This window comes from Burkholderia sp. Ac-20344 (assembly GCF_017104975.1).
Lineage (GTDB): Bacteria > Pseudomonadota > Gammaproteobacteria > Burkholderiales > Burkholderiaceae > Burkholderia.
Window position 1 is genome coordinate 1 of record NZ_JAAGPP010000006.1, and the last position, 55213, is coordinate 55213.

Sequence of the window (55213 nt, forward strand, 5' to 3'; positions counted from 1 at the left end):
AGTATCCACAATTCGTCATCAACGATCGGCGCTTGCATTCCTCATGATCCCGTTGCTCAGATGCTTGAGGTTAACAGGTCGCCGGCGAAGTTAACAGCCCCTCGAGGGTCTTTTTGAACTGGCCTCTTACGAAACACCGACAACGCCGCTCACGTTCGCGCATTGCCAATTGCGTCGGCAATGCCCAGAATGACGGCTCGTCCGGGGCTTCCAACAATCATTCGCCCCGGCTCTGCTCCCGGCCGCGCGCCGCACGCCCCCACGACGATGCAACCGAACACCCCGCCCGGCGCAATCCGCGCGATCGGCAACGACTGGTCCGTTTCCGCGATTACCGCGGGCTTTCTCGCGGTGCTGATTTCCTACGCGGGCCCGCTCGCGATCTTCTTCCAGGCCGCGCAGGCAGCCCATGCGTCGAACGCGATGGTGTCGTCGTGGGTCTGGGCGATCTCGATCGGCGCGGGCATCTCGGGCCTGTTCGCGAGCTGGAAGCTGAAGGTGCCGGTCATCACCGCGTGGTCGGCGCCCGGCACCGCGCTGCTCGTCGGCCTGTTTCCGCAACTGACGCTCAACCAGGCCGTCGGCGCGTACATCACGGCCGCGCTGATCATCCTGCTGATCGGCGTGACCGGCTATTTCGACCGCCTCGTGCGCCACATTCCGCGCGGCATCGCGTGCGGAATGATGGCCGGCATCCTGCTGCCGTTCGGCACGCATGCATTCGCCGCCGCGTCGGAGCAGCCCGCGCTCGCGTTCGGGATGATCGCGGCCTACGTGATCTTCAGGCGCCTGCTGCCGCGCTACAGCATCGTGCTCGTGCTATTGACGGGCGCCGCGCTCGCCACGCTGCTCGGGATGACGCACCTCGGCAACGTGTCGCCAAGCATCGCGCACCCGATCTTCATCGCGCCCGAATGGACGCTCGGCACGACGCTCAGCCTCGCATTGCCGCTCGTCGTCGTCAGCCTCACCGGCCAGTTCCTGCCGGGCATGACGATCCTGCGCGTGTCCGGCTATCACACGCCCGCGCGGCCGATCATCACGGCGACCAGCGTGATGTCGCTCGTGGTTGCGTGCTTCGGCGGGATCACGATCGTCGTCGCGGCGATCACGGCCGCGCTCTGCACCGGCAAGGACGCGCATGAGGATCCGGACCGGCGCTACATCGCCGGGCTCGCGAACGGGGCGATCTACCTGATCGGCGGGCTCTTCGCGGGCACGATCGTCACGGTGTTCTTCGCGCTGCCGAAGGCATTCGTCGCGATCCTCGCGGGGCTCGCGCTGATCGGTGCGATCGGCGCGAACGTGCACGGGATCTTCGACGACGAGAACCACCGCGAAGCATCGCTGATCACGTTCCTCGCGACCGCGTCGGGCATGACGTGGCTCGGGCTCGGCTCCGCGTTCTGGGGGATCGTGATCGGGTCGCTTTCGTATGCGGTACTGAACAAGGCGTGGCGATCGGCGTAAGGTGCATCGCGCGTCGCCGCCTCGGCCAGTCAGATGTGCATTATGCGCACGCACAGGAACGCCAAGACCCAATGGGCAGCCACCATACCAACAAGATATCCAGCAATGACGAGCGGCGGGCGGCGCCGCGCAAACAGGTAGAAGCCCAACGCCGCAAAGAGAATCATCGGGCCAAAGACGTACGAGAACAGCTTGATTGTGCTCTGCATGGTTACGGCGCAAGCATCGACGCCGCCGCCACACTCGCCCACGCGCGGGGCGCAGAGGCTCGAAAAGACTGAGCACAAATAGCTGTCAATCAACGTCCATATGACAACACTAGCGACGCCAGCGATCCCGAATCCTGCGGTCCCGAAGAAACGGCGCATTACTTGATTTCCCAAAAAAGTATCTGCTTGGCGTTGCGCAGGTCCGACCAACCGAAATCAGTATCGGGGAGAAGTTCGTGCAGGCCGAAAGCTCTGCCGAACGTTGATATCACTCCAGGCACACTGCTGACCGTCATTCGCGAGCCGTTCCACAAATCGATGTGACCACCACTCGCATTCGCGGTCGATTCGCCGCCGCGCGTCCAGTACCTGGAGAACTGTATGATACCGGTGCGTCCCTTGACCTTCGACTCCCAGTCCGACCCCGTGATGTCCTCTGTCTTGGGGAGGCCGGCGAATGGCTGAAGCCGCAGCCAGTTGCCCATCTCTTCGGCACGCGTTGCGGTCGGTTTGCCATCGAGCATGATTCGGCCGATGGTCTTCGCGCCCGACACGGGCTTTACCGTCTTCGAGTTGAATGACTTCATGCCAACGCCGACGCGATGCAACGTGACGCTCATCCGAATGGCGCATTGATTTGTGTAGGCGGGGTCGTCATATGGCTTGCCCGAGGGGAAGTTATCCCAAAGCTCTTTAAACGTGACGCCTGAAAGGGGTACTTCCTTCTCTGAACCTTGCGTGCTGTTCGAACGGATTTTGATGGGCTTAGGGTGTGGCACGCGTCATTCTCCGTAATGTTTCACGAGAGCGTCGTCGCCCCAATAGATGGTGTAGTCGTCGGAGTTGTCGCCGGTGTGAATGCGGGGAAGCCGGCCGCTCGCATCAAGACTCCCGTAATGCACGCGACCATCCGACGTTTCGATGTAGTACGGCATGCCTTCCGTCGCGTGTTCGGTTGCCTTCACGCGTTCGTCGTATGCGCCTTTCTTGACCGATGCGACGCCACCGGTTGCAGTGCGGCTGGAAACGACTTCCCCGAGCCCCTTTAGCCCATCATTGCACCACGCTTCGCCGGCAAGTGAAGCCATGATTCGGGGTGGCGTCGAGCAACCGCACAGCACGACGTCTTGGTCTAGTGCGACCTCGCCTCGAAACTTGAGCCGATATGGACCACCCGCCTTTGCGATGACGCCGGTGTTTTTGCAAGCGTCGCAGAATGCACTTCCGCCAATCAGAGCTGCTTGATGCCCATGAACATGGAATGGTGGCCCGCTGTATGGCTGAATTGCCCCGCCACTTGAAAGACCATCGCCAACCACTGCAATGCGTCGCTTCATTGACTGATCCTCTTGAAAAGACCAATCCTAATCGCGTCACGAATCGGCTCATCTCAATAAAATTCGGATTACATAAAATAGAAACGCCCCGCGCCGGTGAGTAGCCGACGCGAGGCGGTTCGTTGCTTCGATACCGATGTCCTGCGCCTGTACGCGCGACCGGGCCAGCAGCAGCGAGTGTCCCGCGCGCCAACTGAAGACGGTTACGTCGTCGCCGTGGCAATCGAGCAGGCACCACCGCCCGAGTTGTCGTGCAGGCCTACCGACACGATGCCGCCAAGATCGTCCAGGACGATCTTCGACGACGAGAACCACCGCGAGGCATCGCTGATCACGTTCCTCGCGACCGCGTCGGGCATGACGTGGCTCGGGCTCGGCTCCGCGTTCTGGGGGATCGTGATCGGGTCGCTTTCGTATGCGGTACTGAACAAGGTGCGGCGACAAGCGTGATGGGCAACGCATGTCGCCGCCGCTGTTATCGCGCGTGCTGGCGCACCAGTTGCGCGAGCGCGTCGGTCAGCGTCGTCGTCCCGTAAAGCCGCTCCGACACACCCGCCTCGACGTCGATCTGCCCCGCGTTGTGCACGTCGTAGAGATCGACGATCAGTTGCGCATGCCGTTCGCTGAGGCCCGCGCGCAGCAGCGTCGCGGCCCAGGTGTCGCGCGGCAGTTCATGCGCGACGATGGCCCGGCCGGCCGCCGTGCCGAGCGTATCGGCGATTGCCGTCACGCTCACCCGCCGCGGCCCTTCGACACTGACGATGCGCGGCCCGTTGCCGCCTTCTGGCGCATCGAGCAGCAGCCGCGCCGCAACGACACCCACATCGGGCGCCCAGACCGTCGGAAACACCTTGCCGACCGGATGGTGAAAGCTCGGCAGCACGCCGGTGCCGAGCGCGACCGGCAGGATGCGCGTCCAGTTCTGCAGATGCTCGGCCGAACGCAGCAGCGTCACGTGCGTCCGAATCGTCCGCAGCCGTTCCTCGAAGTGATGAAACAGCCGGGTGATGCCCGTATTGCCGTCGCGCTCCGCGCCGTAGTCCGACAGCGCGAGCAGCACCGGCGGCGGGTTTGCAGCAAGCGCGGCGGTCGCGACGTCGATCGTCCGCGTCATCGTCGCAGCCGGATCGGGGTCGGCGACCGGCACCGGGCACAGTATCTGCACGGCACGCGCGCCGTCGATTGCCGACGCGATCGCGTTCGCGTCCGTCAGTTCGGCGATCGCGACGTCACAGCCGAGTTGCACGAAACGTTCACGATGGCGTGCGTCGCGCAACACCGCGCGCACGGGATGGCCGGCGTTGCGCAAGGCCGTCACGGTCGACTGGCCGACGCTGCCGGATGCACCGAAGATCACGAACACGATCCGCTCCTGGGGGGGATGAAGGTGGGGCGATTGTCGGGTTGGGCGGGGGGAACGGCGCGCAGGGAGGGACGAATACAGCAGGAAAGGATGATGGATTGGGTGGCGGCTGCCATGCGCATTGTCCGCTGCGTCGCCTGCCGCTTCGAATCGGACGGTCTGCCGATGACGAGCAGCGACACACCCGCGATGAATGCGCCGCTCACGCTCAAGGCGTTGTGCTTCAGCAGGCACGTCGAGACGGGAGACGGTGAAGCGCTTTCCGGATGCGGGCGAATGCGGCGATTGTCCAACAGCCTGTTGGAGAATTGCCCCAGGCTCCAACGCGACAACGCATCTCCGGGCGCGGTGTCACCGCGCCGTTATGCGCCACTCCCGCTGCCCTCGCCACCATAAGCCAGCCGCAGCCCGCCCCGCGCGCCCGATCGCGCAATCTCGGTCGGCGTCGCGCCCAGCACACGATTCATCCAGTTCGCCATGTGGCTCTGGTGCGCAAACCCGGCTTCGAGCGCGATCTGGCTGATGCTGAGCCGGCCTTCGAGCAGCAACGCCTTCGCGCGCTCGACCCGGCGCCGCACGACGTACTGGTGCACGGGCATCCCGACCGTTTCGCGGAACAGCACCTTGAAATGCGGCACGCTGATCGACACGAGCGCCGCGAGTTCGGCAAGCGTCATGCGCCGGTCCAGGTTCGCTTCGACATAGTCGATTACACGCGCGGCCGCCTTCGGCGCGAGCGTGCGGCGGCGCTCGCGAAACGCCGGCTCGCCGTCGACCAGCCGTGCAACGAGCGCCGTGCACAGGCTTTCCGCATAGAGCGGATCCGACGCGTCTTCCGCTTCGAGTTCCGCGGCCATCGCCCACGCGATGTGCTGCAGGCGCGGGTCGCGCACCTGCAGCCGGCGGCGGATCTGCCCCTGCGACGGTTTCAGCTCGAGCTGTTCGACGATCCGCCGCACGAACGTGTCGCTGAGCGCGATATGGAGGATCCGGCAGTCGGCGCTGTCGGTCCACTGGCCGGGCAGGCCGGCCGGAATCACGTCGACGTCGCCATGCGCCTGGATGCGCGACACGCGCTCGCCGTCGCACACGCAATCCGCGCGAACGGGCGACCCGATATGCACGCCGATCCGGTGATGCTCGGCCGCCGGAATCCGGTAGGTGCCCGCGCGGATCTGCAGCAGCGACGCGCCGAAGCCGTGCCAGCCGAGCCCGCGGCTGGAGCGCAGGCTGACCGGGACGCCGTTGTCCGTCGGCGCGGCGAGAATCGCATCGCTCATGGCGTTCCTCCAGTGGATCGGGATGTCGAACGCGCATTGTGACGCGTTTTCGAGCCGCCTGCCGGGCCTGCCAGCGACGCGCCCGGGTCGAGCAGAAAAAGATCATCCGTTTCTGCTCGGGGCCATCCTTGCGTGTGCGCCGGCGGGCGCCGCGACGCTTACGATGGCCCCATCCGACACCTACGGAGACCGTCATGCCCCATTGCCTTGCGCAACGCGCCGCGCTCACCGCGCCGTCGCCCGCCGCCGCCACCCGCCCGTCATCCGGCCCCCGCTCCCGCACCGACCGCTCCACGCTCGCCGCCTGGTGCCTGCGCATCGTCGGCGGGTACCGGCTCGAACGGCTGCTCGCGTCCATCCCCGACAGCAACGACGACTTCGGGCTCGTCTGAGCGGCCGCGCGGCCTACATCGTTCGCCTACTTGCGCCGCCGCTCGTGCGGCGCCACCGTCGCGCCGTCGATCACCGGTGCGCCCTGCTTGATCAGGAAATCGCGGAACAGCCCCGTGACCTGCGAAATGCGCCGGTCGGCGAGCGTGACCACATACCATTCGCGCTCGATCGGGTTGCCGGGGAACGGCAGTTGCCCGAGCAGCCCGGTGCGCAGTTCGAGTGCACACGCGTGCAACGACAGGAACGCAACGCCGAGCCCCGCTTCGGCCATCTGCTTGATGGCCTCGTTGCTCGACAGTTCGGAGCCCACATGGAACCGGTAACCCGCGTTCTTGAACAGGCTCTCGACGGTCGAGCGCGTACCCGCGCCGCGTTCGCGCACCAGCAGGTGCGCGGATTCGAGATCCTTCAGCGCGACGCGCTTGCGCTGCATCAGCGGATGGCCGGGCGCCGCGACGAACACCATCGGATGCTTCGCGAACTCGACCGCATGCGTGCGCAGCTCCTTCGGTGCGCTGCCCATCACCGCGAGATCGATTTCATGCGTCGCGAGCATGCGGATGATGTCGTCGCGATTGCCGACCTTGAAATAGGTCTTCACATGCGGACGTGTCGCGGTGAATTTCACGAGCAGCGGCGGAATCAGGTATTCGGCCGTCGTGATCGCGCCGATCCGCAGCGTGCCGCCGAGATCGCCCGTGAGCGCGGCCACTTCGTCGCCGGCCTCGCTCCACAGATGCAGGATCTCGCGCGCATAGCGCGACACGATCTCGCCGGCCGCGGTCAGCTGCACGCCGCGCCCCACCCGCTGCAGCAATGCGGCGCCCACCGCCTCCTCGAGCAGGCGAACCTGCAGCGACACGGCCGGCTGCGTCAGGTTCAATTCCTCGGCTGCCCGCGACACGCTGCCGAGCCGCGCAATCATGTCCAGCGCCTTCAGCTGCCGGAACGTCGCGGTCTTTCCTATAAGTGAATACATATGAGTCGCTTATAAACATTAAATTGTTCGTGTGGGTTCGAAACTATATCGTCGGTTCTTGAGCAATGTCATCCGAATCGTCATTCAGCGGGAGCCCAACATGGACAACACCACGCCCAACCTTGCAACGGACCGCGCACCGCGCCTGCCGCGCATCGTGATCGTCGGCGGCGGCGCCGGCGGCCTGCATCTCGCCACGCGTCTCGGCGATACGGTCGGCCGCCGCGGGCAGGCCGAAGTCGTGCTCGTCGACCGTTATCCGACGCACTTCTGGAAGCCGCTGCTGCACGAAGCCGCATCGGGCCATCGCGACCCGGCGTCCCACACGATCGAATACGCGGCGCAAGCGAAGCGCCACGGGTTCCGCTTCGTGCAGGGCGCGCTGCAGCGGGTCGACCGCACGGCACGCACGGCGACGATCGCGGCCGTGCACGATGCGGACGGCACGGAAATCCTGCCGCAGCGCGAGCTCGGCTATGACGACCTCGTGCTCGCCGTCGGCAGCGTGACGAACTTCTTCAACGTGCCGGGCGCGGCACGTCATGCGCTGCCGCTCGAAAACCTCGACCAGGCCGAGGATTTCCGCCGGAAGTTCCTCGCAGCCTGCACGAAGGCGAATCACCTGGCCGAGCAGCAGCCCGCGCGGCATGCGGCGCCGATCTGCATCAACGTGATCGGTGCGGGCGCGACCGGTGTCGAGCTGGCAGCGGCATTGCGGGATGCGATCCAGCAGCTGACGACGTACCGCTTCAAGGCGCTGGTGTCTGCGCGCGACGTGCACATCCGGCTGATCGAAGGCGGCCCGCGCATCCTGCCGGCGCTCGACGAGCGGCTGTCCGGCAAGATGCACGCGCAGCTTCGCGCGCTGAACGTCGACGTGCTGACCGATACACGCGTGGCGGACGTCGGCGCGGACGCCGTGACGACCGCGACCGGCGAACGGCTCGCGAGCGACATCACGATCTGGGCAGCCGGCGTGGCCGGCCCCGCGATCCTGCGGGAAATCGGCGACATCGCACTCAATCGTTCGAACCAGGTGATCGTGACCGACACGCTGCAGACGCCGGACGACCCGCACGTGTATGCGTTCGGCGACTGCGCCGCGTGCCCGACGGCCGGTGCGAGCGGCATCCTGCCGCCGCGCGCGCAGGTCGCGTACCAGCAGGCCGTGTACCTGGTCAACGCATTCGCGCGCCGCGTCGCCGGCAAGCCGGTGGCCGGCTTCACGTTCCGCGATGCGGGCACCGTCGTGTCGCTCGGGCACGCCGGCGCCGCCTATCAGGCCGACCTCGGCGTGCGCTCGCGCTCGCTGATCGTCGACGGGCTCGCCGCGATCGGCCTGTACAAGTTCCTGTATCGCAAGCACCTGTTCAGCGTGGTCGGCGTGAAGCGTGCGCTGTTCCAGTCGCTGAGCCACTGGCTGCAAAGCCGCAACCAGCCGTCGATCAAGCTGCACTGATCGCGTCGACTCACACACGGTATCGCAAGGCGGCATATCGGGCGTGCATCGCTCGGTATGCCGTTTTTTTTTATGCATATGCCCAATGCATTCAGACCGTGCGCAACGTTGGTGCATCACATCGCAGGCCGTCGATACGATGCCGTTCGCGCGGAATATCCCGTGCAACACGCATCCCGCGCCCACATTGGCTCACCACCCGATTCATTAGTCAAATCGTATGAGTCGAATATAAATATTAATTAGTCGCATTTTCCGGATCGACGCTAAGGTGTGTGGCATTCCCGTCGGCGAACGGATCATCACGTTTCTGAAGAGGAATCACCGTGGTTATCGAAGCCATCGTCACCCGTCTCGACGCTGCATTCGCGCAAATCGAAGCCACACCGGATTCGCATGAATCGCGCCATCAACGCGACGCGATCATCCAGTGGCTCGACCGAGCATCGGAAGAAGGATATCGACTCGGTCTCGTCACGACGCTGCCGGCCGCACGGCTCAGCGACATGTTCGAAGGCCAGTTCGGCCGCGCGAACCTCGACCGCTTCTCGGTCGTCGTCACGGACGCCAATCAGCAGGACTCCGGATCAAACCAGCATCCCTTCGACGTCGCGCTGCAGGCACTCGGCGTGCCGCCCGAGCGCGCGGTGGCAATTGCGAGCAGCGAACCGGAGCGCCGCGAAGCCGAGCATTTCGGCCTGTCGCGTTGCGTGAACATCACCGACACCGTGGGCTCGATCGCATCGGCCGGCCTGCACTGAACGCCGGCACACGGGCCGGCGGCGGCCGGCTCTCCGCGATCCGGCGGCAATCCGACGTTTATCCGACGTTTGTCCGACCGAATCCTGACATTCTGCTGTCAAAGTTGCTTGCAACACTTCGGGGCTTGACCGATCCCGCCCGTTGCATGCCACGATGACACACCCGACCCGCACCGCCACCGCCCTCGCGATTGCCTGCCTGCTGCTCGCCGCTTGCGGCGGGGACGACTCGCCGCCGCCCGCGGCCTCTGCCGACAACAGCGGCTCGACGCCCGCACCGCAGCCGCAACCCCAGCCCAAGCCGACACCCGCGACGTACTACCAGACGAAAACGCCGTACCGTCCGCAGCAGGACGCGGCGACGTACGAAGCGCCGCCGGCCGGCTACGCGCCCGTCTATACCGAACTCGTCGCGCGCCACGGCTCGCGCGGGCTGTCGGGATTCAAGTACGACGGCGCGATCTACGCGATGCTGGTCAAGGCCGAGGCCGACGGCGCGCTGACCGCGCTCGGCGCGCAACTCAAGGCCGACACGTACGCGATGATGAAGGCCAATGCACTGCTCGGGTATGGCGTGGCGGGTATCTCGACGCCGGGGTACGGCAACCTCACGCAGACCGGGATCCGCGAACACCAGCAACTCGCAGCGCGCCTCGCGCAGCGGCTGCCTGCGCTGTTCGCGGCCGGCAACCGGCAGGTCGTCGTCGTCAACTCGGGCCAGGATCGCGCGGTCGACAGTTCGACGTATTTCTCCGCGTCGCTCGTGGCCGCGCAGCAGGCACTGGCCCCGGCGATCACGCTGCCGGCCGCGCCGTCCGGCTATCCCGCGAACGCGCCGGTCGCCCAGCCGGCCGGCACCCACCGCTTCCTGCTGTATTTCCACTCGCTGAAGCCGGCCACCGACCTCGTGACCGATACGGGCAATCCGTACTACGCGACCTACCAGGCGAGCCAGGCATACCAGGCCTATGCGAACGACGCGACGGTGGCCGCGAAGCTCAACGCGATCAAGGCCGCGCCGCAGGCTGGCGATGTCGCGCAAACGGTGCTGTCCGCGCTCGTGTCGCAGGCATTCCTCGCGAAGCTCGGCACCGACGGCTACACGTTCGCGAACACGGGAACCTATGCGTTCACGTCGGCGGACGGCAAGTTCACCAACACGCTGAAGGGCGACGGCAAGACGAAGATCGCGACGGCCGTCGATGCGGTAAACGTGCTGTACAACCTGCTGCAGGTCGCGCCCGCGATGGCGGCGGAAACCGGCGGCGTCACGATGGAGAAGTACATCGGCGCGGATCAGGCGCAGTATCTCGCGTATCTGCAGGATGCCGAGGACTACTACCAGAAGGGGCCCGGGATCCAGGAAGCGAACCCCGTCACGTACCGGATGGCGAAAGTGCTGCAGGACGACTTCTTCGGCGAAGTCGATGCGATCGCGCGCGGCGACCTGACCCGCGCCGCGAAGCTGCGCTTCACGCATGCGGAGATCGTGATTCCGTTCGCGTCGATCATGAACCTGAAGAACGTGTTCGTGCCGACGCCGCAGGCACAGACCTACACGTACGCGAACAACCCGTGGCGCGGCGACCAGGTGTCGCCGATGGCTGCGAACATGCAGTGGGATGTCTATCGCAACGGATCGCGTCTCATCGTGAAGATGCTGTACAACGAGCGCGAAACGGATTTCCAGGCTGCGTGCGACGGCGCGAAGATCGCGCCGGGTAGCCACTTCTACGACTACGCGGGGTTGAAGCAGTGTTACGGGTATCAGTGAGGTGAGGTGATGCGGGCAGCGGGTTACCCAACCCGCTCGCCCCGATGCCCGCCGGCCATCTCCGGCTCGGCCAGCCTCACCTCGATCCGCTCCTTGCCCTTCCCTGTATTCCTGCGCTTGAGCGTCAGCATGCCGATCTCGCCGGTCGACGCCGGATGCGTGCCACCGCACGCCATCGTCGCGAAGCCGTCGACCGTCCAGAACCTGCGTTGCGCGTCGACGTGGCTGACGACGGTATCCAGTGTGGTCTGGTAGGGATCGTCCCAGAATACTTTCTTCGTCATTGCCCGCCATGCCTTTCGCCGAGGAAAGCACGCAGGTTAGCCGGAGCGAGTGTGCGTGGCTTGTACGGTCTTGCGCTCTGGCGCCGACGCATCCGCGTCACGCACGGCACGCGACGTTGTCTCAGTCGCGCTCTCGCCCTTGCGCTCGACACGCCACGTATGAATCGGCCGATGCCCCGGCCGCTCCCACTCGGGCGGCATCCACAGGTGTTTCAGCCGCTGCAGGACGGACCCGGATGCGAATACGTCGCGCCACATGTCGACGAATTCGTGCAGGTTCAGCACCAGGAAGTTGTACGAACGAATCTGCTGCGTGATGCCATAGTCGACCGGCTCCGTTTCCTCGACATACGTGCCGAACAGGCGATCGAAGATGATCAGTACACCGCCGTAGTTCTTGTCGATGTACCGCGGATTGCGGCCGTGATGCGCGCGATGGTTCGACGGCGTGTCGAACACGTACTCGAACCAGCGCGGCAGCCGCGCGATCGCCTCGGTATGCACGAAGTACTGGTACGCGAGATCGACCGCGAGCAGGAACAGCACGACGGCGGGCGGGATGCCGAGCCAGACCGGCGGCAGGTAGAACACGAACACGCCGACGAATGCATTCAGCAGCGACTGCCGCATCGCCGTCGTGAAGTTCATCACTTCACCGCTGTGATGCGGCACGTGCGCAGCCCAGAACCAGCGCACGCGATGCGACGTGCGATGAAACCAGTAGTAGCAGAACTCCACGACGACGAAGATCGGCACGATCGTGAAGCCGTTCACCGGCACGTCGAACAGCCGGTGCCGGTAGACCCACGCGAAGATCGCGCCCGTGAACAGGAGCCCCATCACGGTCTCGGCCACCTGATAGCCGGCGCCGAGCGACAGGTTCGCGACGATTTCCTTCCAGCGAAACGGCTCGCGGCGGCCGCGCCCGGTCATCACCGCGTATTCGATCGCGAACGCGATCAGGAAGACCGGCGTCATGCCGATCAGCAGCACCTGCTTCCAGTCCACGTCGTTACCCAGGAACGCATGGAGCCACGTCATCAACTCGGTCGGCATGTTCACGGCCTCGATCGGGAACTGACCGGCAGTATGGTCGCGCTCAGGTCGACCCGCGTTGACACTTGCCGACGATTACTTGACACTTTCCGCCATGCCTGCCGCCTCCCCGCTATCGACGCAGCGCGTCTACTACTCGAGCACCTACGTGCGGCTGCTGTTCGACTACCTGTCGGAGCAGGGCAAGGATGCCGCGCACGTGCTCGGCGAGGCGCGGCCGCCCGAGGACGATCGCGGGCTCACGCTGTACGCGAGCGCACACTGGCGGCGCCTGCTCGAATGCGCAGTCCGCGCGCTCGACGATCCGCTGCTCGGCCTGCACGTCGGCCAGCGGATCACACCCGCCCATCTCGGCGCGCTCGGCTACGCGCTGCATGCGTGCCGCGATGCCGGCGCCGCACTCGCACGCTGGCAGCAATACGAACACCTGATCGCGAACGTCGCGCGCATGGAAGTGCGGGTCGAGGCGACGTCGGTCGCGATCGAATGGCACGACGCGCCCGAGCCGCTCGGCCCGCTCGTCGACGAAGTGGCGCTCACGGCCATCGTCCAGTTCGCGCGCAATATCACCGGTACGCATCACGGGCCCGACGAGGTCTGCTTCGTGCATCCGTCGCCCGGCGACGAACGGCCGTACGTCGATTATTTCGGCTGCCCGGTGCGGTTCGGCCAGCCGGTGAACCGCCTCGCGTTCCCGCTGCATCTGCTCACGCAGCCGCTGCGCCAGCCGGACGACGCGCTGCGGCAGATGATGGAACGCCAGGCGAGCGCGCTGCTTGCCGAGCTGCGGCAGACGGACGATCTCGAACAGTCGGTACGCGAAGCCGTCGCGCGCTTGCTGACGCAAGGCGAAGCCAGCATCGAACAGATCGCCGCGGATCTGCATGTGTCGTCGCGCACGCTGCATCGGCGGCTTGCCGAACTCGGGCTCAACTTCCGGATACTGCGCGAGGACACGCGGCGGCGGCTTGCGATCGACCACCTGAACGATCCGCGGCTGACGCTTGCGGAAGTCGCGTGGCTGCTCGGCTATTCGGAACACAGCGCATTTACGCGCGCGTTCCGGCGCTGGACCGGCGAATCGCCGCAGCAGTGGCGCAGCCGGCAACCTGCGCGGGCAGCGAACGTCGCGCGCGGCTGAGCGTAGCTCGCAAGCGTACCGCCGACGAACTCGCATCTGCCCGCGCGGTCGAACGAGCATTGCCGGAGAACCCCATGAAACGCGTTGTCGCTGTCGCTGTCCTGACCCTGCTTGCCGCCGTCAGCTTACCGGCAACCGCCGGCGCAACAGCCGGCAGCGCCGAGTCGGTTCCCGTTCAAGCGCACGCGAAAAACTGCGTCCCGTCCCGCGACGCCACACCCGACGCCCGCTCGCCGTCGAAGGCGCCGCCGATCCGCGTATGCGTCGGCGATTCCAATACGCAACTGAACCTGCCGTGGTTCCTGACCGATATCCTCACCGCGGTGGACACGCACCAGTCGGCCGGCAGCCTGCTCCGCAAGATGCGCAACGATTTCTGAATCGCGGCCCGCGCGACGCACCGGCACCGCATCGCTCATTCACCATCCGGCGCCTGCAGCACCTGCACGAACGTGCCGGCGATGCCGGCCCACATCGCGGGGTCGGCAATGCTGCGCAGCAGCACGAGCAATTCCTTTCGTTCACCTTTCGAAAGCGGCCCGTGTTCGCCGCTGATGGTGTTGTAGCGCGGCGTACCGCGCGACGTGAGCGCGCGATCGAGCAGGTAGTTGCGGGCCTGCCCGTTCACGGTAATCCGGATCCACAGCGAGCCGCCGTCGGCTGCGGCCGCACCATCGGTCACGATGACCGTACGCACGGTATTTTCTTCCATCTCGAGGCTCCGGCGAGACGTGCGACCGTACCGCGCAGCGACCGAGCGCGGGCGCAGGCAGGCCGACGAAGACAGCATCCCGAAAGAATGCTTCCTGGCGAGACACAATGACAAAACTTCACCAATTGTTGAATAACAATATTTCGTAATCTCTCACCACATCTTATACTTGCCGCGCACCATCCTCGTGCCAAGAGACGGTGTTTTTTGTCCCGGCCGCAAGACCATGCGGCCGGGGTTTTTTTCGGTGCGCTACGCAATATTCATGAGGCAAGCCTCCGGAATGAACGGCCGATTGCGACGGGGTTGCCGCAGATGCCCGTCGCGACCGTAGAATCGATTGCATCGCGATACCGGCGCGCACACCGCACGGCCCGAAACCAGTGTGACGCATGTGCGCCGTTCGTGTATCGGCCGATTCGACTTGCCTTTCCATACACACAACACCAAAGGCGACCGCGGGAATGTCGGCGTTCACGCCAGGCTCGAAGCCAGTTTTCCAGCACAGCGGTGCATGGCCGCGGGTCGTCTTTTTCGTCGCCGTAATCGTTTGCGTGCTCGCGCCGGCCTTCGCGATCGCGCTGGCCGACCGCTACGCGCGCGATACCGTCACCCGGCATGAACACGTCATCGCGAACGACATCGTGGCATCGGTGGACCGCATCCTGGACGGTGCGCGCCTGCGACATGTGGACGAACTGACCGCGCTCGTCGGGCGGCCATGCGCGACGGTATTCCGGACGCTCGCCGAGATCGGCACGCGCCTGCGCTACCTGCGTGCCGTCGCGCTGGTGCACGACGGCCGCGTCATGTGCTCGTCGGCGCTGGGCGCGATCGACTTGCCGCTCGGCGCGTATACACACGAGCCCGAACCGGGCTCGACACTCGTCACGCTGCTGAAGCAGACACCGTTCCAGCAGGGCATTCCGGTGCTGCCCGTGTTTTACGCCACCGCGCCCGGCGCGGGCGTGCTCTACCTGATCGAAGGTGACTATGTGGCCGACGCGCTCGCGCACGGCGCGCGCTACGGGACGGAAACCGCGACGCTGTCGATCGCGGGTTCGGGCCATCTCGATCAGCACGGGAAGTTTTCGCCGGAGTCGGCCACGGAACCCACGGGCGGAAGCACGATCGTGTCGCCCCGCTGGCCGTTCACGGTGCGGGTTGCCGCGTCCGCGTACTATGCGTCGCAGGTGCGGCACCACTATCGGCTGATCGGCATCACGATCGTGCTGCTGGCGGACGGCCTCGTGATGGCCGCCTACCTGCTGGCAATGGCGCCGCGTCGGCTGCTGCTGAAGGCCGTTCGCAACGCACTCAGGCGCGACGAGCTCCATGTCGTGTACCAGCCGATCGTCGATGTCGAGACGCGCAGAACCGTCGGTGTCGAGGCGCTGCTGCGCTGGCAGCATCCCAAGTGGGGGGCCATCAGCCCGGCTGTGTTCATCCCGCAGGTCGAATCAAGCGCGGTGCTGCCGAAAGTGACGGAATTCGTGCTGAGGACAGCCGTGTCGGAGCTGACTGCTCTGAAGCCGTCCGTGCCGCTGCGCATCGCCGTCAACATCGCGCCGAAGGATCTCGAGCGCACACGGTTCGTGTCCGTCGTCGAGGAGGCGATCCGCGCGCTGCCGCCCGGCTTTACATTGGTGCTCGAAGTCACCGAGCGCATCCTGCTCGAGAAGAACGCGCGAACCACCGCGATCTTCCATGCGCTGAGAGCGAAAGGCGCGAAGTTCGCGATCGACGATTTCGGCACGCATCACAGCAATCTCGACATGCTGTCGCGCTTTCCGTTCGACTACGTGAAGATCGATCGGCAGTTCATCTCGCAGTTGAACGGCGGCAGCGCGGGGTTGATCGAAGGGATCGCGTCCGTTGCGCATCACTACGACCTGAAGATCATCGCGGAGGGCGTGGAGACCGAAGTGCAGCATCGCGCGCTGCATGCGGTCGGGATTCAATATGCGCAGGGTTATCTGTATCAGCGGCCGCAACGGGTCGAGCATCTGAAGGAGGATGTTGCGTGGGCGTCGGTGTAGCGGCGTTGCCGCATGCGCAATCCTGCACGACCGCCGCCGGCTCGGCACCGAGCGACCGGAACCCGTGTGCCGACCGTGCGAGCGCGACCGCGATCAGACCTGCTCCCGAAGGTAGCGGATGCACTTCATCCGCAAACTCAACCGGTCTGCCAGGGCATCCCGTGGAGCGCCCGCCTCTGCAGATCCAGCGTTGTCGGCCGGGCGGGCCGACTTCGCTATCTGAAGAGAAGCATGTCCTATCCAGACGCGGTCGCGCCATTCGCATTTCGCACAGTGGATAACCAGCCACGCTTGCAGCGATTCGACGAGTTGGAACGGCGACAGCCACTCGCGAGTCCGCCTTTGCGTGACGAGTTGCAGCACAACAAGGAAATAGAGTAGATCCACGTACTTCGTCGCAACGCGCATGGCTCATCTTTTGGTTGTCGATGCTCGCGCGTGTATCGCCGTCAGCTCATCTCTGGATGCTGAGCGCCTTCTCTAGCGCGGCAATCAATTTGAACGCATCGTCGCGTCCGATCAGAAAACCTCGGCTGGTGTACTCGCATCCGAACGCATAGAAACTCGGCAGCAGCGTCACCATGTCCTTCTGCCGATCGAAATCGACTTCGCATTTCGTCAGCGGGAAAAACGGGGGCTCCTCGGCCGGCATGTTGTACACGATGCTCTCCTAGTACATTTTGCGCGGCGGCAACATGCGCTTCGCCCGCAAGCGCTGTCTGGCAACGGCGCTCGCCTTTTTCCGCTTGCGCTCCGTCGTGGGCTTTTCATAGCCGGTGCGACTGCGCAACTCCCGGATCAGCCCGGTTCTCTCGATGTTACGCCGGAACCGTCGCAGCGCGACATCGATCGGTTCGTTGATCTTCAGCGTAATGGTTGTCATGGTGATCCTGTTTTCGAATGGTTGAACGGAAAACTAGCCGAGTCGTGTCATGACGGCACTCGCAATCTCGTCGGACTCGAACTCCGAATATCCGGCCCCGATCGACAGTGCGCGTACCGCCACGAACATTTGCAGCTCCTGCTGGTGGCACTGCGCTGAATCGGCTATTCCCGCAGGCAGGGTGGCGTCGGTCCGGATGACCTCGCGCCTCCCGATCAAGCCGAGCAGTTCGCCGATGATCATTTCGTCCTCCGAATCGCCAATACATCGCATGACCTTGATGATTCACCTCAAGGCGTGCCGGAAAAGAAGCCTTGTTTGTCGCGATTGTCGTCGATGATGTTCTCCGCATAGCGCAGCGAAGCACGACGTGCATCGCCGGCGCTGCCGAACGGGGCGTTGTCGCGCAATCTGAAAGTCTGGCTGCGCGTCAGCGTATCGCCGCGAAAGCAAATCTTGACGGCCGCATCGAAACCGGCATCGTAGTTGTGCGGGCAGCCGTCCAGCGCCGGCACGTGCGGGTAAATCAGTGGATAGATCTCGAATCCACGGTAGACATGCATGCTCATGACAAGCTCCTGGCATTCGGCCGCGACGAAACGCACGAGCGAACGCAACTGGCCAATACCCCGTTGCGAGGCGGGCCAGTGGGGTGAAAGGAACAACGTTGCAGCGCGGAGGCGGGGCGATGCAGCAAGCGGGTAGATGGAGGGGCGAGCGACCGGAACACCGGGGTCGATCGGATGAACCCATCATACGCGCATCATTTGTCGGGCGTCCAACTTATTCCGGATTGCGCACAACAGCGGACGGGGTGCCGGCAGGCGCACGATGCCGGATTGCGAGGTGTCGGGCGGAGGGCGTGACCTTGCCCGAACGAAGACAGCCACGATCCGGCCAGCGTCGCACGAATCGCTTTCCTGGCGAAGCAGTCGGCGGCCGCCCTTCGTCATGCGGGCCGATGCCGATCGCTATTGCGGAGCCGGCGTGCGCTTTTTCGGACGCGATTTCGTGGCCGCGGCCGGCTTGGGCGGCACCCAGTTCAATGCCGTGCCGAGCTTGGGCAGGACCATGACCGGCTTGACGCGCGGCGGCGCCTTGTTGCTGCGAGACTGACTTCGGGTCATGCGGGTTCTCCAGCTGCGCTGCTTGCATGATCCGATGAGCGCTGCTCGTCCGATCGTGCACGCGCTACGAAGGCGGTTGGCGCACAGGCCTGCACGCGGGTTCGACATGCCGATGCGAAACGGCTGGCCCTGTCGGGCCTGCATCGAGACACGTGGCGCCCGCGACGACAGCGCGTAGCGCAAGAAGCGGCGGTTGGGTGCCGCTCCGTGAACGAGGCGAACGACTCAGGTCGATTACAAAGGGGTAATGTTCGACGCCTGCAAGCCTTTGGGGCCGCTCTTTGTTTCGTAGCTGACTTTCTGGCCTTCGGCGAGGGTCTTGAAGCCGTCGCCGCGAATCTCGGAGAAGTGCGCGAACAGATCGTCGCCGCCCTTGTCGGGCGTGATGAAGCCGAAGCCCTTGCTGTCGTTGAACCACTTGACGGTACCGGTATCCATGTTAGATCTCCTGAAAATGGACGAGCGTATGCGCCCCAAGCGGACGCGGGCAAAGAATCAAGGAGGGGAAGGAATACCGCAGGCTACGGTCGATGATGGGCAGCAATCGCGCTTCTTGAATACTTCACCGACTGACAGTACGTGTCATCACAGAGTGTGTCAAGCGCTTTCAACCGAGGGGCAGACCACGCGGCCGTCGTCCGGTCCTCATTGATCGTCGATCAGACTGGAGAAGCGCTCGTCGACCATGGCCACCCCGGCGACGACATCAGAGGGTGGCCAGCAAATGCAACTGATGCTCGGTCTCGGTTCCATTGATCAGCGCAAAGAACCCGGTCTCCCGACGCTCGACCACCGACAGCCCCTCGGCGGCGGAGAATACGTTCCACGCGACGTCATCGACATGCGAGAACCCTCCGCGCGCTCGCGCAAACGCGCGCAACAGCGGGCTCGCTTCGCGGCGGAGCACCAGGCGGTCCGCATTCAATACATAGGGAGGCCAGCCGGCACGAAGGACGAGGTAGCAGGGAATGGAGCTGCGATCGATTTTCATGGGGGCGCCGTTTCGTCCGGATCCGGTTCGTGCAAGCCAGGACACTGCCTGCTTCAAAGTCGACGACACATTCACAATGCCAACCTGGAGCATCAACGCCCCTGCACGGCCCAACGCCCGGACGATGTCACCGCTGAATGCGAGGACTGTTCCATGGAACCGGCGACAAGGCTCTCCTCACTATACGCGCTGCCGCCGTCGCGCACACCTTCGCGGCAACCCGAAGGCCTGCTTCGGCTGCAGACGTTCCTCGAAATTTCGCTATACAAACGTATGGATGGGCGTACGATCAAACCGTCGGATGACCGGTGACCGATTCCGGCGCATCGCTCGGCATACCCTCTGAATGCGGTCTGGCCCCTCACCGTGACCCAGCGTCCGGGCGCTATTGAATGGCGTCGACGCTCCCCTCTTGTCCCGCCGCCTGAACATTGCTCCGAAGGGTCGCCGAAGCAACGGGTTCCCCCTCCCCCCAGGCGACACGTCATTCGCCAGCCTGTCCGTGCCCCTCGCTGCGAGGTCGATACGGATGATTTCCCGACGTTCGTGTCCGGTCGCGCGCCACGCTGCGAAAACGGGACGGCAGGTCGTAATTCCGGTCAGGAAGCGTGCCAGATCATCGCACCTCTTGATGTCTGACGCTTTCTTGCGCTGCTCCCGCGACAGCCTGGCTCGCGGTAACCCGACAGGGAGGAACCCATGCTATCCAATTTGACACGGTTCCGAATCGATCCAACCCCTCGCAGGGCGGATGGAGAGTACATCGCGCATGTGAGGATCACCACGATCCTTCTGGATGGAGATGAGCAGGAAGTACACACCAGCGGCGATCTCGCTGGTTTCGATGCGCGTGATGATGCGGTTGCATACGCAACAAAATGGGCCGAACGATGGCTGACCGCCCAGTTTGGTTGAACGGGGCGACCCGCTCATGCCGCACCGGTAGTCACGCGCAACGCATACGGGCCCGAGGCGCAAGCGTATCGTGCGAGCGGGCCTCCCTCGCGGCACGGGCACGTGGAACGACGCCTTCATCGCAGCGTGTCGCATCGTCGATCGCCTTCGATCATCGACACGGCATAGAATCCGCGACGGCTACCCGCGCCGACGCGGTGCCCGATACACGCCGCCCGATTGCCGATGAACGGAAATGATCTCGTCCGTCGGGACAGTGCGGGATTGATCGAAGGGATCGCGTCCGTTGCGCATCACTACGACCGGAAGATCATCGCGGAGGGCGTAGAGACCCAAGTGCAGCATCGCGCGCTGCATGCGGTCGGGATTCAGTGTGCGCAGGGTTATCTGTATCAGCGGCCGCGGCGGGTGGAGCATCTGAAGCAGGATGTTGCGTGGGCGTCGGTGTAACGGGCGTTGCCGCCGACGCATACGCCCCGACGGCTACTGCGCGCCGTATTGACCGTCGAGGTGCACACGGCCCTGCTCGATCCAGCCTTCGAAGTCCTCGCCGGTCTTGCCGTTCATGTACATGATGTTGTACCAGCGCCCGTGCGACTTGTAGACGGTCACCGAATCGCCGGGAATGATGAAGGTTCGCTTCGTCAGGCATTGCGCATCGGGCGCCGAGTAGAAGGGCGCGCGCCCCGCGCCGATGACCGTGCCTGAAGCCGGCGGCCGGAAGTTGTCGTCCGGGCCGCTCGTTGCCGTGTTGAGCTTTTCGCAGTCCACCGCGTTTTTTGCGTACGCACCGTTCGTGCCCACGCACGCGCCGATCGTGAGCATCGCGATAGCGATGCGCTTCGTCATTTTCATCTGCATGATCCGTTATTGACGTCGTATTGTCGTTTCGCTTTGCCGGCCCTCTACCGGCACGTGCTCAATCCTCTGTGCAACCGTCGCCTGCTCGACGCCAGCCGCCTCCGGACGATGGCCAAGCCGCTCGGAAATCGCCTGCCCTGCCTCCTTCAACAGCGCGACGTAATGCGCCTTCGTGTCCGCGCCGCACCGCATCGTCGGGAACGACAGCGACAATCCCGCGATCACGCGATCGAAACGGTCGAACACGGGCACCGCGAGACACAGCAGGCCATCTTCCTGCTCCTCGTTGTCCTCGCCATAGCCCTGCTGCCGCACGTGCGGCAGGATGCTCATGACCGCATCCGCCGACGCAAGCGTCTTCGCGGTCGACTTCCTGAACTCGATGCCGGCCAGAATCTATAAACCAATTCCCATGAAAGTCGCAACCATCCTCTAAAAATAAATGTGATTCGATATACAAATAATTGCGGCTTAGCGTCCAATAGAAATCCAAATAATAATTTTTTTGGTAAAAAATTTTTCGGATAATTTGGCAACATGCGCATAGAATGAAAAATAAACATCTATAACAGTCGTTGGAGCATTGCCTTTCTGGCGCAGGGGAAGGTATTTATATTTAACGATTTGTGACGTTTAAGTTGAACAAGATGCATGCGGAACTCCCGGGTTTGCCGCGTATAAGTGCCGTGCGATTTCGCCGTACGAGCGGAGGTCACACGATGAAGCATCGATCAGGCAACGCGTGGTGGCGGGCGATCTTATCTCGCTGTACACGCGTAAACTAGGCAAATATTTTCTCAAAATGAAGAATCCAGTTGCAAGCGCAGCGCGCTGCAATGGATCTTTTTTGTAGACGATCAATTGCACGTGTCGAGCCCCAACGCGAATATGCTTGTGAACGCTAAGACGAGGGAAATGGTGGCCGGCGGCGGTGCATCAATGACCATCGAAAACGGAAATGTCGTCTTCATTGTCCGTTTGACTTCCGTATTAGAGCAGCCTCGTTCATGTTCGAAGGACCCGGCCATAGCTCTTCCGACTTGCCGCAACCCCGGGGGAGCGACTACCTGCCTAACGCCAGATACAGCCATACACAGTAACGATCATGATTATCAGTCCACCCTTTTTGCCCGAAGCTGGTCTCGTGGCCCCGACCGGGACGAACCCTGATCCGATGATGGACGCGGTGGATCAGTTCGAATGTGCACACGGCATTTTTCCGATCGCCTTTGATCGCCGCTGGCATTGTGGCGTGCATCTTCAACCCAGTACGCAGGGCAAGGTGTACGCGATTGCAGACGGCGAGGTCGTTGCTTATCGGGTCTGTCAGCATGGGATTGACGAGGGTGCGACCAATCCGAAATTCCCCTTGATCAGCAATGCGGGATTTGTGTTGCTCAGGCATACGACGGAGACCGGTGAAGGCCGCACGCTGACGTTCTATTCTCTGTATATGCATCTGCTGTCGCTGAACGAATATGGTAACGCCGGAGCAAGCGACGCCGATCTGCCGGAATTCCTGCGCAAGCCGACTGGTCCGACGGCCAGGGGCCAGGTGACGCCAGCGGTTTCGGGGGACGGTAAGAAGGTCCGGCGCAAAGACGTGCTCGGGTGGCTCGGCCGATACGAGGGCATGCCGCATTTGCATTTCGAAATCTTCATGTTGCCGGCGGATTTCGACGCATATTTCGAACGCACGCAGCTGGGCAACAGCACACCTACCCCGTCGACTGGAACGGACTGGTGGGGGCACGCGTATTTCATCATTCCGGCAGGCAGCACGTTTCGTCGTCTGCCCGAGAAGGTCGACACTCACAACAAGTTGAACGGAATCGAATTCAAGCCAGGTCAAGAGGGCTCGAACTCATCCCTGCCGCTGCTAGTCGAGACCTACTTCAGCCTCGGCTCGAAATACACCAATGTCTGGACTGTTGCACAAGACGGCACCCGTACGCTGCTCACGCTGCAACCCGTCGAGGAAAAGGGCCACGAATACGATCTGTACAAGCGCGCTACGGCACTCTATCCGTCATGTCCAAGCGACGGCTACGAGCTGCTGCGTTTTGGTCGCATCCTGTCCCCGTCCCCAAAGCTGGCAGAAAATGAGCGCGTAACGTGGATCAAGGTCAATTGGGCCGCAGGCAAGGTCGGCTACATCGACGTGCATGATGCAAGTATCCACAAGTTTTCTGATGCAGACTTTCTGGCTTTTACGGGGTGGCAGAAAGTCAGTGAAGGCAATACGCCGTTCGATAGTGACGGGATGTGTGATCTGGATGCGCTGAAGAAAATAGTGAATGATGCTGCCCCGCACGAAGTATCAGCGGAGCCAGGGGAAACGACGGAAGCACACAAGTCGAGCGTACTCTCGGCCTATGTCAAAGGTAACGATCAGGTGCGGCGCCAGTTACGTCGCCTTGTCTGCAATGCGTCGAGCGAATGGGATAGTACAGACAACGAGGAGCGCTATGCGAGACTGCTCGATGAGGGTGGGTTCTATCACGGCAACGACAAGGGCTACAACGATTTCATGAAGCACCTGAAGGCCGTTCAGTTTTGGAAAAACACTGGACTACCGGCAGGGAAAAATCTGTGGTTTTTTCATCCGCTCGCATTCATTCGGCATTTCAGACGATGCGGCTGGCTATCGTCGACTGAGCTCTCGCACATCTATCCGGATGAACTCTATAGACGCAAAGAAACGCCAAATCCAAATTCCAAGAGAGAACATTATCGCATATCACTCAATCAAGGAATGCGTAAATATCTGATAAGCACATCAACGAGGATGACACATTTTCTTGGTCAGGGAGCCGTAGAGTCATTCATGCTTGCTCGAATGTTGGAAGCATCCACCACTCATTTTTCGGCAAGCCTTCAACCTGAGACAAGTGGTTATTACAATAACAAAGACGATCGCTATTTCGACTATCTTGAAGGGCGAACTGATCTTGGAAACAGCGGCGCTGGCGATGGGATCAAATTCCGAGGTCGCGGCATGAAGCAACTTACCGGGCAAGTGAACTATGCCAGCTACTGGGTATACCGTGGCTGGCTGGATGCGACGTCATTCGACAAAAAATGGTGGGAAGACAAAACGCGCCGCCAACCAATTATTACCGCCCCCCAACAAATTGGCATCGTTCCCTTCAACTGCATCGATGCAGGCGGCTGGTATTGGACAGCAGGTGCCGCAAGCAATAAGTTCATCACGATTAATTCGTCGATCCAGGAGCTAAACGTCTCCTATCAAGCAATTTTCTCCGTATCTCGAGCCATTAACGGAATAAATAGAAAGACGGGAAAACCAAACGGGCTAGAGGATCGCATCAACCACACCCAACGCATTTCAAAAATAATAATGGATTTAACGTGAAAAATACAACCGCCATTGTGCTTCTAATTTTAGTCAATTCTCCCTGGATAGCGTCGCCTTCATATGCACAGTATCTTACATTTAACGATGGGATGAAGGTTCACCTGCCAGCTTACGAGAATAAAATAGCCAACCCGGATGGTTCTGATTCCGTATGCGTAGACGTAAAGCAGTCAGAAACTATAGCTAGCATATGCATATACAACAAAACTTCCGACAAAGTTGCACGAGACAACGGATTTATTAAATATAGAGAACTTCCTCCCGAAGGAAAAGACAGGATTCCTCCACTTTCTGATGATGCCCTCATATATTTCGAAGCGGGTTATAGCGCACTCTATGAAGCAAGAGAGGAAAAAATTGGCGATTTTATTGTATACGAGGCTGACAACACACTTTGCGATATTTCCGAAACTTCAGAAAAACGTCCTGCAGTCTGTTATGTTGCAGCATTAGCCATATCAAAAAAAATCAACTCACCTCCCGCGATTTTTGTTTCCGCCGTCATTGAGCCCCCCCCACTCCCGGCGGAAGGCTTAGCAAGAAAGCAGAGGTCAAAATAAATTCAATCAAAAGAATCATAAAGTCGATAAAGATAGCAAGATAGCCACAAAGAGAAAGCCGAAATTAAATATCTGCCTCGTAAAGGCGACAAACTCGAACACGGTAGTGAGGTCACCGGTTCGACTAAAAGACGGCTGCGTGGCAATGAATTGACGGTTGAATTCGAGTCCAGCCTCGGGCACCGAACCTCCAAGCGTCCGCCGGCCATGACGCTGCAAACGCTCACCTTCATGTAGGCTCCGGAATCCGGCTCACGTTGCCCACGCCGGCGTTTTCCGAAGCGCTTTTCCATGCCCACTGCCGTCCTGCTGCGTACCCGCCATTCGCACCGCTACCCGGGCAGCATCGTGACGCTCGACCATGATGCGCCGCGCACCGCCAGGTCGCATCCCGCCGTCATCGAATTCGCGGATGGCTCCGGCGCCACCGCGACATTGTCCCGCGTCGGTGACGATGCTCTCGAACTCGCGGTAGACGAATACGTCACGCAGAAGCGCCATGCGATCGCCACGCACCGGTGGTTGCTGCGGCCGATCGATGCGGCCTGCACGGGATGGCGCGTCACGCGCCGGCTTCCTGCCACCTGATGCCACCTGATGCCATCGGTCCGCCGCCGGCGCGAACCGCTTCCAAGCGCTAAAATCCGCCGCCTGGGCATCCACCACGAGCAAGCGTTTTGACGGCGTTCGAGCAGGGTTTCATCCTCACCCGCCACTGGCGGGACACCGCATCCGGCATCGAGATCGAGTTCTGGCTGGCAACCGAACACGGTCCGCGCCGTGTGCGGTTGCGCCCGCAGGAAGCCGTCGCGTTCATTCCGGCCGAACAGCAGTCGCTCGCCGAACGCGCGCTGGCCGGCGAGCGCGAGGCCGAGTTGCGCCCGCTCGCGCTGCGCGATTTCCGGCAGCGCCCGGTCGTCGGCCTCTATTGCAAGCGCTATCGCCACCTGTCCGGGCTGCAGAAGCGCCTCGCGGCAGCCGGCGTCGACGTCTACGAAGCCGACGTGCAGCCGCCCGACCGTTACGCGATGGAGCGCTTCATCACGGCATGCGTGCAGTTTCGCGGGCAGCCCGGCCACGACGGCACGCTGACCGGCGCCGAACTGAAAACCGCCGACGGCTATCGCCCGGCGCTGCGCTGCGTGTCGCTCGACATCGAAACCAGCGTGCACGGCGAGCTGTACTCGATCGCACTCGAAGGCTGCGGGCAACGGCAGGTCTACATGCTCGGCCCGCCGAACGGCGGCGACAGCGACGCAGCAAACGCCGTCGACTTCAACCTCGACTACTGCGACAGCCGGCCCGCGATGCTCGCGCGGCTCAACGACTGGTTCGACGAACACGATCCCGATGCGGTGATCGGCTGGAACCTCGTGCAGTTCGACCTGCGCATCCTGCATGCGCACGCGGAGCAATACGGCATACCGCTGAAGCTCGGGCGCGGCGGCAGCGTGCTCGACTGGCGCGCGCATGGCCAGCAGCCCGACCACTTCTTCGCGGGCGCGGCCGGCCGGCTGATCCTCGACGGCATCGACATGCTGAAATCCGCGACGTGGACGTTCCCGTCGTTCAGCCTCGAATACGTGTCGCAGGCGCTGCTCGGCGAAGGCAAGTCTATCGACAACCCGTACCAGCGGATGGACGAGATCCAGCGCCGCTTCGATCACGACAAGCCGGCGCTCGCGCGCTACAACCTGAAGGACTGCGAGCTCGTCACGCGCATCTTCGACAAGGCCGACCTGCTGTCCTTCGCGCTCGAACGCGCGAGCGTGACGGGCCTCGCGGCCGATCGCACCGGCGGGTCCGTCGCGGCGTTCACGCACCTGTACCTGCCGCGCATGCACCGGCTCGGCTATGTCGCGCCGAACCTCGGCGACGTGACGGGGCAAAACAGCCCCGGCGGCTTCGTGATGGATTCGCGCCCCGGGCTGTACGACTCGGTGCTCGTGTTCGACTACAAGAGCCTCTATCCGTCGATCATCCGCACGTTCCTGATCGATCCGGTCGGGCTGATCGAAGGGCTCGCGAATCCCGGCGACGATGCATCGGTGCCCGGCTTCCTCGGCGCGCGCTTCTCGCGTACCGCGCACTGCCTGCCCGATGTCGTGCGCCGCGTGTGGGAAGGCCGCGACGACGCGAAGCGGCAGCGCAACGCACCGCTGTCGCAGGCGCTGAAGATCATCATGAATTCGTTCTACGGCGTGCTCGGCTCGACGGGCTGCCGTTTCTTCGACCCGCGCCTCGCGTCGTCGATCACGATGCGCGGGCACGAGATCATGCACCGCACGCGCGAGCTGATCGAAGCGCAGGGTTACGAAGTGATCTACGGCGATACCGATTCGACGTTCGTGTGGCTCGGTCGCGCGCACGACGACGACGAAGCCGGCGCCAAGGGCCGCGCACTCGTCGAGCACGTGAACCGCTGGTGGCAGGCACACCTGCGCGACCACTTCGGGCTCGAGAGTGCGCTGGAGTTGCAGTACGAGCGGCACTACCGCCGCTTCCTGATGCCGACCGTGCGCGGCGCGGAGGAAGGCAGCAAGAAGCGCTACGCGGGCCTCGCGGCGGCGGCCGACGGCAGCGAGGACCTCGTCTTCAAGGGGCTCGAAACGGTGCGCACCGACTGGACGCCGCTCGCGCAGCAGTTCCAGCGCGAGTTGTACCGGCGCGTGTTCAGCCGCGAGCCGTACCAGGATTTCATCCGCGACACCGTGCGGCGCACGCTGGCCGGCGAATTCGACGACCAGCTCGTCTACCGCAAGCGCGTGCGCCGGCCGCTGCGCGAGTACGAGCGCAACGTGCCGCCGCACGTGCGCGCGGCACGGATCGCCGACGAGTTCAACCACGCGCAGGGCCGGCCGCTGCAGTATCAGCGCGGCGGCTGGATCAGCTACGTGATGACGACGGCCGGCCCCGAGCCGCTCGAGACGATGCGCTCGCCGATCGACTACGCGTTCTACGTGAGCCGTCAGCTGCAGCCTGTGGCCGACGCGATCCTGCCGTTCCTGCGCGACGATTTCGAGCGCGTGATCTCCGGGCAGGGGCAGTTGTTCGGCGACTGACACAACGGCGCCGCCCGGCCCACTCTTGCCGATTCTGAAACACTGCTGGCCCGGATTCTCCATTTATCCGGGCCGTCCGGGTTCCTAAACTTGCGTCGTCGGTTCAGCCAAGCGAATGCACGCAGGACCGTAACGAAACCGTCTGAGGAAACCGTGAAATCCGTCATCGCCACCATCGCCACCGTCGCCGCTACCGCCACCGTTCTCCTCGCCGCACCGACCGCGTCGTACGCGCAGTCGTCGCACTCGACGCTCACGCGCGCCCAGGTTCGCCAGGAACTGTTCGACCTCGAATCGGTCGGCTACGAGCCGATCGCCGCCGACGGCGAAAACTATCCGGGTGACATCGTCGCCGCGCAGGAACGCCTGGCTGCCAAGCGCCTCGCCGAACGCAAGAGCGCCGAAGCCGCCTATGGGTCGAACGGTGCATCGGGCTCGGAATCGGGGGCGCCGGCCGTTGCGGCGGTGAAGCAGTAACACGCCACCGGTCGCGTCGGAGAAGCACGCCCTTGCGGGCCTCCCGCGGCCCGTCCGGCTAAAATACCCGCCTGCCGCGCGTCCCGCCGCGGCCGGAGGATCCTCAACATGACCGCACGTCGCGGTGCCGCGGTCGCCATCGCACCCGGCCACGAGACAGCCAGCCTGTCGAAAGCCCAGAAAACGTTCAATACGCTCGTCAAGCAGATCGAGAAGCGCCGCGAGCGGCTCGGCGCGTGGGAAGCCGTGATGCCGGACTTCCAGAAGAAATTCGTCGACGCGCTGCTGCCGCTCGAACAGGCGTCGACGGCGTTGCGGATCCGCTTGCTCAATCTGCTCGACGACGCGTTCCTGCAAAAGGGACTGAGCAAGGCCGAACAGCGCACGCTGTCCGAACTGATCGCGGGGATGGCTCGCGACTTGCTCGACGTCAGCGACGACGTACAGCTGAAGGTCATCTACAACCGGCACGGCGCATCCGGCGACGACGAATACGCAACCGTCGATCGCGCACCGGCGAAGCTGGAACCGGAGCCGACGCCTGACGTTGCACCGGCAGACGATCTCGACACGCTGTCGCCCGACGAACTCGCTGCGCGCATGCAAGCCGAGCTGGACGAACAGTTCAGGCGCGACATGGCCGCCCACGAGGCCCGCGAGGCGCAGCGCGCCAAGCGCAAGAAAGCGCCCCGGCAATCGGCCGCAGTCGCCAAACGCGAAGCCGAGCAGGCCGAATCGAGCAAGTCGATCCGCGAGGTCTATCGCAAGCTCGCGAGCGCGCTGCATCCCGATCGCGAAACCGATCCACAGGAGCAGGCGCGCAAGACCGTGCTGATGCAGCGGGTCAACCATGCGTATGCGAAGGGCAATCTCCTGCAGTTGCTGGAGTTGCAGCTGGAGATCGAACAGATCGACCGGCGCGCGATCGACGGCCTGAGCGAAGACCGGCTGACGCGCTACAACGGCATTCTGGAGGAGCAGCTGCGCGAGCTGGATCAGGAGATCGAGCACGTCGAGACCGGCTTCCGGCGGACTTACGGGATCGCGCCGTCCGTCAAGGTGGCGCCCGATACCGTGATGCGCCTGCTCGCGCGCGACATTGCCGGCATGCAGCGCAGCAACCACGACCTGACCGTGGCGCTGCACGAGTTCGACGATCCGGAACAGGTCAGGGACTGGCTGAAGGACATGAAGCGCCGTCCGGCTTCGTCCCGCTTCGACGACGAGCCGTTCTGAGCGCGTACGCGCATTCGTCCGGCCGGCATGGCGGCACGCACCGGCGCGCCGCCGTCACCCGTTCAGGCCAACCGCTTCACGCCCGATGCCCCGAGATCGGCCCGCTTCGCCGGTCAGGTTGAACACGCTGTCGATCCACGCAAGAAACGTCGAGAACGTGAAATCCGGCCGCTGCTGCGTGCGGAACGCCTTCATCACCGGCGTATCGGCCGGGTCCTGCTGGTTCAGCAGGTTGTCGACGAACGTGCCGACATCTGCGTCGAGCGGCGGCGCCATGCGTCGGCCGGATCGCCCCCATCGACGTGCCCCGCACGCGCATCACTGCACTTCGCCGATCCCGCCCATCAGCCTCATCAGTTGCTCGCGCAGCCACCGGCTGCCCTGGTCCTGATCGGCGCTGCGATGCCAGTAGCAGAAGTATTCGAGGCCCGGCATCTCGAACGGCAGTTCGAGCATGCGCGCCGGATAGCGCTGCAGCAGCCGCAGCGGCGCCGTCAGTGCGAGATTGCCGCGCATCGCGATCAGCGGCGCGACCATGTAGTGCTGCACGCGCATCTGGATGTTGCGGCGCAGCCCGAGGCGCGTCAGTTCCGCATCGACGTGCCCGCTGCCCTTGCGGCGGCTCGACACGTGGATGTGCCCCATCGACAGGTAGTCGTCCATGGTGAGCGTGTCGCCCTTGAACGGGTGATCGTCGCGGATCATGCAGGCATAGCGGTCGCGCACGAGCAGCGCCTGGTGCAGGTGCGGATCGCCGATCAGCGGCGCGTCGATCGCGATGTCGACGGAGCCGTTCGCGAGCGCGGTCGCGACTTCGCGGCGGTCCATCGTGTAGCTGCGCACGTGCATGCCGGGCGCATGCGTCTGCAGCAGTTCGCCGAGCGCGGGCAGCAGCAGCGCTTCGGTCAGGTCGCTCATGCTCATCCGGAACACGCGCGTCGACGACGCCGGATCGAACACGTCGCCTTCGTGCGCGCTCGAATCGAGCAGCTGCATCGCCTCGCGCACGCGGCCGACGATGTTCTCGGCCAGCGGCGTCGGCATCATCCCGGCCGGCGTGCTGACGAACAGCGGATCGTTCAGGGTCTTGCGCAGCCGCGCCAGTGCGTTGCTGACGGCCGGCTGCGTGAGATTCAGCACCTCGGCCGCCCGCGTCAGGTTGCGCTTGGTGTAGATCGCGTCGAATACGACGAACAGGTTCAGGTCAATCTTCGAAAGGCGCATCGCCGGATCTCCTTGCCGGCATCTTACGGCGTGCGCCGCCCGTTCGTCCACGGCCCTGCGCATCCCGGCGCGACGCTCAGGCGCGCGGCGGCGGCGTCAGGTACGGGGCCGTCGAACCCGGCTCGCCGTCCTTGATTTCCATCCGCGCGATTGCCTGCAGGTGCACCTCGTCCGGGCCGTCGGCGAAGCGCAGCGCGCGGCCCCAGGTCCAGAGGTCGGCGAGCGGCGTATCGGGGCTCAACCCCGCCGCGCCGAACACCTGCATCGCGCGGTCGCACACGTTCGTATACACGGTCGGCACCAGCGCCTTGATCATCGCGATTTCCTTGCGGGCAGCCTTCGCGCCGACCTTGTCGATCATCCACGCGGCCTTCAGCACCAGCAGGCGCGCCTGCTCGATCTCGATGCGCGAGCGCGCGATCCATTCGCCGACCGTGCCGTGCCGGTTCAGCGGCTTGCCGAACGCGACGCGCGACTGCGCGCGGTCGACCATCAGCTCCAGCGCGAGCTCGGCCGCGCCGATCGAACGCATGCAGTGGTGGATGCGGCCCGGCCCGAGGCGGGCCTGCGCGAGCGCGAAGCCGCTGCCTTCCTCGCCGAGCAGGTTGCTCGCCGGCACGCGCACGTTGTCGAACGTGATCTCGCAGTGCCCTTCCGGCGCGTAGTGATTGACCACCGTGATGTTGCGCACGATCGTCACGCCCGGCGTGTCGCGCGGCACGAGGATCATGCTCTGCTGCTGGTGCGACGCGGCTTCGGGGTCGGTCTTGCCCATCACGATGAAGATCTTGCAGTTCGGGTGCGCGGCGTTCGTGATGAACCACTTGCGGCCGTTGATCGCGTACTCGTCGCCCACGCGCTCGATGCGCGTCGTGATGTTCGTCGCATCCGACGACGCGACGTCGGGCTCCGTCATCGCGAACGCCGAGCGGATCTCGCCGCGCAGCAGCGGCTTCAGCCACTGTTCGCGCTGCTCGGGCGACGCGAACATGTGCAGCAGCTCCATGTTGCCGGTGTCCGGCGCGTTGCAGTTGAACACTTCCGACGCCCAGCTCACGCGCCCCATGATCTCGGCAAGCGGCGCATATTCGAGGTTCGTCAGGCCCGTGCCGGGCTCGTCGTCCTTCAGGTGCGGCAGGAACAGGTTCCACAGCCCTTCCGCCTTCGCGCGCGCCTTCAGCTCCTCCATGAACGACACGGGATACTGGCCCGCGTGCACTTCCTCGTTCCACTGGCGGATGCGCGGCACGATGTGCGCGTCCATGAATGCGCGCACGCGGCTGCGCAGTTCTTCCACTTTCGGGGTGTAGCCAAAGTCCATGATCGACTCCTCGATTCCGTTCGTCCGGTTCCGTCAGAAAGCCGAGACACCGCCGTCGACGGCGACGGCCTGCCCGGTCAGATAAGTGTTTTCCTTCGCGCACAGCGTCAGCATCGTCGCGACGATTTCCTCGGGCCGGCCGAGCCGCTTCATCGGCGAGCCCTGCGCGAGAAAGTCCTGGCGCTCGCCGATATCGCTGTCGGTGACCATCGGCGTCGTGCTGTAGAACGGGCACACCGCATTCACGCGAATGCCGTGGCGCGCGTATTCGATGGCGGCCGTCTTCGTGAGCCCGACCACCGCATGCTTCGATGCCGCGTAGGCCGCCAGCTTCGGCGCGCCGCCGAGCCCGGCCATCGACGCGACGTTCAGGATCACGCCTTCGCGCTGCGCGAGCATCTGGCGGATCTGGTGCTTCATCCCGAAGAACACGCCCTTCGCGTTCACCGCGAAGCTCAGGTCGAGATCGGCTTCGTCGGTATCGATCAGCGCCTTCATCGGCGGCGCGATGCCCGCGTTGTTGATGCCGACGTCGAGCCGGCCGAAACGCTCGGCGGCCGCGTGCACCAGCGACGCCACCTCGGCCTCGATGCGCACGTCGCAGCGCTGCGCGATCACGTCGGCGCCGGCCGCGCGCAGCGGCGCGGCGACGCGTTCGAGCGCGTCGCCGTTCAGGTCGCCGAGCGCAAGGCGCGCGCCCATCGCGGCCAGCTCGCTCGCGAGCAACGCGCCGAAGCCGCTCGCGGCGCCGGTGATCATCACGGCCTGTCCGGCGTAGCTGTCGATCTTCATCGCGCGCTCAGATCGTCAGGCCGCCGTCGACGACGATGCATTCGCCGTTCGTGTAGCTCGCGGCGTCCGACACGAGATACAGCACGGTGCCGGCCATTTCGCGCGGCTCCGCATGGCGGCGCAGCGGGATCTTCGCCATCCAGTTCTCGTAGATGTCCTTGTCGGCGAACAGCGCGCCCGCGAACTTCGTCTTCGTGAGGCCCGGCAGCAGCGCGTTCACGCGGATGCCGAGCGGCCCGCATTCCTTCGCGAACGCCTTCGTCATGTTGACGACCGCGGCCTTCGTGATCGAGTAGATGCCCTGCCGGTCGCCCGGCTGCAGCGCATTCACCGACGCCGTGTTGACGATCGCGCCGCCGCCGTGCGCCTTCATCAGCTTGCCGGCCTCGACCGACATGAAGAAGTAGCCGCGGATGTTCACGTCGACCGTCTTCTCGTACGCGGCGAGGTCGGTATCGAGGATGTGCCCGAAATACGGGTTCGCGGCCGCGTTGTTCACGAGGATGTCGAGGCGGCCGTGCTTGCCGCGGATGTGCTCGAACGTCGCGGCGATGTCCTCGAGCCGCCCGACGTGGCAGGCCAGCGCCTCGGCGCGGCCGCCTGCCGCGACGATCTCGTCGGCCACGGCCTGGCAGTCGTCGAGCTTGCGGCTCGACACGATCACGTGCGCGCCCTGCTCCGCGAGCAGTTTCGCGATTTCCTCGCCGATGCCGCGGCTCGCGCCCGTCACCAGTGCGATCTTGCCCGTCAGGTCGAACAGATTCGTTGCCATGTTGCTGTGCTCCTCCATTGATGTGTTGTCCTGCCGCTGCCCGGTGAAACCGGCGGTTTCAGCGATGCGCGTCGATCACGCCGACGGCCAGTTCGGCGAGCCGCCCGGCCATCGCGCCGACGCGCAGCGCCTGCTCGCTCGACGCGTTGCCCTGCAGCGCGCGCGCCTTCACGCCCTGCGCGATCGACGCGAGCCGGAAGAAACTGAATGCGAGGTAGAAGTGCCAGTCGCGGATCGGCTCGATGCCGCGCAGTTCGCAATAACGCGCGACGATCGCCGCTTCGTCCGGCACGCCGAGTTCGGCGCGATCCTGGCCCGCGAGCCCGCGCACCTGCCCGCCGGACGGCAGCCGCAGGCACATGCAGAGATACGCGAGATCGGCGAGCGGGTTGCCGAGCGTCGACAGTTCCCAGTCGAGCACGGCCTGCACGCGATAGCTGTCGCGCGCGAACATCAGGTTGTCGATCCGGAAGTCGCCATGCACCAGCGCCGGCCGCCCCGTGTCCTCGGGGCACGCCTTCGGCAGCCAGTCGATCAGCGTTTCCATCGCGTCGAGGCGCTCCGTTTCCGCCGCGCGGTACTGCTTCGTCCACACGCCGATCTGGCGCTCGAAGTAGTTGCCCGGGCGGCCGTAGTCGGCGAGGCCCACCGCGTCGACGTCGATGTCGTGCAACGCGGCCATCGTCTGCAGCAATGCGTCGTAGCACACCGCACGATCGGCCTTCGGCAGTTCCGGCAGCGCGGGATCCCAGAAGATCCGGCCGTCCTCGTAGCTCATCACGTAGAACATGCTGCCGATCACGTCGCGGTCTTCGCAGAGGTGATACGGACGCGCGACCGGCACCGCGGTGCCCGACAGCGCGCTCAGCACGCGGAATTCGCGGTCGACCGCGTGTGCGGATTTCAGCAGTTCGCCCGGCGGCTGGCGGCGCAGCACGTAGCGGCCGCTCTTCGCGTGCAGCAGGAAAGTCGGATTCGACTGGCCGCCGGCAAACTTCTCCGTGTCGACCGGGCCTTCGAAGCCCGGCACGTGCGCTTCCAGATAGCGCGTGAGGCGGGCTACGTCGAGTTGCTGGGTAGGGTTCGTCATCGTCGCGATCGTTCGTGGGTCAGCCGTAGGTTCGCAGCGCATGTCGTTCGGGATCCTCCAGATGCGGGATGCCGTTGAACGACGCGAGGTGAAACGCATCGGCGTTGAAGAAAAACTGCGAAAGACTGCTGTTGCGGATCTGCAGGTTCAGCGCGATCGCGCTCGACGGCGGCGCGGCCAGCACCTGCTGCACGGTGACCGCGATCGGGCCGCCGGAGCTCACCGCCAGCACGCGCTGGCCGCCGCCGTGGCGGATGGCCGCACGGGCATCGGCCACGCGCTGCTGGAAGTGCGTCCAGGTCTCGGGGGCCGAATCGCCGAGCCGGTCTTCCGACCAGAGCTGCAGCACCTGCCGAAGCGCGCGGAAATGCTCTTTCATCGAGCCGGCCGCGAGGCGGGCGATGTCCGGGTAGTCGTGCGCGGCGGCCGCGAACAGCCCGTGGAAGTCGTATTCGTTCAGGCCCGGGTGGCGCTCGACCGGCGCGCCTTCGCGGCCCATCCCGCGCAGGATCGCGTCGACCGTCTGCGCGTGGCGGTTCAGCGTGCCGCAGATCACGCGGTCGAATGTGAGCGCTTGCTGCGCGAAGTATTCGCCAAGCCAGACGCCCTGCTGCTCGCCCGCCGCGGACAAGCGGTCGTAATCGTCCGTGCCGAAGGACGCCTGCCCGTGCCGTATCAGAAAAAGTTCAGCCATCGCCTGCCCGCCAGATCAGAAGGATTCAGCATAGGGGGCGGGGACGCATTTTTAAACTTTATTTTCTGAATCAGAGGGTATTCATTTCGTGAATCCCCCCCGCTCCGGACCTTGCCGCTGTTCGGCCCGCATCATCGCGGCACACGCATTGCTCCAATCGCCTCCGGCGGGAGAACCGCGATGTCCAATCCAGGAGGGGTGCGATGCTCGGTACGATCCTTATCATCATTCTGATTCTCATACTCATCGGTGCATTTCCTGCATGGCCCCACAGCCGAAGTTGGGGCTACTGGCCCTCGAGCACCGTCGGGCTGGTCGTCGTCATTGTCGTGATACTGGTGCTGCTCGGCCAGATCTGAGGCAGCAGCGCGCCAGCCGGGCGGGCAGAGGCCCGTGTGAAACAATCGCTGCCGGCCATACCGGAACGTGCCCATCCTCGTGCCGGGATGGACGGCAGTCGATTCACGAGCATGAAGTCCATCGTATGCGATGCCTTTCAGCCCCCTCGTCAGCCGGGCTGAAGCGCGGCCCGGTCATGTGGAATATTTGCCGTCTGCGGCAGAAGCAGGCGTACGCAGCACGATCTTGCCGATGTGGCGGCCGGAATCCATCAGCGCGTGCGCCGCGCTCGCATCGCGAAGATCGAAGGTCCGGTAGACCTGCGGCTTCACCGTGCCCTGGCGGATCAGCGGCCACACGGCGTCCTCCAGCTCGCGGATGAGCTGCGCCTTCTCCGCGTAGGTGCGCGAGCGCAGCGTCGAGCCGATGTGCGTGAGGCGCTTGGTCAGCATCGGGAACAGGTCGAGTTCCTTCGCGGGCCCGTTGATCACGCCGATCTGGACGATGCGGCCGTTCACCGCGGCTGCCGCGAAATTGCGCGCGACGTAGTCGCCGGCGATGATGTCGACGATCACATCGACGCCCTTGCCGTCGGTGAAACGCTTGACCGCTTCGACGAAATCCTCGTTGCGGTACTCGACCGCGAGATCCGCGCCGAGCCGCAGGCTTGCTTCGCGCTGGGCTTCCGAGCCCACCGTCGTGATGATGGCCGACGCGCCGAACGCCTTCGCCAGCATCGTCGCGGTCGTGCCGATGCCCGACGCGCCGCCGTGAATCAGCACGCTGTCGCCGGCCGCGAACCCGCCGCGCTGGAACAGGTTCAGCCAGACCGTCATGAAGGTTTCGGGCATCGCCGCCGCTTCCGTCATGTCGAGGCCGTCGGGGATCGCGAGCGTATTGCTTTCGTTCGCCACCGCGTATTCCGCGTAGCCGCCGCCCGGAATCAGCGCGCAGACTTCGTCGCCGATCGCGAAGCGCGTGACGTCGCGGCCCACCGCGACGACTTCGCCGGCAACCTCGAGACCGGGAATGTCGGACGCGCCGGGCGGCGGATCGTACAGCCCCTTGCGCTGGAACACGTCGGGGCCGTTCACGCCGGCCGCATGAATGCGGATCAGCACTTCGTCGTGGCCCGGCGACGGCACGGGACGCGTGGTCGGCACGAGCACGTCGGGGCCGCCGGGACGCACGATTTCGATCGCCGTCATGCGGGCGGGCAGGTTTTTCACGTCATCAGTCACGATATGATCCTCAACGTTCGTCGATGCGCGGCCGATTCGCGGATCATCCTCGAATCGCGGCATCGCAATGGGTGTGAAGACAGTCTAGGGACGGTGCCGCACGCGGGCACGCAGTGAATTGCCGAACGAGGAATGCAAAAATGCATCAGTCAGCACAATCGATGAACTGGGACGACGCACGCGTGTTTCTCGCGATTCATCGCGACCGCACGTTGCGCCGCGCGGCGCAAACGCTCGGGGTCGACCAGGCGACGGTCGGGCGCCGGCTCGCGCAACTCGAGCACATGCTCGGCGCCACGCTGTTCCTGCGCTCGTCGAAGGGCTACCTGACTACGCCGGTCGGCGAGCTGGCGCTGCGCGCCGCCGAGGCGATGGAGCAGCACGCGCACGAGCTTGTCCGGCTGACGCAGGGCGTCGACCGGCGGCTCGCCGGCGAGGTCAAGATCACGACGACCGATGCGCTCGCGCTCGAATTCGTGATGCCGTCGATCGCGCGGCTGCATGCGAAGCATCCCGACGTGTGCGTGTCGCTGAACACGTCGACCCAGATCCTGAACCTGGCGAAACGCGAAGCCGACATCGCGGTGCGCACCGTGCGGCCCGACAACCCCGATCTCGTCGCACGCCGCCTCGCCTGCTGGGACATGGGCCTGTTCGCTTCGCACGACTACCTGCAACGGCACGGCGAACCGGCGCGCGGCAGCGCGTTCGCGGGGCACGACCTGGTCGTCTACCAGCCGTATGTCGACGCGAGCCGGAAGCCGGCGATCGCCGGCGAGCCGATCGATGCAGGTCGCATCGTCGGGCGGATGAATTCGAGCCTGATGATGCGCGCCGCGCTGCGCTCGGGCCTCGGCATCGGCGAAATGCCGGTACACATGGGCGAACGCGACGGCCTCGCCCGCATCTGGCCCGCGCAGATGCGGGAATCGCCCTACGAGGTCTGGCTCGTCACGCATCGCGACCTGCGCCACACCGCGCGCATCCGCGCGACGATCGACGAGATCGTGTCCGCGTTCGACACGCATCGGTAAACACGCCGGCGCACACCGCCGCCCGGCCTCCGTTCGACGGCGTTTCCCATGCGGTAGTATGGCGACTCGATGGAAACCCCGATGGACGCATACGAATGGCCCAGCCTGATCTCCCGCCCCCTTCCAGCGTCGGCCAGGATGCCCAAGCGCTCGTCCTCATCGCCGAGGACGAACCCGAGATCGCCGAGATCCTGGCCGCCTATCTCGCGCGCAACGGCCTGCGCACCGTGCACGCGGCCGACGGCCGCCGCGCACTGGAACTGCACCTGCAACTGAAGCCCGACCTCGTACTGCTCGACGTGCAGATGCCGCACGTCGACGGCTGGAAGGTGCTTGCCGAAATCCGTCATCGCGGCGACACGCCCGTGATCATGCTGACCGCGCTCGACCAGGACATCGACAAGCTCACCGGCCTGCGCATCGGCGCCGACGACTACGTGGTGAAGCCGTTCAATCCCGCCGAAGTCGTCGCGCGCGCGCAAGCGGTGCTGCGCCGTTCGATGGCCGGCGCCCGCCAGGAGGAGCAGCGCGTGCTGCGGGTCGCGCCGTTCGAGATCGATCTCGAACACCACGAAGCGACGGTCGAAGTCGGCGGCGAACGGCACACGCTCGTGCTCACGCTGACCGAATTCAAGCTGCTCGCGCAGCTCGCACGCGCGCCGCGCCGCGTGTTCAGCCGCGCCGAGCTGATGGCCACCTGCCTGCCGGAAGGCGACACGCTTGAGCGCACCGTGGACAGCCACGTCAGCAAGCTGCGCAAGAAGCTGGACGACCTCGGCGTGCAGGGCGTGCCCGCCAGCGTGCGCGGCGTCGGCTACAAGCTGTGGAGCTGAACGTGAAGCTCGATGGCCTGAGCCGGCAGATCGCGCTGACGATGGCCGGGATGGTATTCGGCGTGACGCTGCTGATGGTGCTCACCGCCACCGTCTTCTACTACGTCGCGTTCAACTACTGGCCCGCGCATTTCAACACGAAGAACTGGCTGCCGACCGCGCCGGAATGGCTGTGGCTGATCGCGACCACGTCGGTCGGCCTCGTGCTGTCGGTCGCGGTCGCCGTCAATCTCGCGCGCCGCATCCTCGTGCCGCTGAATTCGGTCACCGACAGCATTCGACGCGTCGCGCGCGGCGATCTCGGCGCGCGCGCCGTTGCAGGCGACCGCTCGCTGCATGAAGCCGCGCTGCTCGCCGACAACTTCAACGCGCTCGCCGACGAACTGCAGCGCGTGACCAACGAACAGGCGATCTGGAATGCGGCGATCGCGCACGAGCTGCGCACGCCCGTCACGGTGCTGCGCGGGCGCCTGCAGGGGCTCGCCGAAGGCGTGTTCAAGCCCGACGAAGCACAGTTCCGCAGCCTGCTCGCGCAGGTCGAAGGGCTGACGCGGCTGATCGAGGATCTGCGCGTGGTCAGCCTCGCGGATGGCGGCCACCTGAGCATCGAGATCCGCGACACCGATCTTGCCGCCGAGGTGCGCGCCGTGGTCGACGTATTCGCCCACGCGATGCATGCCGCCGGCCAGCATCCGGTGCTCGATCTCGATCCGCGGCCCATGCACTGCGACCCGGTGCGCCTCCGCCAGGCGCTGCTGGCGCTGCTGGAAAACGCACGCCGCCATGCGGTGCCCGGCACGATCCGGATCCAGACATGCGTCGAACGGGGAATGTGCCGGCTGCGCGTGGAAGACGACGGCCCCGGCATCCCGGCCGATTTCGCGCCGCACGTGTTCAAGGCATTCCGGCGCGCCGACGAGTCGCAGCCCGGCGGCAGCGGCCTCGGGCTCGCCGTCGTCGCGGCGATCGCGCATGCGCATCATGGCGAAGCCGTCTGCGTGCCGACCGGCGCCGGCGGTACGCGGTTCGAAGTGCAGTGGCCCGAGAACCTCGTGCCGGCGCCCGAGAACGAGCGCTTTCCGGCTTAAGACGCCCCTGCCTTTACGCCTTTACGCCGTCACGCCGTCACGCGCCCGGTTCGCGCCCGACCTGTTCGAGCGGCGGGTTGAACCCGAGCACCGTGTACTCCCGCACGGATACCTTCCCTTTCCCCGCCGCGCCCTGCACGACGACCGCGCGCACCGCGCCGGCGCGGTCGAATTTCAGGCGGGTGCCGACGGTCGCGTTGCGCAGCGCCTCCAGTTCCTCGATCCGCGCGATCGCCAGCTTGCGCACCGCGCCGGACACGTACACCGGCAGGAACACCAGCGCGATGAAGATCGACACCGCGTCCTTCGACGCAGTGTCCAGCACCGGCTGACCCGACATCACGAGCGACAGCGACGTCGCCGCGACGAAGATCGCGAGCACGGTCGCGCCCACGCCGAGCGACGAGAACCGCTCGGCCGCCTTCTTCATGCGTGCCTTCGCGAGCGCGCGGGTGGTCGCGGAGGGCACCAGCCATTCGCGCTGCGCGCCGTGGTACCCGGCGAAGCCGAGGAACAGCGTCGCGACGGCGCTGACGGCGATGCTGGTGTACAGCGCGTCGAACAGCGTGCAGAGGAATTCGAGCACGAACACGATCACCGGCGGCCACAGCAGCAGACGGAACGAATAGCCGTCGCGGCCATGCCCGCGGATCCACCATTTCACCGGTGGCAGCGCCCAGAAGCGGCTCTCGCGGCGGAGTGAAAGTTCTTCGTCGTCGGTCAATTCTTCACCTGTGGCGTTCCATTGCGTCGGGTACGACCGATGCGGTTGATGCGGCTGAAACGGGAATGAATACCTGGGGTTATCGATTGATCCCAAAGATTCATTAGACAGTGTCTCCGCCGCCGCGCGATGCTGGCCCGGCCAGTGAACGCGGCGTCATTGCCACGCCGCGCACGAGAATGGAGTGAGACACATGCCTAACGACCACCGTCAACGGCGCCACACGCTGTGGCTGCTGTGCGCGCTTTCGTTCATCCTCTACGTCGACCGCGTCAACCTCGCGACCGCGGCCGGCGCGATCAAGGCCGAGCTCGGCCTGTCGAATACCGAACTTGGCGTCGCATTCTCCGCGTTCGCGTATTCGTATGCAATCTGCCAGATCGGCGGCGGCTGGATCGCCGACCGGTTCGGCGCCCGCATCACGCTGATCGGCTGCGGGCTGATCTGGGTCGTGTCGACCTTCACGACCGGGCTCGTGCACAGCCTCGGGCTGCTGTTCGCCGCGCGCCTGCTGCTCGGCATCGGCGAAGGCGCGACGCTGCCCGCCCAGGCCCGCGCGATCACCCACTGGTTCCCGCGCGAGCGGCGTGGCGTCGTGCAGGGCTTCACGCATTCGTTCTCGCGGCTCGGCAACGCGGTCACGCCGCCGATCGTCGCCGCGCTGATGACCTGGCTGTCGTGGCGCGCCGCGTTCTTCGTGATCGGCGCGGTGACGCTCGTGTGGCTCGCGTGGTGGATCGTCGGCTTCCGCGAACATCCGCTCGGCGACGAGGCAGGCCACGGCCGCACGCGCGCCGCCCGCCCCGCGCCGCCTGCCGGCCCGACGCCGTGGGGGCCGCTGTTCCGCCGGATGGCGCCGACCATCTTCGTCTACTTCTGCTACGGCTGGACCGCTTGGCTGTTCTTCACGTGGCTGCCGACGTTCTTCCTGAACGGCCAGGGCCTGAACCTGAAGTCGACCGCGCTGTTCGCGTCGGGCGTGTTCTTCGCGGGCGTGGTCGGCGACACGCTCGGCGGCTGGCTGTGCGACCGCATCTACCGGAAGACCGGCAACCTCGCGCTGTCGCGCCAGAGCGTGATCGTCGCGAGCTTCGTCGGCGCGCTCGTGTGCCTGCTGCCGCTCGCGGTCGTGCACTCGACGGCCGGCGTCGCGCTGTGCCTGTCGGGGTCGTTCCTGTGCCTCGAATTGACGATCGGGCCGATCTGGGCCGTGCCGAGCGATATCGCGCCGACCCACGCGGGCATCGCGAGCGGGATGATGAACGCGGGCTCCGCGATCTCGGGGATCCTGTCGCCGATCCTGTTCGGCTATCTCGTCGATCGCACGGGAAGCTGGACCGTGCCGTTCGTCGGCTCGGTCGCGATGCTGCTGATCGGCATCGTCGCCGCGCTGCGGATCCGCCCGGAACGCACGCTGGCGGAATCGATGCCGGCGCTCGCCGACGCGCCCGCCGCGCCGTCGGCGCATTGAGGCGGTTCGCTTCGGGTTCGCCTGCCTCCCGCGTCTCGCCAGCGGCACCATCGCGCTTCACTGCGTTCCGCGATGGTGGTGCATTAGCGGCGCGGCTGGCTCGGTTGGCTCGGTTGGCTCGGTTGGCTCGGTTGGCTCGGCTGGCTCGGCTGGTTCGGTCTGCTCGGCTGGCTGGGCTGATTCGGCCGGCTCGGCTGTTTCGGCCACCGTGGCTGATTCGGCCAGCGCGGCCGGCGCGGCTGGCTCGGCCGCCGCGGCTGGCAAACCACACCGTTACGCGTCGTCGTCATCTCCGGCTCCTTCCCGGTGAAACAGCGCGAGAAACTGCTGCGCGGGGATGCTGAGCGGCCGGTCGCGCCGCACGAGGCTGCCGTACGACGGCAGCTTCTGTTCGAGCGTGTAATCGACGATCGCGACGAGCCCGTGCTCCGCATTGCGCCGCGCCACCGTCAGCGGAATTACGCCGAGCATCGGCGAACGGTCCACGAGGTTCATCGTGGTCAGGATCGACCCCGTTTCGACCAGCCCGCGCGGCATCGGCTGGTGCCGCGCGCGGAACTCGCGCTCGACCACCTCGCGCGCCGGGCTGCCGGCCGGCTGCAGGATCCACGCGTAATCCAGCAGCGCATCGAATGCCACCGGCCCCGCGCCCGCGAGCGGATGGTCGCGGCCCGCGATGATCGCGAGCGCCTCGTCGTCCACCACGCGGAAGCAGCAATCGGTCCCGACGTGGCGCCCGATCACCACTTCGAGCACGCCTTCAAGAAGCTGCGGCATCAGCCGGTCGCTCGTATCCACCGCGATGTCGATCGCCAGCAGCGGGTAACGCGCCTTCAACTGCACCAGCGCCTCGGTGAGCCGCCCCGGCGACGCCGCCATGATGCTGCCGATCGCGAGCCGCCCCGCGCTGCCGAGCTGCAGTTCGCCGAGCTCGCGGTTCAGCGCCTCCACGCTGCCGCGGATCCCGCGGAAATAGCCGAGCACGCGTTCGCCGGCCGGATTCAGCACGAGCCCGCGCCCGACGCGATCGAACAGCCGCTGGCCGAGCGCGCTCTCCAGCTCGGCCAGCATCTTCGTCGCGGCCGGCTGCGTGAGGCCCATCTGGTCGGCTGCCGCGCGCAGCGTCGAGCATTCGTCCACGGCCAGCAGCAGCGCGATCTGGCGCATGCGCAGCCGGTTCAGCAACTGCGGCGTCGAATCTCGTCGGTCGATCGAGCCCATCTCCTATTACTCCAGGTTATCGATTCATCAAGAGTTTTCAATTTACCGACTCATTCCGTCTACCTAGCATCAACCCCATAGACCAACGGCTTCGCGCCGCCACCGGAGACACCGCATGCACACCCCCTCGTCCACCGCCGCCCTGCCCGTCGTCGCGCTGACGCTCGGCGACCCCGCCGGCATCGGCGCCGAACTGATCGCGAAACTGCTCGCACGCCCCGACGCAACCGCTCGCGCGAATCTCGTGCTGATCGGCGATCGCTGGCTGTGGGAAGCCGGCCAGCGCATCGCCGGCGTCACGGTCGACGTCGAACCCGTCGCGTCGCTCGCCGCCGCGCGCGGCCGGCCGTCGACCGCGCGCGCCGCGTTCGTCGCCATCGACACGATCGATCCGGCCGACGTCACGGTCGGGCAGCCCGGCGCGGCCGGCGGCCGCTCGACGCTGACCGTGCTCGACCTGTGCCTCGACGCCGCGCTCGCCGGCGACATCGACGCGATCTGCTTCGCGCCGCTGAACAAGTACGCGATGAAGCTCGGCGGGCTGAAGCACGAGGACGAGCTGCACCACTTCGCCGAAGCGCTCGGCGTGACCGGCTACTTCTGCGAATTCAACACGCTCGGCGAGCTGTGGACCGCGCGCATCTCGTCGCACATTCCGCTGAAGGATGCGCCGGGCTACCTGAGCATCGAGCGGATCGAACAGGCATCCGAACTGATCTACCGGTCGCTGCTCGCGAACGGCGTCGCGGCGCCGAAGGTGGCGATCGCCGCGTTCAACCCGCACGGCGGCGACGGCGGCAGCTGCGGCCGCGAGGAAGTCGACATCATTGAGCCGGCGGTGCGCAAGCTGCAGTCGCGCGACTGGCCGACCGACGCGCCGTTCCACGGCCCGTTCCCCGCCGACACGATCTTCCTGAAGGCCCAGGCCGGCGACTACCAGGCGATCGTCACGATGTACCACGATCAGGGGCAGATCGCGATCAAGCTGCTCGGCTTCTCGCGCGGCGTGACCGTGCAGGGCGGGCTGCCCGTGCCGATCACGACGCCCGCGCACGGCACCGCGTACGACATCGCGGGCCGCGGCACGGCCGACGTCGGCGCGACCTGGCAGGCGCTGCAGATCGCCTGCCGGATGGGCGCCGCGCGCCGCACTTCCACCGTTTCGGCGTGACGTTCGCGCGCCTTCCACACACGACAACATCGATTACCGGAGACACCGTCATGAAGATCCGTTCCGTACGCGCCCGCGTATTCCAGTGGAAAGGCAAGACCGTTCCGCCGCAGGGCAACTTCTGCTCGAACGCGATGGACCTGCTGTACGCGCCGCAGGAAACGATGAGCACGTTCCGCTTCCACGCGTGGACGGTCGTCGAGGTCGAGACCGACGACGGCATCGTCGGCCTCGGCAACGTCGCGCTCGCGCCGCATGTCGCGAAGGCGATCATCGACCAGTACCTCGCGCCGCTCGTGATCGGCCAGGACCCGTGGGACTACGAATACCTGAACCAGCGGATGTATCGCGCAACCCACGCATGGGGCCGCAAGGGCATCGGCATGGCGGCGATCTCGGCGGTCGACATCGCGATCTGGGACATCCTCGGCAAGAGCGTCGGCAAGCCGGTGTTCAAGCTGCTCGGCGGCCGCACCAAGGAAAAGATCCCCTGCTACTACTCGAAGCTCTACCGCACCGACCTGAGAGAGATGCAGGACGAGGCGCAGCGCTACCTGAAGGAAGGCTTCCGCGCGTTCAAGATGCGCTTCGGCTACGGGCCCGCACACGGGCAGCAAGGCGTGGCCGAGAACCTGAAGTCGGTCGCGGCGATCCGCGAAGTGATCGGCTACGACAACGACCTGATGCTCGAGTGCTACATGGGCTGGAACCTCGAGTACGCGAAGCGCATCCTGCCGAAGCTCGAGAAATACCAGCCGCGCTGGCTGGAAGAACCGGTGATCGCCGACGACATCGACGGCTACGCGGAACTGAACCAGCTGACGCGCATTCCGATCTCCGGCGGCGAGCACGAGTTCTCGCTGTACGGCTTCAAGCAGCTGCTGGATCGCAAGGCCGTGTCGGTCGTCCAGTACGACACGAACCGCGTCGGCGGGATCACGATGGCGCACAAGATCAACGCGCTATGCGAGGCGTACAGCGTGCCGGTGATTCCGCATGCGGGCCAGATGCACAACTACCACCTGACGATGAGCACGCTCGCTTCGCCGATGAGCGAGTACTTCCCGATGTTCGACGTCGAGGTCGGCAACGAGCTGTTCTATTACATCTTCGACGGCGAGCCGGTGGCCGAGAACGGCTTCGTGCAACTGCGCGACGACGTGCCGGGCCTCGGCCTCACGCTGAAGACCGAGTTCCTCGACCAGTTCGACATCGTCGAGTGAGGCCGATCATGAACGCACGCTACCAGGGCGTCTTTCCGGTCGCGCCGACGATCTTCGACGCGCGCGGCGCGCTCGATCTCGACGGCCAGCGCCGCTGCCTCGACTTCATGATCGATGCCGGTTCGCAGGGCATCTGCATCCATGCGAATTATTCGGAGCAATTCGCGCTCGGCGACGACGAACGCGACCTGATCACGCGCACCACGCTCGAACACGTCGCGGGCCGCGTGCCGGTGATCGTCACGACGTCGCACTTCAGCGCGCGGATCTGCGCGGAACGCAACCGGCACGCGCAGGCACTCGGCGCGGCGATGGTGATGGTGATGCCGCCGTACCACGGCGCGACGTTCCGCGTGCCCGAAGCGCAGGTGCGCGCGTTCTTCCGCGAAGCCGCCGACGGCCTCGACATTCCGCTGATGATCCAGGACGCGCCCGCGAGCGGCGTCGCGCTGCCGGCCGCGCTGCTCGCGTCGCTCGCCCGCGAGATCGACGCGGTGTCGTACTTCAAGATCGAGACGGCCGGCGCCGCGTCGAAGCTGCGCGAGCTGATCGCGCTCGGCGGCGATGCAATCGAGGGGCCGTGGGACGGCGAGGAAGGCATCACGCTGCTCGCCGATCTCGATGCCGGCGCGACCGGCGCGATGACGGGCGGCGGCTATCCGGACGGGATTCGCCGGATCACCGACGCGTATTTCGCCGGCCGCCGCGACGAAGCGGTCGAGCAGTACGCGCGCTGGCTGCCGCTGATCAACTACGAGAACCGCCAGTCCGGCTTCCTGACCGCGAAGGCGCTGATGCGGGAAGGCGGCGTGATCGCGTGCGACCAGCCGCGCTCGCCGTGGCCCGAACTGCATCCGCAGGTGCGTGCCGGTTTGCTCGACGCGGCGCGGCGGCTCGATCCGCTCGTGCTGCGCTGGGGGCGCTAGTCGCTCGACATCGATTCAACCGCGCAACGCCGCAGGGCGTTGCGCATCGGCGGCCGGTGCGACACCGGCGCGTCACGGCGTGACAGCGGTTCATCAGAAGACCGCCGCCGCCCATCACCAAGATCGGAGACACCATGACCCTGTTGAACCCGGCCACCCCGGCATACGAAGCCCGCGAAGCCATTCCGCGCCGCCGCTGGCTGCGCGTGATTCCGCCGCTGCTGCTCGCCTGCATCATTTCCTACATGGATCGCGTCAACATCGCGTTCGCGATGCCCGGCGGGATGAACGCCGATCTCGGCATGGACGCGACGATGGCCGGCCTCGCCGGCGGCATCTTCTTCTTCGGCTACCTGTTCCTGCAGATTCCCGGCGGCCGGCGCGCAGCGCTCGGCAGCGGCAAGACCTTCATCGCATGGTCGCTCGTGAGCTGGGCCGTGCTGTCGGCGCTGACCGGCCTCGTCACGCATACCTGGCAACTGCTGGCGCTGCGCTTCCTGCTCGGCGTGGCCGAGGGCGGGATGCTGCCCGTCGTGCTGACGATGGTCAGCCACTGGTTTCCCGACCGCGAACGCGGCCGTGCGAATGCGATGGTCATCATGTTCGTGCCGCTCGCCGGCATGATCACCGCGCCGCTGTCCGGCTTCATCCTCGCCGCGTACGACTGGCATCACCTGTTCTTCAGCGCGGGCGCGCTGTCGCTGCTGTGCCTCGTCGTGTGGCTGATGTTCGCCGACGACGGCCCGGAGACCGCGCGCTGGGTATCGCCGCGCGAGAAGGCCTACATCCTCGACGCGCTGCGCGACGAGCAGGAACGCAAGCGCGCGGCCGGCACGCCGGCCGCCGCATCGTTCGGCGAGATGCTGCGCAACCCGACGATCTGGCTGCTGATCGCAATCAACTTCTGCTATCAGGTCGGGATCTACGGCTATACGATGTGGTTGCCGACCCTGCTGAAAAACCTCACGCACGGCGGGATGGGCAAGGTCGGCCTGCTCGCGATGCTCCCGTATGTCGCGATGGTGATCGGGATGTTCGTCACGTCGTATTTGTCTGACCGAACCGGCAAGCGCCGCCTGTTCGTGCTGCTGCCGCTCGTCGGCTTTGCCGCGTGCCTGGCGCTGTCGGTGCTCACGCATGCGTCGATGGCCGTGTCGTTCGCGTTCCTGATCGGCTGCGGCTTCTTCCTGCAGGCGGCCGCCGGCGTGTTCTGGGCGATTCCGCCGAAACTCTGCAGCGTCGAGACGGCCGGCAGCGCGCGCGGCCTGATCAACGCGCTCGGCAATCTCGGCGGTTTCTGCGGCCCGTATGCGGTCGGCGTGCTGACCCAGCACGTAAGCGCGGCAGCCGGCGTATACAGCCTCGCGATCACGCTCGCGGTGGCCGGCCTGCTCGCGCTGACGCTGCCGAAACGCTGCGAGGACTGATACCGGATATGCAGGCTTGCTGACGAATTGACGGAGAAACCATGAACGACATCCTGTTGCTGGTGCAGAAATGCGCCCATACCTTCAGCTTCTACGACCTCGACACGAAAACCGCGCTCAAGCACGTCGTGCTGCCGAACTTCCCGCACGAGTTCACCGTCGACGTGAACGAGCGCTACGCGTACGTCGGCATCTTCGGGATCGAGACCGCGTGGTCGCGCGGCCATGAAGGCGATCACCGGATCGCCGAGATCGACCTCGCCGAACGCACGCACACGCGCATGCTCGACCTGTGGCCGTATTACCGGCCGCACGGGATGGCGAGCGACCGCGACGGCCGGCTGTACGCGATGAGCGAGGCGCACGACATGCTGCTCGTGTTCGACGAGCCGACCAAACAGCCCGTGCCGAACATGGCCGTGCCGTCCGGCGGCGTGAAGACGCACCTCGTCACGCTCACGCGCGATGCGAGCCGCGCGTATGGCGTGCACCTGCTGTCGAACACGGTCACGCAATTCCATCCGCGCGACGCGACGGTCGCGCCGCGTGCGGTGATGCCCGGCCCACGCCCCGAAGGCAATGCGCTGTCGAGCGACGAGCGCACGCTGTTCGTCGCGAATCGCGGCGACGACACGCTGGTCGAGATCGATACCGACACGATGACCTGCGGCCGCCGCGTGAAGACGCGCAGCGATCCGAACCGCATCTACCGCACGAGCGCGCCGGACGGCCGCGACCTGCTGCTGCTGACCAATTCGGGCGAGCGGTCGATCTCCGTGTTCGATGCGCGCCAGCTCGAGGAGATCGAACGCATCGCGCTGCCGGCGAACCCGACCGCGCTGTCGTTCCATCCGTCGCGGCGCGTCGCGTACGTGTCGTTCCAGGACGACTACGTGCGCGAGCTCGATCTCGATACGTGGCGGTTCGTCGGCGCCTTGGCGACGCTGCGCGAGCCCGATGCGTCGTACGTGATTGCCGGGGCGCGCTGACATGCGCGACGCATCGCCGCTCGACGGCATGCCGGAGGCGCTCGTCGATGCGCATCACCACCTGTGGCGGCTCGATGCGGGCGCGCATTATCCATGGCTGCAGGAACACTACGATCCGGCGCGCTTCATGTTCGGCGACTACGCGGCGCTGTGCCGCGATTTCGGGGTGGACGATCTCCGGCACGCGGCGCAGGATGCACCGATCGTCGCCAGCGTGCACGTCGAGGCCGAGCGTGCGCGCGACGAGGCGCTGGCGGAAACGCGCTGGCTGCACGAGGTCGCGGCGTCGCACGGGCTGCCGTCGGCGGTCGTCGCGTGGGTCGACCTGCTGGCCGGCGATGCGGACGAACGCCTCGCCGAGCAGGCCGCATGGCCGCGCGTGCGTGGCGTGCGCTTCAAGCCGCGCACCGCGGCTGCGCCGGATGCGTCCGTCGACGGGCCGGGCACGCTGCGCGATCCGCGCTGGCCGGCCGCGCTGCAACGTCTCGCCGCGCACGGGCTGTGCTGGGATCTGCGCGTGCCGTTCTGGCATCTCGACGAGGCGGCTGCGCTGCTGGCCGATGCACCGGATGTCGACGTCGTGCTCGAACATGCGGGGTTGCCGTGGGATCGTTCACCGAGCGGGCTCGCGCGCTGGCGGCGCGGCATGGACGCGCTTGCCGCGTCGCCGCGCGTGGCCGTGAAGATTTCCGAACTCGGCCTGCGCGACGCGGTGTGGAACGACGCGGACAACGCCCGGATCATCCGCGACACGATCGCGATCTTCGGCGCGCAGCGCTGCCTGTTCGCGAGCAACTTTCCGGTGGCCGGCCTGCGCGTGTCGTATCCCGCGCTGCTGCGCACGTTCGCCCGTGCGATGACGCACCTCGACGACGCCGCGCGCCGCGCGATCTGGCATGACAACGCGCTGCGGGTATACCGGATCGCGCTCGACACGCCACACCGGCCGGCGCGCGGATCAAGCCGCGCGTGATAATTAGGTCAGTAGAAAAATTGCGCGTGGCGTAATTATGTTTCCGCCAGTGAAAAAGGCCGGTCATGCATCGACCGGCCCAGCCATATACGATCACTGCCCCGCATCAGCCTCGATCGCGTCCGTGTCCCACTTCCCACGTCGCATTGCCTCGGCCAGCATCCCCAAGGTCAGCGGCCGCCGCTCCGGGTGCCGGAGGCGCTTGACGAACAGCCCGATAAGTGACGACAGCAGTTCCTGACCTTCGGGGCCAAAATAGCGCCGGTACGGGAATCCCTGGGCGTCGACGCCGAATGTCTCTGCCCACCTGTCGATGAACTCCACCCCATCGAGGCCCGTGACGCCGAGATCCTGCTCAAGCCGGGATTCCGGCTGCAGGTTCAGCTTGCCTCCGAGCAGCGGCCGACCGACCCACGCGCCGAGGCGGCGAGTGAAGGCGATCCGAATACCGGACAACCCGACACCCGTGATCATCGGCAGGCGAAACGGCAACGTTTGAGGAAACAACTTCCGAGCTGCAAGGGAGGCGACGGACGTGCCCGGCGTAGCGCCGGCGAACTTGCCAGGGACTGGGACGTCAGCCTGACCGAGAAGCATCGCTGACGCAGCGGCGAGATCGTCCAGGCCGAGCTGCTTGCGTGTCTCGTCGAACGCTACCAAGGCAAAGACGTCGACGGGCCGCAAATCCTGCCAGGTGCCGTAGGTTTACCTGTTTTCACTCATTCATTTTTCTCCCGATCCAGCAAGGGCGCTGCTCTCCCAGCGGGTACCCCCTGCGAAGGCGCAACTTTACCGCATCGCCTGGAACAGCCCGGCCGGCACTGCTGCGCGGTCCCAGCTGTACACGATCAGCTCGCCGCGCGCGGTATCGCGGCCACCCTTGCCAACCGTGTACGACAGGCTGACCTCTTCCATCTCGAATCCGTCGAACGCCCGCCGAATGTCCGGATGGTCGTTAATGCCGACCGTGATCTGCCGGCGCAGGTGTGCATGGCAGCCGCCATCTGCTCGTACTCGCCGAACCGGAAAGCGACGCCGTAGCCCGCGGTCTGCCAGTAACGCGGATCGCAGTAGAAAAACGTGTGCGGCCGGTCGTAGCGGCTGATGCCGTCACGCCACGACATGCGGATAGCTCCCGCTGTCCTGCCCGCCGCCCGCCAGCCGGGCTCCGCACCCCACCACCACATTTTGTGCATCGCACGACCGAACCTGAGCAAAAAGTATCGGTCGGCGAATTCTTTTGATGTGGTGATCGCATCGCCCCCGTCACACCATTGCTCCTGCCGTCATCGACGGCATTCGAACAAGCAGAATCAAGGAGACACGGGTGAACAAGATGCGAATCGTCGCAGCCGGCCTGCTGCTCGGCGCCTGTCTGCCGGGCGTCGCGGCCGCGCAGGTCTGCAAGGTGCCGACCCTTCGGGTGCTCGCGCAGAAGAGTCTCGGCCTGTTGGTGATGGAGAAATCGCTGGCCGACTACGAGAAGAAGAGCGGCACCAAGGTCGAGATCAGCTATTTCGGCGAGAACGACCGCCGCGCGAAATCGCGGCTCGACGCGTCGACCGGCGCAGGCTCGTACCAGATCTACTACATCGACGAGGCGAACGTCGCCGAATTCGCGTCGGCCAACTGGATCGTGCCGCTCCTCAAGTACTACCCGAAGGATTACGACTACGACGACTTCCTGCCCGGCCGCCGCGCGGTCGCGAGCTACAACGGCGTGGCGTACTTCGCGCCGCTGATCGGCGGCGGCGACTTCCTGTTCTATCGCCGCGACCTGCTCGACGCCGCGCACATCCCGGTGCCGAAGACGCTCGACCAGCTCGTCGCCGCGGTCAAGAAGCTCAACGCGCCGCCGAAGCTGTACGGCTGGGTCGCACGCGGCCAGCGCGGCTCGGGGATGAACGTGTGGCGCTGGTCGCCGTTCATGCTCGGGATGGGCGGCGCGTGGACCGACAAGGGCGGCCAGCCCGCATTCAATTCGCCGGCCGCCGTGAAGGCCACGCAGCTCTACGGCGACCTGTTCAAGTACGCGCCGCCGGGCGCGGCGACCTACGACTGGAGCAACGCGCTCGAAGCGTTCCGCTCGGGCAAGGTCGCGTTCATGATCGAATCGACGCCGTTCGCGGACTGGATGGAGGATCCGAGCAAGTCGAGCGTGGCCGGCAAGGTCGGCTACACGCGCCCGCCCGCGCCGCTGCCGTCGGCCGCCTACGGCCACGGCTTCGCGATCTCGGCGGTCGGCGCGAAGGACGACTGCACGCGGATGGCCGCCGGCCGCTTCATCGCATGGGCGACCAGCAAGGACCAGGAGCAGGCGCGGCTGCGCAACGGCGTGTTCAGCGACTACAACCGCGCGAGCACGATCGCCAGCCCGTACTTCAAGCAGCATGTCGCGCCGCAGATCCAGGCCGGGCTGAACGACACCAATCCGGTCACGCAGGTGACGATCTGGCGCACGCCGCAGTGGCCCGACATCGGCGACAACCTCGGCATCGCGCTCGAGCAGGTGTTCACCGGCACGCAGACGGACGTGCGCGGCACGCTCGACGATGCGGACCAGTACGCGAAGGATGCGCTCGAACATGGCGCTCGCAAATGACGGCGCCGGCGGACGCGCGCTCGGCGTCCGTCCGGCCCCTTCCACACCGTCCGCCCGGCGCGGCCGCGCGCGCCGCAACCGCACGAGCCTGCCGTGGGTGTTCCTCGCGCCGACGCTCGCGCTGCTCGCGGTCCTGAGCCTCGTCCCGACGGTCGCCGCGATCAATCTCGCGCTGCGCAACCGCGTGCTGCGCTATCCGGACAGCGAATACGTCGGCCTGCGCAACTTCATCCGGCTCGCATCCGACCGGCGCTTCCTGAATGCGATCGAGGTGTCGGTGCTGTGGGAGGTCGTCACGGTGGCCGGCGCGGTGCTGGTCGGGATCGCGCTCGCCGTGTTCCTGTTCGAGCGCGTGCACGGCCGCTGGCGCCGCCTTGCATCGCTGGTGCTGATCATGCCGGTGCTGCTGCCGCGCGTGTCGGCCGCGTTCATCTGGAAGTTCATGTACGCGCCGCTCACCGGCATCCTGAGCTGGCTGCTCGGCGCGTTCGGTATCGAGAACACCGCGTTCCTCGCCGATCCGCATCTCGCGCTGTACGCGGTCGCGCTCGTCGACGTGTGGCAATGGGGGCTGTTCTTCGCGGTCGCGATCCTGAAGCTGCTGGAGACGCTCCCGCCCGAGCCGCTCGAAGCCGCGCGGCTCGACTACGCGACGACTTGGCAGGTGCATGCCTACATCGCGCTGCCGATGTTGAAGGCGCCGCTCGTGAGCCTCGTGTTCATCAAGATGGTCGAGTCGCTGCGCTCGTTCGACCTGATCTACGTGATGACCAAGGGCGGCCCCGGCATCGCGACCGAGACGCTCGACCTGTACGCGTACCAGCAGGGCATCGGCCTCGCCGGCAAGGTGTCCTATGCGTCGGGCATGGCCGTGCTGATGATGGTCGCGACCACGCTCGTCTTCACGCTCATCTGGAAGAGGGTCAACAAATGGGACGACTGATGGCCCGCCGCGGCCCCGCCGCAACCGTTTCGACAGTCGCGATCGCCGGTGCGATCCTGCTCGTCGCCGCGTTCCCGCTGTTCTGGGCCGTGCTCAATTCGCTCAAGCACCTGCTCGACATCGTCACGCCCGTGCCGCGCTTCCTCTTCACGCCGACGCTCGCGAACTACGAGCAGGTGCTGTCGAGCCCCGAGGTGCTGATCGGGCTCGGCAACAGCATCGCGATCGTCGGCGCGGCCGTGCTGATCGGCGCGGTGCTCGGCGTGCCGGCCGCGTATGCGATCGCGCGCTACCCGGTGCGCGGCAAGCGCGACATCCAGTTCTTCCTGCTGTCGCTGCGCTTCCTGCCGCCGGTCGCGGTCGCGCTGCCGCTGATCGCGATCTGGGTCGATCTCGGGCTGTACGACACGAAGCTGTCGATGATCGTCACGTACCTGCTCGTCACGCTGTCGACCATCACGTGGCTGTCGATCCCCGTGTTCCGCCGGCTGCCGCGCGAGATCGAGGAAGCCGCCGCGCTCGACGGCTACGGCCCGTACGCGGTGTTCTGGCATATCGCGCTGCCGGTGTGCGCGAGCACGCTGCTCGGCGGCATCGTGTTCAGCTTCGTGCTGGTGTGGAACGAACTGATGATCGCGCTCGCGCTCACTTCATCGCGCAGCGCGACGCTGCCGGTGGTGGCATCCGCGTTCACGTCGCTCGGCCAGGAAGTGCCGTGGGGCGTGATCAACGCGTCGACGGTATTGCTTGCGCTGCCGCCGCTCGTGTTCGTCGGCATGCTGAGCCGCCTGCTCAATTCGATGGTCAAGGGAAAATAAGGAGGATGTGTTGAAAGCGCTCGTACTCGAACGCACGCGCGAGCTCGCGCTGCGCGACATCGATCTGCCGCAGGCGGTCGGCCCCGGCGACGTCCGGATCAAGGTGCATACGGTCGGCGTCTGCGGCAGCGACGTGCATTACTACGTTCACGGCGGGATCGGCCCGTTCCGCGTCGACGCGCCGATGGTGCTCGGCCACGAGGCGTCCGGCACCGTCGTCGAGACCGGCGCCGGCGTCACGCACCTGCGCGTCGGCGACCGCGTGTGCATGGAGCCCGGCGTGCCGCGCTTCGATTCGCCCGCGACGCTGCGCGGGCTCTACAACCTCGATCCCGACGTGCGCTTCTGGGCGACGCCTCCCATCCACGGCTGCCTGACGCCGTACGTCGTGCATCCGGCCGCGTTCACGTACCGGTTGCCCGACAACGTGTCGTTCGCCGAAGGCGCGATCGTCGAGCCGCTGTCGATCGGCCTGCAGGCCGCGAAGAAGGCGGCGATGAAGCCGGGCGACCTCGCGGTCGTGATCGGCGCCGGCACGATCGGCGCGAT

59 protein-coding genes and 5 pseudogenes (1 of these 64 cut by a window edge) are annotated in these 55213 nt (G+C 65.3%); 32 read left to right on the forward strand and 32 right to left on the reverse strand.

Annotated elements, in window-relative coordinates; translation table 11 throughout:
- The first annotated feature begins 267 nt into the window (after positions 1-267).
- Positions 268-1470, forward strand: coding sequence for a benzoate/H(+) symporter BenE family transporter (locus tag G3N64_RS03455; RefSeq protein WP_205782408.1), 1203 nt, complete (start codon positions 268-270; stop codon positions 1468-1470).
- 29 nt (positions 1471-1499) lie between these two features.
- Here the strand turns inward: G3N64_RS03455 and G3N64_RS03460 are convergent, their stop codons facing one another.
- From G3N64_RS03460 to G3N64_RS03470, 3 genes are read right to left on the reverse strand one after another with little or no spacing between them, the layout of a single operon-like run.
- Entirely contained in the window at positions 1500-1838 is a 339-nt protein-coding gene (locus G3N64_RS03460; protein WP_205782409.1) for a hypothetical protein, read from the reverse strand.
- Entirely contained in the window at positions 1838-2458 is a 621-nt protein-coding gene (locus tag G3N64_RS03465) for a type VI secretion system amidase effector protein Tae4 (protein ID WP_205782410.1), read from the reverse strand. The genes G3N64_RS03460 and G3N64_RS03465 overlap by 1 nt, the downstream gene beginning before the upstream one ends.
- Before the next feature lie 3 nt (positions 2459-2461).
- Entirely contained in the window at positions 2462-3016 is a 555-nt protein-coding gene (locus G3N64_RS03470; protein WP_205782411.1) for a PAAR domain-containing protein, read from the reverse strand.
- A gap of 294 nt (positions 3017-3310) precedes the next feature.
- On the opposite strand from G3N64_RS03470, the pseudogene G3N64_RS03475 reads away from it, so the two are divergent.
- Positions 3311-3466 (forward strand): annotated as a pseudogene (locus G3N64_RS03475) (benzoate/H(+) symporter BenE family transporter); the annotation flags it as partial.
- Between the two features lie 25 nt (positions 3467-3491).
- Here the strand turns inward: G3N64_RS03475 and G3N64_RS03480 are convergent.
- On the reverse strand, positions 3492-4379 hold the full coding sequence (locus G3N64_RS03480) for an NAD(P)H-binding protein (RefSeq protein WP_205782412.1): 888 nt from the start codon (positions 4377-4379) through the stop codon (positions 3492-3494).
- Positions 4380-4741: 362 nt separating this feature from the next.
- A complete protein-coding gene (locus tag G3N64_RS03485) occupies positions 4742-5659 on the reverse strand; it encodes an AraC family transcriptional regulator (protein WP_205782413.1) in 918 nt (305 codons plus the stop codon).
- A gap of 194 nt (positions 5660-5853) precedes the next feature.
- Here G3N64_RS03485 and G3N64_RS03490 point away from each other — a divergent pair, with 194 nt between their 5' ends.
- Positions 5854-6051 carry a hypothetical protein gene (locus tag G3N64_RS03490; RefSeq protein ID WP_205782414.1) on the forward strand — a complete coding sequence of 66 codons (198 nt, stop codon included), beginning with the start codon at positions 5854-5856 and terminating at the stop codon, positions 6049-6051.
- Positions 6052-6077: 26 nt separating this feature from the next.
- Here G3N64_RS03490 and G3N64_RS03495 read toward each other — a convergent pair whose 3' ends face one another.
- Positions 6078-7031: a LysR family transcriptional regulator gene (locus G3N64_RS03495; RefSeq protein ID WP_046548935.1), complete on the reverse strand. Its 954-nt coding sequence runs from the start codon at positions 7029-7031 to the stop codon at positions 6078-6080.
- A 100-nt stretch (positions 7032-7131) separates the two neighbouring features.
- Here G3N64_RS03495 and G3N64_RS03500 point away from each other — a divergent pair, with 100 nt between their 5' ends.
- From G3N64_RS03500 to G3N64_RS03510, 3 genes are all read left to right on the forward strand, one after another.
- Positions 7132-8490, forward strand: a complete 1359-nt coding sequence (locus G3N64_RS03500) for an NAD(P)/FAD-dependent oxidoreductase (protein ID WP_205782415.1) — start codon at positions 7132-7134, stop codon at positions 8488-8490.
- A gap of 326 nt (positions 8491-8816) precedes the next feature.
- Entirely contained in the window at positions 8817-9251 is a 435-nt protein-coding gene (locus G3N64_RS03505) for a phosphatase (RefSeq protein ID WP_205782416.1), read from the forward strand.
- Between the two features lie 154 nt (positions 9252-9405).
- Positions 9406-11025: a histidine-type phosphatase gene (locus G3N64_RS03510; protein WP_205782417.1), complete on the forward strand. Its 1620-nt coding sequence runs from the start codon at positions 9406-9408 to the stop codon at positions 11023-11025.
- Between the two features lie 23 nt (positions 11026-11048).
- Here the strand turns inward: G3N64_RS03510 and G3N64_RS03515 are convergent, their stop codons facing one another.
- Positions 11049-11309, reverse strand: a complete 261-nt coding sequence (locus G3N64_RS03515) for an alanine-tRNA synthetase second additional domain-containing protein (RefSeq protein WP_346778797.1) — start codon at positions 11307-11309, stop codon at positions 11049-11051.
- Between the two features lie 36 nt (positions 11310-11345).
- Positions 11346-12365 (reverse strand): sterol desaturase family protein, encoded by a 1020-nt coding sequence (locus G3N64_RS03520; protein ID WP_205782418.1) that lies wholly within the window; start codon positions 12363-12365, stop codon positions 11346-11348.
- Between the two features lie 94 nt (positions 12366-12459).
- On the opposite strand from G3N64_RS03520, the gene G3N64_RS03525 reads away from it, so the two are divergent.
- Both G3N64_RS03525 and G3N64_RS03530 read left to right on the forward strand, forming a co-directional pair.
- Entirely contained in the window at positions 12460-13506 is a 1047-nt protein-coding gene (locus G3N64_RS03525) for an AraC family transcriptional regulator (RefSeq protein ID WP_205782419.1), read from the forward strand.
- A gap of 74 nt (positions 13507-13580) precedes the next feature.
- The gene (locus tag G3N64_RS03530) at positions 13581-13886 is read left to right on the forward strand and encodes a hypothetical protein (RefSeq protein WP_205782492.1); all 306 of its coding nucleotides are present in this window, start codon (positions 13581-13583) and stop codon (positions 13884-13886) included.
- 35 nt (positions 13887-13921) lie between these two features.
- Here the strand turns inward: G3N64_RS03530 and G3N64_RS03535 are convergent, their stop codons facing one another.
- Complete coding sequence (locus tag G3N64_RS03535) at positions 13922-14218, reverse strand: hypothetical protein (protein ID WP_205782420.1); 297 nt, start codon at positions 14216-14218, stop codon at positions 13922-13924.
- A gap of 464 nt (positions 14219-14682) precedes the next feature.
- On the opposite strand from G3N64_RS03535, the gene G3N64_RS03540 reads away from it, so the two are divergent.
- Positions 14683-16257 carry an EAL domain-containing protein gene (locus tag G3N64_RS03540; RefSeq protein WP_241020755.1) on the forward strand — a complete coding sequence of 525 codons (1575 nt, stop codon included), beginning with the start codon at positions 14683-14685 and terminating at the stop codon, positions 16255-16257.
- Between the two features lie 93 nt (positions 16258-16350).
- On the opposite strand, the gene G3N64_RS03545 is transcribed toward G3N64_RS03540, so the two are convergent.
- The 8 genes from G3N64_RS03545 to G3N64_RS03580 form a co-directional block, all read right to left on the reverse strand.
- Complete coding sequence (locus tag G3N64_RS03545; protein ID WP_205782422.1) at positions 16351-16644, reverse strand: hypothetical protein; 294 nt, start codon at positions 16642-16644, stop codon at positions 16351-16353.
- Positions 16645-16711: 67 nt separating this feature from the next.
- On the reverse strand, positions 16712-16918 hold the full coding sequence (locus G3N64_RS03550; protein ID WP_205782423.1) for a hypothetical protein: 207 nt from the start codon (positions 16916-16918) through the stop codon (positions 16712-16714).
- A 9-nt stretch (positions 16919-16927) separates the two neighbouring features.
- Complete coding sequence (gene rpsU / locus G3N64_RS03555) at positions 16928-17140, reverse strand: 30S ribosomal protein S21 (RefSeq protein WP_205782424.1); 213 nt, start codon at positions 17138-17140, stop codon at positions 16928-16930.
- 33 nt (positions 17141-17173) lie between these two features.
- Entirely contained in the window at positions 17174-17383 is a 210-nt protein-coding gene (locus G3N64_RS03560; RefSeq protein WP_205782425.1) for a hypothetical protein, read from the reverse strand.
- A gap of 47 nt (positions 17384-17430) precedes the next feature.
- Positions 17431-17709: a hypothetical protein gene (locus G3N64_RS03565; protein ID WP_205782426.1), complete on the reverse strand. Its 279-nt coding sequence runs from the start codon at positions 17707-17709 to the stop codon at positions 17431-17433.
- 402 nt (positions 17710-18111) lie between these two features.
- Positions 18112-18267 (reverse strand): hypothetical protein, encoded by a 156-nt coding sequence (locus G3N64_RS03570; protein ID WP_205782427.1) that lies wholly within the window; start codon positions 18265-18267, stop codon positions 18112-18114.
- A gap of 234 nt (positions 18268-18501) precedes the next feature.
- Entirely contained in the window at positions 18502-18705 is a 204-nt protein-coding gene (locus G3N64_RS03575; protein WP_085038287.1) for a cold-shock protein, read from the reverse strand.
- Positions 18706-18973: 268 nt separating this feature from the next.
- Complete coding sequence (locus tag G3N64_RS03580) at positions 18974-19258, reverse strand: hypothetical protein (RefSeq protein WP_205782428.1); 285 nt, start codon at positions 19256-19258, stop codon at positions 18974-18976.
- A gap of 699 nt (positions 19259-19957) precedes the next feature.
- Between G3N64_RS03580 and G3N64_RS03585 the strand changes: the two genes are divergently transcribed.
- Positions 19958-20173: a hypothetical protein gene (locus tag G3N64_RS03585; RefSeq protein WP_205782429.1), complete on the forward strand. Its 216-nt coding sequence runs from the start codon at positions 19958-19960 to the stop codon at positions 20171-20173.
- A 255-nt stretch (positions 20174-20428) separates the two neighbouring features.
- Positions 20429-20623, forward strand: a pseudogene (locus G3N64_RS03590) (EAL domain-containing protein); the annotation flags it as partial.
- A gap of 33 nt (positions 20624-20656) precedes the next feature.
- Here G3N64_RS03590 and G3N64_RS03595 read toward each other — a convergent pair.
- On the reverse strand, positions 20657-21028 hold the full coding sequence (locus tag G3N64_RS03595) for a hypothetical protein (RefSeq protein WP_205782430.1): 372 nt from the start codon (positions 21026-21028) through the stop codon (positions 20657-20659).
- Positions 21029-21040: 12 nt separating this feature from the next.
- Positions 21041-21430 (reverse strand): annotated as a pseudogene (locus G3N64_RS03600) (IclR family transcriptional regulator C-terminal domain-containing protein); the annotation flags it as partial.
- Between the two features lie 709 nt (positions 21431-22139).
- Between G3N64_RS03600 and G3N64_RS03605 the strand changes: the two are divergent.
- The 6 genes from G3N64_RS03605 to G3N64_RS03630 all read left to right on the forward strand — a co-directional run bounded on the left by G3N64_RS03605 (position 22140) and on the right by G3N64_RS03630 (position 29748).
- Positions 22140-24410, forward strand: coding sequence for a peptidase M23 (locus tag G3N64_RS03605; RefSeq protein WP_205782431.1), 2271 nt, complete (start codon positions 22140-22142; stop codon positions 24408-24410).
- Complete coding sequence (locus G3N64_RS03610) at positions 24407-24973, forward strand: hypothetical protein (protein ID WP_205782432.1); 567 nt, start codon at positions 24407-24409, stop codon at positions 24971-24973. The genes G3N64_RS03605 and G3N64_RS03610 overlap by 4 nt, the downstream gene beginning before the upstream one ends.
- Positions 24974-25321: 348 nt before the next feature.
- Positions 25322-25561 carry a hypothetical protein gene (locus tag G3N64_RS03615; protein ID WP_346778798.1) on the forward strand — a complete coding sequence of 80 codons (240 nt, stop codon included), beginning with the start codon at positions 25322-25324 and terminating at the stop codon, positions 25559-25561.
- A gap of 89 nt (positions 25562-25650) precedes the next feature.
- Positions 25651-28035, forward strand: a complete 2385-nt coding sequence (locus tag G3N64_RS03620) for a DNA polymerase II (protein ID WP_205782434.1) — start codon at positions 25651-25653, stop codon at positions 28033-28035.
- A gap of 153 nt (positions 28036-28188) precedes the next feature.
- The gene (locus G3N64_RS03625) at positions 28189-28512 is read left to right on the forward strand and encodes a DUF4148 domain-containing protein (protein WP_205782435.1); all 324 of its coding nucleotides are present in this window, start codon (positions 28189-28191) and stop codon (positions 28510-28512) included.
- Between the two features lie 108 nt (positions 28513-28620).
- Positions 28621-29748 carry a J domain-containing protein gene (locus G3N64_RS03630; protein WP_205782436.1) on the forward strand — a complete coding sequence of 376 codons (1128 nt, stop codon included), beginning with the start codon at positions 28621-28623 and terminating at the stop codon, positions 29746-29748.
- A gap of 76 nt (positions 29749-29824) precedes the next feature.
- Here the strand turns inward: G3N64_RS03630 and G3N64_RS03635 are convergent.
- The 7 genes and pseudogenes from G3N64_RS03635 to G3N64_RS03665 all read right to left on the reverse strand — a co-directional run.
- Positions 29825-30012, reverse strand: a pseudogene (locus G3N64_RS03635) (pectinacetylesterase); the annotation flags it as partial.
- A 54-nt stretch (positions 30013-30066) separates the two neighbouring features.
- Positions 30067-30972, reverse strand: a complete 906-nt coding sequence (locus G3N64_RS03640; protein ID WP_205782437.1) for a LysR family transcriptional regulator — start codon at positions 30970-30972, stop codon at positions 30067-30069.
- A 76-nt stretch (positions 30973-31048) separates the two neighbouring features.
- Positions 31049-32293, reverse strand: coding sequence for an acyl-CoA dehydrogenase family protein (locus G3N64_RS03645; protein WP_205782438.1), 1245 nt, complete (start codon positions 32291-32293; stop codon positions 31049-31051).
- A 33-nt stretch (positions 32294-32326) separates the two neighbouring features.
- Complete coding sequence (locus G3N64_RS03650; RefSeq protein WP_205782439.1) at positions 32327-33085, reverse strand: glucose 1-dehydrogenase; 759 nt, start codon at positions 33083-33085, stop codon at positions 32327-32329.
- Positions 33086-33092: 7 nt separating this feature from the next.
- Entirely contained in the window at positions 33093-33857 is a 765-nt protein-coding gene (locus G3N64_RS03655) for an SDR family oxidoreductase (RefSeq protein WP_205782440.1), read from the reverse strand.
- 58 nt (positions 33858-33915) lie between these two features.
- Positions 33916-34947: a phosphotransferase gene (locus G3N64_RS03660; protein ID WP_205782441.1), complete on the reverse strand. Its 1032-nt coding sequence runs from the start codon at positions 34945-34947 to the stop codon at positions 33916-33918.
- A 19-nt stretch (positions 34948-34966) separates the two neighbouring features.
- Positions 34967-35641: a histidine phosphatase family protein gene (locus G3N64_RS03665; protein ID WP_205782442.1), complete on the reverse strand. Its 675-nt coding sequence runs from the start codon at positions 35639-35641 to the stop codon at positions 34967-34969.
- Between the two features lie 203 nt (positions 35642-35844).
- Between G3N64_RS03665 and G3N64_RS03670 the strand changes: the two genes are divergently transcribed.
- A complete protein-coding gene (locus G3N64_RS03670) occupies positions 35845-36000 on the forward strand; it encodes a DUF3309 family protein (RefSeq protein WP_205782443.1) in 156 nt (51 codons plus the stop codon).
- Positions 36001-36174: 174 nt separating this feature from the next.
- Here G3N64_RS03670 and G3N64_RS03675 read toward each other — a convergent pair whose 3' ends face one another.
- Complete coding sequence (locus G3N64_RS03675; RefSeq protein ID WP_205782493.1) at positions 36175-37188, reverse strand: NAD(P)H-quinone oxidoreductase; 1014 nt, start codon at positions 37186-37188, stop codon at positions 36175-36177.
- Between the two features lie 173 nt (positions 37189-37361).
- On the opposite strand from G3N64_RS03675, the gene G3N64_RS03680 reads away from it, so the two are divergent.
- The 3 genes from G3N64_RS03680 to G3N64_RS03690 all read left to right on the forward strand — a co-directional run bounded on the left by G3N64_RS03680 (position 37362) and on the right by G3N64_RS03690 (position 40176).
- Positions 37362-38255: a LysR family transcriptional regulator gene (locus G3N64_RS03680; RefSeq protein ID WP_241020757.1), complete on the forward strand. Its 894-nt coding sequence runs from the start codon at positions 37362-37364 to the stop codon at positions 38253-38255.
- Positions 38256-38350: 95 nt separating this feature from the next.
- Positions 38351-39088, forward strand: coding sequence for a response regulator (locus G3N64_RS03685; RefSeq protein WP_205782444.1), 738 nt, complete (start codon positions 38351-38353; stop codon positions 39086-39088).
- Between the two features lie 2 nt (positions 39089-39090).
- Positions 39091-40176 carry an ATP-binding protein gene (locus G3N64_RS03690; protein WP_205782445.1) on the forward strand — a complete coding sequence of 362 codons (1086 nt, stop codon included), beginning with the start codon at positions 39091-39093 and terminating at the stop codon, positions 40174-40176.
- 37 nt (positions 40177-40213) lie between these two features.
- Here G3N64_RS03690 and G3N64_RS03695 read toward each other — a convergent pair whose 3' ends face one another.
- On the reverse strand, positions 40214-40900 hold the full coding sequence (locus G3N64_RS03695) for a hypothetical protein (protein ID WP_205782446.1): 687 nt from the start codon (positions 40898-40900) through the stop codon (positions 40214-40216).
- A 193-nt stretch (positions 40901-41093) separates the two neighbouring features.
- On the opposite strand from G3N64_RS03695, the gene G3N64_RS03700 reads away from it, so the two are divergent.
- Complete coding sequence (locus G3N64_RS03700; RefSeq protein WP_205782447.1) at positions 41094-42371, forward strand: MFS transporter; 1278 nt, start codon at positions 41094-41096, stop codon at positions 42369-42371.
- Between the two features lie 273 nt (positions 42372-42644).
- Here G3N64_RS03700 and G3N64_RS03705 read toward each other — a convergent pair whose 3' ends face one another.
- Positions 42645-43592 (reverse strand): LysR family transcriptional regulator, encoded by a 948-nt coding sequence (locus G3N64_RS03705; protein WP_205782448.1) that lies wholly within the window; start codon positions 43590-43592, stop codon positions 42645-42647.
- Positions 43593-43707: 115 nt separating this feature from the next.
- Here G3N64_RS03705 and G3N64_RS03710 point away from each other — a divergent pair, with 115 nt between their 5' ends.
- The 6 genes from G3N64_RS03710 to G3N64_RS03735 all read left to right on the forward strand — a co-directional run bounded on the left by G3N64_RS03710 (position 43708) and on the right by G3N64_RS03735 (position 50301).
- A complete protein-coding gene (locus G3N64_RS03710) occupies positions 43708-44763 on the forward strand; it encodes a 4-hydroxythreonine-4-phosphate dehydrogenase PdxA (protein ID WP_205782449.1) in 1056 nt (351 codons plus the stop codon).
- A gap of 50 nt (positions 44764-44813) precedes the next feature.
- A complete protein-coding gene (locus G3N64_RS03715) occupies positions 44814-45986 on the forward strand; it encodes an L-rhamnonate dehydratase (protein ID WP_205782450.1) in 1173 nt (390 codons plus the stop codon).
- Between the two features lie 8 nt (positions 45987-45994).
- On the forward strand, positions 45995-46912 hold the full coding sequence (locus G3N64_RS03720) for a dihydrodipicolinate synthase family protein (RefSeq protein ID WP_205782451.1): 918 nt from the start codon (positions 45995-45997) through the stop codon (positions 46910-46912).
- A 134-nt stretch (positions 46913-47046) separates the two neighbouring features.
- Positions 47047-48339, forward strand: coding sequence for an MFS transporter (locus G3N64_RS03725; RefSeq protein ID WP_205782452.1), 1293 nt, complete (start codon positions 47047-47049; stop codon positions 48337-48339).
- A gap of 41 nt (positions 48340-48380) precedes the next feature.
- Positions 48381-49328, forward strand: a complete 948-nt coding sequence (locus G3N64_RS03730) for a YncE family protein (RefSeq protein WP_205782453.1) — start codon at positions 48381-48383, stop codon at positions 49326-49328.
- A 1-nt stretch (position 49329) separates the two neighbouring features.
- Positions 49330-50301 (forward strand): amidohydrolase family protein, encoded by a 972-nt coding sequence (locus tag G3N64_RS03735; RefSeq protein ID WP_205782454.1) that lies wholly within the window; start codon positions 49330-49332, stop codon positions 50299-50301.
- A 93-nt stretch (positions 50302-50394) separates the two neighbouring features.
- Here the strand turns inward: G3N64_RS03735 and G3N64_RS03740 are convergent, their stop codons facing one another.
- From G3N64_RS03740 to G3N64_RS40140, 3 genes and pseudogenes are all read right to left on the reverse strand, one after another.
- Positions 50395-50700 carry a DUF1493 family protein gene (locus G3N64_RS03740; protein WP_346778799.1) on the reverse strand — a complete coding sequence of 102 codons (306 nt, stop codon included), beginning with the start codon at positions 50698-50700 and terminating at the stop codon, positions 50395-50397.
- A pseudogene (locus G3N64_RS40360) lies at positions 50692-50985 on the reverse strand (STM2901 family protein); the annotation flags it as partial. The gene G3N64_RS03740 and the pseudogene G3N64_RS40360, both read right to left, overlap by 9 nt.
- A 105-nt stretch (positions 50986-51090) precedes the next feature.
- Positions 51091-51216 carry a hypothetical protein gene (locus G3N64_RS40140; RefSeq protein ID WP_277399087.1) on the reverse strand — a complete coding sequence of 42 codons (126 nt, stop codon included), beginning with the start codon at positions 51214-51216 and terminating at the stop codon, positions 51091-51093.
- A gap of 412 nt (positions 51217-51628) precedes the next feature.
- Between G3N64_RS40140 and G3N64_RS03750 the strand changes: the two genes are divergently transcribed.
- The 4 genes in view from G3N64_RS03750 to G3N64_RS03765 are tightly spaced (at most 10 nt apart) and all read left to right on the forward strand, a layout consistent with a single transcriptional unit that may run on beyond the window.
- Positions 51629-52903 carry a sugar ABC transporter substrate-binding protein gene (locus tag G3N64_RS03750; protein ID WP_205782455.1) on the forward strand — a complete coding sequence of 425 codons (1275 nt, stop codon included), beginning with the start codon at positions 51629-51631 and terminating at the stop codon, positions 52901-52903.
- Positions 52887-53846 carry a sugar ABC transporter permease gene (locus G3N64_RS03755; protein ID WP_241020758.1) on the forward strand — a complete coding sequence of 320 codons (960 nt, stop codon included), beginning with the start codon at positions 52887-52889 and terminating at the stop codon, positions 53844-53846. The genes G3N64_RS03750 and G3N64_RS03755 overlap by 17 nt, the downstream gene beginning before the upstream one ends.
- Positions 53834-54664, forward strand: a complete 831-nt coding sequence (locus tag G3N64_RS03760) for a carbohydrate ABC transporter permease (RefSeq protein WP_205782456.1) — start codon at positions 53834-53836, stop codon at positions 54662-54664. Before G3N64_RS03755 ends, G3N64_RS03760 begins: the two co-directional genes overlap by 13 nt.
- 10 nt (positions 54665-54674) lie before the next feature.
- Positions 54675-55213, forward strand: partial view of an NAD(P)-dependent alcohol dehydrogenase gene (locus tag G3N64_RS03765; protein WP_205782457.1) — the 5' portion only. Its footprint extends 496 nt past the window's final position; only the first 539 of its 1035 coding nucleotides appear in the window; its start codon is at positions 54675-54677; the stop codon falls past the right edge of the window.

What these genes read in the sequence shown, in the direction of transcription:
- G3N64_RS03455 (WP_205782408.1), top strand. Translation starts at nt 268, where the DNA reads ATGCAACCGAACACCCCGCCCGGCGCAATCCGCGCGATCGGCAACGAC.
- G3N64_RS03460 (WP_205782409.1), bottom strand. Translation starts at nt 1,838, where the DNA reads ATGCGCCGTTTCTTCGGGACCGCAGGATTCGGGATCGCTGGCGTCGCT.
- G3N64_RS03470 (WP_205782411.1), bottom strand. Translation starts at nt 3,016, where the DNA reads ATGAAGCGACGCATTGCAGTGGTTGGCGATGGTCTTTCAAGTGGCGGG.
- G3N64_RS03485 (WP_205782413.1), bottom strand. Translation starts at nt 5,659, where the DNA reads ATGAGCGATGCGATTCTCGCCGCGCCGACGGACAACGGCGTCCCGGTC.
- G3N64_RS03490 (WP_205782414.1), top strand. Translation starts at nt 5,854, where the DNA reads ATGCCCCATTGCCTTGCGCAACGCGCCGCGCTCACCGCGCCGTCGCCC.
- G3N64_RS03495 (WP_046548935.1), bottom strand. Translation starts at nt 7,031, where the DNA reads ATGTATTCACTTATAGGAAAGACCGCGACGTTCCGGCAGCTGAAGGCG.
- G3N64_RS03500 (WP_205782415.1), top strand. Translation starts at nt 7,132, where the DNA reads ATGGACAACACCACGCCCAACCTTGCAACGGACCGCGCACCGCGCCTG.
- G3N64_RS03510 (WP_205782417.1), top strand. Translation starts at nt 9,406, where the DNA reads ATGACACACCCGACCCGCACCGCCACCGCCCTCGCGATTGCCTGCCTG.
- G3N64_RS03515 (WP_346778797.1), bottom strand. Translation starts at nt 11,309, where the DNA reads ATGACGAAGAAAGTATTCTGGGACGATCCCTACCAGACCACACTGGAT.
- G3N64_RS03520 (WP_205782418.1), bottom strand. Translation starts at nt 12,365, where the DNA reads ATGCCGACCGAGTTGATGACGTGGCTCCATGCGTTCCTGGGTAACGAC.
- G3N64_RS03525 (WP_205782419.1), top strand. Translation starts at nt 12,460, where the DNA reads ATGCCTGCCGCCTCCCCGCTATCGACGCAGCGCGTCTACTACTCGAGC.
- G3N64_RS03530 (WP_205782492.1), top strand. Translation starts at nt 13,581, where the DNA reads ATGAAACGCGTTGTCGCTGTCGCTGTCCTGACCCTGCTTGCCGCCGTC.
- G3N64_RS03535 (WP_205782420.1), bottom strand. Translation starts at nt 14,218, where the DNA reads ATGGAAGAAAATACCGTGCGTACGGTCATCGTGACCGATGGTGCGGCC.
- G3N64_RS03540 (WP_241020755.1), top strand. Translation starts at nt 14,683, where the DNA reads ATGTCGGCGTTCACGCCAGGCTCGAAGCCAGTTTTCCAGCACAGCGGT.
- rpsU (WP_205782424.1), bottom strand. Translation starts at nt 17,140, where the DNA reads ATGACAACCATTACGCTGAAGATCAACGAACCGATCGATGTCGCGCTG.
- G3N64_RS03560 (WP_205782425.1), bottom strand. Translation starts at nt 17,383, where the DNA reads ATGATCATCGGCGAACTGCTCGGCTTGATCGGGAGGCGCGAGGTCATC.
- G3N64_RS03565 (WP_205782426.1), bottom strand. Translation starts at nt 17,709, where the DNA reads ATGAGCATGCATGTCTACCGTGGATTCGAGATCTATCCACTGATTTAC.
- G3N64_RS03570 (WP_205782427.1), bottom strand. Translation starts at nt 18,267, where the DNA reads ATGACCCGAAGTCAGTCTCGCAGCAACAAGGCGCCGCCGCGCGTCAAG.
- G3N64_RS03575 (WP_085038287.1), bottom strand. Translation starts at nt 18,705, where the DNA reads ATGGATACCGGTACCGTCAAGTGGTTCAACGACAGCAAGGGCTTCGGC.
- G3N64_RS03580 (WP_205782428.1), bottom strand. Translation starts at nt 19,258, where the DNA reads ATGAAAATCGATCGCAGCTCCATTCCCTGCTACCTCGTCCTTCGTGCC.
- G3N64_RS03585 (WP_205782429.1), top strand. Translation starts at nt 19,958, where the DNA reads ATGCTATCCAATTTGACACGGTTCCGAATCGATCCAACCCCTCGCAGG.
- G3N64_RS03595 (WP_205782430.1), bottom strand. Translation starts at nt 21,028, where the DNA reads ATGAAAATGACGAAGCGCATCGCTATCGCGATGCTCACGATCGGCGCG.
- G3N64_RS03605 (WP_205782431.1), top strand. Translation starts at nt 22,140, where the DNA reads ATGATTATCAGTCCACCCTTTTTGCCCGAAGCTGGTCTCGTGGCCCCG.
- G3N64_RS03630 (WP_205782436.1), top strand. Translation starts at nt 28,621, where the DNA reads ATGACCGCACGTCGCGGTGCCGCGGTCGCCATCGCACCCGGCCACGAG.
- G3N64_RS03640 (WP_205782437.1), bottom strand. Translation starts at nt 30,972, where the DNA reads ATGCGCCTTTCGAAGATTGACCTGAACCTGTTCGTCGTATTCGACGCG.
- G3N64_RS03645 (WP_205782438.1), bottom strand. Translation starts at nt 32,293, where the DNA reads ATGGACTTTGGCTACACCCCGAAAGTGGAAGAACTGCGCAGCCGCGTG.
- G3N64_RS03650 (WP_205782439.1), bottom strand. Translation starts at nt 33,085, where the DNA reads ATGAAGATCGACAGCTACGCCGGACAGGCCGTGATGATCACCGGCGCC.
- G3N64_RS03655 (WP_205782440.1), bottom strand. Translation starts at nt 33,857, where the DNA reads ATGGCAACGAATCTGTTCGACCTGACGGGCAAGATCGCACTGGTGACG.
- G3N64_RS03660 (WP_205782441.1), bottom strand. Translation starts at nt 34,947, where the DNA reads ATGACGAACCCTACCCAGCAACTCGACGTAGCCCGCCTCACGCGCTAT.
- G3N64_RS03665 (WP_205782442.1), bottom strand. Translation starts at nt 35,641, where the DNA reads ATGGCTGAACTTTTTCTGATACGGCACGGGCAGGCGTCCTTCGGCACG.
- G3N64_RS03670 (WP_205782443.1), top strand. Translation starts at nt 35,845, where the DNA reads ATGCTCGGTACGATCCTTATCATCATTCTGATTCTCATACTCATCGGT.
- G3N64_RS03675 (WP_205782493.1), bottom strand. Translation starts at nt 37,188, where the DNA reads ATGACGGCGATCGAAATCGTGCGTCCCGGCGGCCCCGACGTGCTCGTG.
- G3N64_RS03680 (WP_241020757.1), top strand. Translation starts at nt 37,362, where the DNA reads ATGCATCAGTCAGCACAATCGATGAACTGGGACGACGCACGCGTGTTT.
- G3N64_RS03685 (WP_205782444.1), top strand. Translation starts at nt 38,351, where the DNA reads ATGGCCCAGCCTGATCTCCCGCCCCCTTCCAGCGTCGGCCAGGATGCC.
- G3N64_RS03700 (WP_205782447.1), top strand. Translation starts at nt 41,094, where the DNA reads ATGCCTAACGACCACCGTCAACGGCGCCACACGCTGTGGCTGCTGTGC.
- G3N64_RS03705 (WP_205782448.1), bottom strand. Translation starts at nt 43,592, where the DNA reads ATGGGCTCGATCGACCGACGAGATTCGACGCCGCAGTTGCTGAACCGG.
- G3N64_RS03710 (WP_205782449.1), top strand. Translation starts at nt 43,708, where the DNA reads ATGCACACCCCCTCGTCCACCGCCGCCCTGCCCGTCGTCGCGCTGACG.
- G3N64_RS03715 (WP_205782450.1), top strand. Translation starts at nt 44,814, where the DNA reads ATGAAGATCCGTTCCGTACGCGCCCGCGTATTCCAGTGGAAAGGCAAG.
- G3N64_RS03720 (WP_205782451.1), top strand. Translation starts at nt 45,995, where the DNA reads ATGAACGCACGCTACCAGGGCGTCTTTCCGGTCGCGCCGACGATCTTC.
- G3N64_RS03725 (WP_205782452.1), top strand. Translation starts at nt 47,047, where the DNA reads ATGACCCTGTTGAACCCGGCCACCCCGGCATACGAAGCCCGCGAAGCC.
- G3N64_RS03730 (WP_205782453.1), top strand. Translation starts at nt 48,381, where the DNA reads ATGAACGACATCCTGTTGCTGGTGCAGAAATGCGCCCATACCTTCAGC.
- G3N64_RS03735 (WP_205782454.1), top strand. Translation starts at nt 49,330, where the DNA reads ATGCGCGACGCATCGCCGCTCGACGGCATGCCGGAGGCGCTCGTCGAT.
- G3N64_RS40140 (WP_277399087.1), bottom strand. Translation starts at nt 51,216, where the DNA reads ATGGAAGAGGTCAGCCTGTCGTACACGGTTGGCAAGGGTGGCCGCGAT.
- G3N64_RS03755 (WP_241020758.1), top strand. Translation starts at nt 52,887, where the DNA reads ATGGCGCTCGCAAATGACGGCGCCGGCGGACGCGCGCTCGGCGTCCGT.
- G3N64_RS03760 (WP_205782456.1), top strand. Translation starts at nt 53,834, where the DNA reads ATGGGACGACTGATGGCCCGCCGCGGCCCCGCCGCAACCGTTTCGACA.